General features: G+C 37.0%; 60 protein-coding genes, 1 tRNA gene and 6 pseudogenes (1 of these 67 running past the window's edge). 56 read left to right on the top strand and 11 right to left on the bottom strand.

Annotated features, from left to right (window positions below; translation table 11 throughout):
- Positions 1–1,728 carry the 3' portion of an FtsX-like permease family protein gene (locus WMO14_RS10870; RefSeq protein ID WP_349153828.1) on the top strand. Its footprint begins 1,122 nt before the window's first position, so only the last 1,728 of its 2,850 coding nucleotides appear in the window; its start codon lies off the left edge, out of view; its stop codon occupies positions 1,726–1,728.
- Between the two features lie 54 nt (positions 1,729–1,782).
- Here WMO14_RS10870 and WMO14_RS10865 read toward each other — a convergent pair.
- From WMO14_RS10865 to WMO14_RS10855, 3 genes are all read right to left on the bottom strand, one after another.
- Positions 1,783–1,864, bottom strand: a tRNA-Leu gene (locus tag WMO14_RS10865).
- A gap of 41 nt (positions 1,865–1,905) precedes the next feature.
- Complete coding sequence (locus WMO14_RS10860; protein WP_349153827.1) at positions 1,906–3,141, bottom strand: glycosyltransferase family protein; 1,236 nt, start codon at positions 3,139–3,141, stop codon at positions 1,906–1,908.
- Positions 3,142–3,151: 10 nt separating this feature from the next.
- Positions 3,152–3,970: an Mrp/NBP35 family ATP-binding protein gene (locus tag WMO14_RS10855; RefSeq protein ID WP_055176539.1), complete on the bottom strand. Its 819-nt coding sequence runs from the start codon at positions 3,968–3,970 to the stop codon at positions 3,152–3,154.
- Between the two features lie 378 nt (positions 3,971–4,348).
- Here WMO14_RS10855 and WMO14_RS10850 point away from each other — a divergent pair, with 378 nt between their 5' ends.
- The 6 genes from WMO14_RS10850 (at position 4,349) to WMO14_RS10825 (ending at position 11,177) form a co-directional block, all read left to right on the top strand.
- A complete protein-coding gene (locus tag WMO14_RS10850) occupies positions 4,349–4,720 on the top strand; it encodes a GntR family transcriptional regulator (RefSeq protein WP_022501336.1) in 372 nt (123 codons plus the stop codon).
- Positions 4,721–4,737: 17 nt separating this feature from the next.
- Positions 4,738–5,658, top strand: coding sequence for an ABC transporter ATP-binding protein (locus WMO14_RS10845; RefSeq protein ID WP_349153826.1), 921 nt, complete (start codon positions 4,738–4,740; stop codon positions 5,656–5,658).
- Positions 5,645–7,807: an ABC transporter permease gene (locus WMO14_RS10840; RefSeq protein ID WP_022501334.1), complete on the top strand. Its 2,163-nt coding sequence runs from the start codon at positions 5,645–5,647 to the stop codon at positions 7,805–7,807. The genes WMO14_RS10845 and WMO14_RS10840 overlap by 14 nt, the downstream gene beginning before the upstream one ends.
- Before the next feature lie 325 nt (positions 7,808–8,132).
- Positions 8,133–9,002, top strand: coding sequence for an NUDIX hydrolase (locus WMO14_RS10835; RefSeq protein WP_349153825.1), 870 nt, complete (start codon positions 8,133–8,135; stop codon positions 9,000–9,002).
- A gap of 30 nt (positions 9,003–9,032) precedes the next feature.
- A complete protein-coding gene (gene pncB / locus WMO14_RS10830) occupies positions 9,033–10,271 on the top strand; it encodes a nicotinate phosphoribosyltransferase (RefSeq protein ID WP_349153824.1) in 1,239 nt (412 codons plus the stop codon).
- Positions 10,272–10,313: 42 nt separating this feature from the next.
- On the top strand, positions 10,314–11,177 hold the full coding sequence (locus WMO14_RS10825) for an aldose 1-epimerase family protein (RefSeq protein WP_349153823.1): 864 nt from the start codon (positions 10,314–10,316) through the stop codon (positions 11,175–11,177).
- 3 nt (positions 11,178–11,180) lie between these two features.
- Here WMO14_RS10825 and WMO14_RS10820 read toward each other — a convergent pair whose 3' ends face one another.
- Positions 11,181–12,002, bottom strand: coding sequence for a polysaccharide deacetylase family protein (locus WMO14_RS10820; RefSeq protein WP_172677794.1), 822 nt, complete (start codon positions 12,000–12,002; stop codon positions 11,181–11,183).
- 237 nt (positions 12,003–12,239) lie between these two features.
- Here WMO14_RS10820 and glnA point away from each other — a divergent pair, with 237 nt between their 5' ends.
- The 5 genes from glnA (at position 12,240) to WMO14_RS10795 (ending at position 16,763) form a co-directional block, all read left to right on the top strand.
- Positions 12,240–13,571 carry a type I glutamate--ammonia ligase gene (glnA, locus tag WMO14_RS10815; protein ID WP_349153822.1) on the top strand — a complete coding sequence of 444 codons (1,332 nt, stop codon included), beginning with the start codon at positions 12,240–12,242 and terminating at the stop codon, positions 13,569–13,571.
- Between the two features lie 27 nt (positions 13,572–13,598).
- Positions 13,599–14,153, top strand: coding sequence for an ANTAR domain-containing response regulator (locus tag WMO14_RS10810; RefSeq protein WP_055176523.1), 555 nt, complete (start codon positions 13,599–13,601; stop codon positions 14,151–14,153).
- A gap of 101 nt (positions 14,154–14,254) precedes the next feature.
- Positions 14,255–15,196: a diaminopimelate epimerase gene (gene dapF / locus WMO14_RS10805; RefSeq protein ID WP_022501327.1), complete on the top strand. Its 942-nt coding sequence runs from the start codon at positions 14,255–14,257 to the stop codon at positions 15,194–15,196.
- Positions 15,197–15,225: 29 nt separating this feature from the next.
- Entirely contained in the window at positions 15,226–15,843 is a 618-nt protein-coding gene (locus WMO14_RS10800; RefSeq protein WP_055176520.1) for a cyclodeaminase/cyclohydrolase family protein, read from the top strand.
- Between the two features lie 83 nt (positions 15,844–15,926).
- A complete protein-coding gene (locus WMO14_RS10795) occupies positions 15,927–16,763 on the top strand; it encodes a bifunctional 5,10-methylenetetrahydrofolate dehydrogenase/5,10-methenyltetrahydrofolate cyclohydrolase (protein WP_022501325.1) in 837 nt (278 codons plus the stop codon).
- Positions 16,764–16,927: 164 nt separating this feature from the next.
- Here WMO14_RS10795 and WMO14_RS10790 read toward each other — a convergent pair whose 3' ends face one another.
- Entirely contained in the window at positions 16,928–17,254 is a 327-nt protein-coding gene (locus WMO14_RS10790; RefSeq protein ID WP_022501324.1) for an AzlD domain-containing protein, read from the bottom strand.
- 36 nt (positions 17,255–17,290) lie between these two features.
- The gene (locus WMO14_RS10785; RefSeq protein ID WP_349153821.1) at positions 17,291–18,040 is read right to left on the bottom strand and encodes an AzlC family ABC transporter permease; all 750 of its coding nucleotides are present in this window, start codon (positions 18,038–18,040) and stop codon (positions 17,291–17,293) included.
- A gap of 369 nt (positions 18,041–18,409) precedes the next feature.
- Here WMO14_RS10785 and WMO14_RS10780 point away from each other — a divergent pair, with 369 nt between their 5' ends.
- The 23 genes and pseudogenes from WMO14_RS10780 to WMO14_RS10670 all read left to right on the top strand — a co-directional run bounded on the left by WMO14_RS10780 (position 18,410) and on the right by WMO14_RS10670 (position 40,239).
- Positions 18,410–19,105 carry a cyclase family protein gene (locus WMO14_RS10780; RefSeq protein WP_022501322.1) on the top strand — a complete coding sequence of 232 codons (696 nt, stop codon included), beginning with the start codon at positions 18,410–18,412 and terminating at the stop codon, positions 19,103–19,105.
- Between the two features lie 216 nt (positions 19,106–19,321).
- Positions 19,322–20,248, top strand: a complete 927-nt coding sequence (locus WMO14_RS10775; RefSeq protein ID WP_055307195.1) for a ketopantoate reductase family protein — start codon at positions 19,322–19,324, stop codon at positions 20,246–20,248.
- A 55-nt stretch (positions 20,249–20,303) separates the two neighbouring features.
- A complete protein-coding gene (locus WMO14_RS10770) occupies positions 20,304–20,771 on the top strand; it encodes a NanQ anomerase/TabA/YiaL family protein (protein WP_022501320.1) in 468 nt (155 codons plus the stop codon).
- Positions 20,772–20,808: 37 nt separating this feature from the next.
- Positions 20,809–21,819 (top strand): TRAP transporter substrate-binding protein, encoded by a 1,011-nt coding sequence (locus WMO14_RS10765; RefSeq protein ID WP_022501319.1) that lies wholly within the window; start codon positions 20,809–20,811, stop codon positions 21,817–21,819.
- Between the two features lies 1 nt (position 21,820).
- Positions 21,821–22,294 carry a TRAP transporter small permease gene (locus WMO14_RS10760; RefSeq protein ID WP_022501318.1) on the top strand — a complete coding sequence of 158 codons (474 nt, stop codon included), beginning with the start codon at positions 21,821–21,823 and terminating at the stop codon, positions 22,292–22,294.
- A gap of 42 nt (positions 22,295–22,336) precedes the next feature.
- The gene (locus WMO14_RS10755) at positions 22,337–23,641 is read left to right on the top strand and encodes a TRAP transporter large permease (protein WP_022501317.1); all 1,305 of its coding nucleotides are present in this window, start codon (positions 22,337–22,339) and stop codon (positions 23,639–23,641) included.
- 208 nt (positions 23,642–23,849) lie between these two features.
- Complete coding sequence (locus WMO14_RS10750; RefSeq protein ID WP_116444334.1) at positions 23,850–27,386, top strand: DNA polymerase III subunit alpha; 3,537 nt, start codon at positions 23,850–23,852, stop codon at positions 27,384–27,386.
- Positions 27,387–27,596: 210 nt separating this feature from the next.
- Entirely contained in the window at positions 27,597–28,571 is a 975-nt protein-coding gene (gene pfkA, locus WMO14_RS10745) for a 6-phosphofructokinase (protein WP_022501315.1), read from the top strand.
- A 21-nt stretch (positions 28,572–28,592) separates the two neighbouring features.
- The gene (locus WMO14_RS10740) at positions 28,593–29,387 is read left to right on the top strand and encodes a TrmH family RNA methyltransferase (RefSeq protein ID WP_349153820.1); all 795 of its coding nucleotides are present in this window, start codon (positions 28,593–28,595) and stop codon (positions 29,385–29,387) included.
- 237 nt (positions 29,388–29,624) lie between these two features.
- A complete protein-coding gene (locus tag WMO14_RS10735; protein WP_082437215.1) occupies positions 29,625–30,632 on the top strand; it encodes a cell wall hydrolase in 1,008 nt (335 codons plus the stop codon).
- Positions 30,633–30,911: 279 nt separating this feature from the next.
- On the top strand, positions 30,912–31,904 hold the full coding sequence (argF, locus tag WMO14_RS10730) for an ornithine carbamoyltransferase (protein WP_022501312.1): 993 nt from the start codon (positions 30,912–30,914) through the stop codon (positions 31,902–31,904).
- A 46-nt stretch (positions 31,905–31,950) separates the two neighbouring features.
- Positions 31,951–32,235: a DUF6637 family protein gene (locus tag WMO14_RS10725; protein WP_022501311.1), complete on the top strand. Its 285-nt coding sequence runs from the start codon at positions 31,951–31,953 to the stop codon at positions 32,233–32,235.
- A 21-nt stretch (positions 32,236–32,256) separates the two neighbouring features.
- The gene (locus WMO14_RS10720) at positions 32,257–33,372 is read left to right on the top strand and encodes a biotin--[acetyl-CoA-carboxylase] ligase (protein WP_349153819.1); all 1,116 of its coding nucleotides are present in this window, start codon (positions 32,257–32,259) and stop codon (positions 33,370–33,372) included.
- On the top strand, positions 33,359–33,697 hold the full coding sequence (locus WMO14_RS10715; protein WP_022501309.1) for a DUF6145 family protein: 339 nt from the start codon (positions 33,359–33,361) through the stop codon (positions 33,695–33,697). Before WMO14_RS10720 ends, WMO14_RS10715 begins: the two co-directional genes overlap by 14 nt.
- Before the next feature lie 23 nt (positions 33,698–33,720).
- A complete protein-coding gene (gene dusB / locus WMO14_RS10710; protein WP_055176497.1) occupies positions 33,721–34,683 on the top strand; it encodes a tRNA dihydrouridine synthase DusB in 963 nt (320 codons plus the stop codon).
- An 89-nt stretch (positions 34,684–34,772) separates the two neighbouring features.
- Entirely contained in the window at positions 34,773–35,249 is a 477-nt protein-coding gene (gene greA / locus WMO14_RS10705) for a transcription elongation factor GreA (protein WP_022501307.1), read from the top strand.
- A 77-nt stretch (positions 35,250–35,326) separates the two neighbouring features.
- On the top strand, positions 35,327–36,874 hold the full coding sequence (gene lysS, locus WMO14_RS10700) for a lysine--tRNA ligase (RefSeq protein WP_439655304.1): 1,548 nt from the start codon (positions 35,327–35,329) through the stop codon (positions 36,872–36,874).
- Between the two features lie 239 nt (positions 36,875–37,113).
- On the top strand, positions 37,114–37,335 hold the full coding sequence (locus WMO14_RS10695; RefSeq protein WP_117920363.1) for a DUF6462 family protein: 222 nt from the start codon (positions 37,114–37,116) through the stop codon (positions 37,333–37,335).
- 8 nt (positions 37,336–37,343) lie between these two features.
- On the top strand, positions 37,344–37,802 hold the full coding sequence (locus WMO14_RS10690) for a DUF6462 family protein (protein WP_349153817.1): 459 nt from the start codon (positions 37,344–37,346) through the stop codon (positions 37,800–37,802).
- Between the two features lie 3 nt (positions 37,803–37,805).
- Complete coding sequence (locus WMO14_RS10685) at positions 37,806–38,090, top strand: DUF6462 family protein (protein ID WP_172794139.1); 285 nt, start codon at positions 37,806–37,808, stop codon at positions 38,088–38,090.
- Positions 38,091–38,243: 153 nt separating this feature from the next.
- A pseudogene (locus tag WMO14_RS10680) lies at positions 38,244–38,552 on the top strand (toprim domain-containing protein); the annotation flags it as partial.
- A 201-nt stretch (positions 38,553–38,753) separates the two neighbouring features.
- Complete coding sequence (locus tag WMO14_RS10675) at positions 38,754–39,017, top strand: hypothetical protein (RefSeq protein ID WP_349153816.1); 264 nt, start codon at positions 38,754–38,756, stop codon at positions 39,015–39,017.
- A gap of 106 nt (positions 39,018–39,123) precedes the next feature.
- Complete coding sequence (locus WMO14_RS10670; protein WP_349153815.1) at positions 39,124–40,239, top strand: 5-methyltetrahydropteroyltriglutamate--homocysteine S-methyltransferase; 1,116 nt, start codon at positions 39,124–39,126, stop codon at positions 40,237–40,239.
- Between the two features lie 401 nt (positions 40,240–40,640).
- On the opposite strand, the gene WMO14_RS10665 is transcribed toward WMO14_RS10670, so the two are convergent.
- Complete coding sequence (locus WMO14_RS10665; protein WP_349153814.1) at positions 40,641–40,943, bottom strand: hypothetical protein; 303 nt, start codon at positions 40,941–40,943, stop codon at positions 40,641–40,643.
- Positions 40,944–41,113: 170 nt separating this feature from the next.
- Here WMO14_RS10665 and WMO14_RS10660 point away from each other — a divergent pair, with 170 nt between their 5' ends.
- The 6 genes from WMO14_RS10660 (at position 41,114) to WMO14_RS10635 (ending at position 45,248) form a co-directional block, all read left to right on the top strand.
- Complete coding sequence (locus WMO14_RS10660; RefSeq protein WP_138305420.1) at positions 41,114–41,275, top strand: rubredoxin; 162 nt, start codon at positions 41,114–41,116, stop codon at positions 41,273–41,275.
- 84 nt (positions 41,276–41,359) lie between these two features.
- Positions 41,360–41,794 (top strand): bacteriohemerythrin, encoded by a 435-nt coding sequence (locus tag WMO14_RS10655; RefSeq protein WP_349153813.1) that lies wholly within the window; start codon positions 41,360–41,362, stop codon positions 41,792–41,794.
- A gap of 283 nt (positions 41,795–42,077) precedes the next feature.
- On the top strand, positions 42,078–42,824 hold the full coding sequence (locus WMO14_RS10650; protein WP_007887247.1) for an SDR family NAD(P)-dependent oxidoreductase: 747 nt from the start codon (positions 42,078–42,080) through the stop codon (positions 42,822–42,824).
- A 92-nt stretch (positions 42,825–42,916) separates the two neighbouring features.
- On the top strand, positions 42,917–43,222 hold the full coding sequence (trxA, locus tag WMO14_RS10645; RefSeq protein ID WP_015516641.1) for a thioredoxin: 306 nt from the start codon (positions 42,917–42,919) through the stop codon (positions 43,220–43,222).
- Positions 43,223–43,234: 12 nt separating this feature from the next.
- The gene (locus WMO14_RS10640; protein ID WP_349153812.1) at positions 43,235–43,555 is read left to right on the top strand and encodes a rhodanese-like domain-containing protein; all 321 of its coding nucleotides are present in this window, start codon (positions 43,235–43,237) and stop codon (positions 43,553–43,555) included.
- Position 43,556: 1 nt separating this feature from the next.
- Positions 43,557–45,248, top strand: coding sequence for an FAD-dependent oxidoreductase (locus WMO14_RS10635; RefSeq protein ID WP_349153811.1), 1,692 nt, complete (start codon positions 43,557–43,559; stop codon positions 45,246–45,248).
- A 121-nt stretch (positions 45,249–45,369) separates the two neighbouring features.
- Here WMO14_RS10635 and WMO14_RS10630 read toward each other — a convergent pair whose 3' ends face one another.
- Positions 45,370–46,029 (bottom strand): Crp/Fnr family transcriptional regulator, encoded by a 660-nt coding sequence (locus WMO14_RS10630; RefSeq protein WP_349153810.1) that lies wholly within the window; start codon positions 46,027–46,029, stop codon positions 45,370–45,372.
- A 118-nt stretch (positions 46,030–46,147) separates the two neighbouring features.
- Between WMO14_RS10630 and WMO14_RS10625 the strand changes: the two genes are divergently transcribed.
- From WMO14_RS10625 to yaaA, 4 genes are all read left to right on the top strand, one after another.
- Complete coding sequence (locus tag WMO14_RS10625) at positions 46,148–46,921, top strand: DUF134 domain-containing protein (RefSeq protein ID WP_349153809.1); 774 nt, start codon at positions 46,148–46,150, stop codon at positions 46,919–46,921.
- Positions 46,922–47,019: 98 nt separating this feature from the next.
- A complete protein-coding gene (locus tag WMO14_RS10620; protein WP_015516636.1) occupies positions 47,020–47,229 on the top strand; it encodes a DUF6219 family protein in 210 nt (69 codons plus the stop codon).
- A gap of 3 nt (positions 47,230–47,232) precedes the next feature.
- The gene (gene bcp / locus WMO14_RS10615; protein WP_349153808.1) at positions 47,233–47,688 is read left to right on the top strand and encodes a thioredoxin-dependent thiol peroxidase; all 456 of its coding nucleotides are present in this window, start codon (positions 47,233–47,235) and stop codon (positions 47,686–47,688) included.
- Positions 47,688–48,437, top strand: a complete 750-nt coding sequence (gene yaaA / locus WMO14_RS10610) for a peroxide stress protein YaaA (protein ID WP_349153807.1) — start codon at positions 47,688–47,690, stop codon at positions 48,435–48,437. The genes bcp and yaaA overlap by 1 nt, the downstream gene beginning before the upstream one ends.
- Before the next feature lie 132 nt (positions 48,438–48,569).
- Here the strand turns inward: yaaA and WMO14_RS10605 are convergent, their stop codons facing one another.
- Entirely contained in the window at positions 48,570–50,093 is a 1,524-nt protein-coding gene (locus tag WMO14_RS10605) for a 4Fe-4S dicluster domain-containing protein (RefSeq protein WP_349153806.1), read from the bottom strand.
- Between the two features lie 321 nt (positions 50,094–50,414).
- On the opposite strand from WMO14_RS10605, the pseudogene WMO14_RS10600 reads away from it, so the two are divergent.
- The 5 genes and pseudogenes from WMO14_RS10600 to WMO14_RS10580 form a co-directional block, all read left to right on the top strand.
- Positions 50,415–51,035: pseudogene (locus tag WMO14_RS10600) on the top strand (flavin reductase family protein); the annotation flags it as partial.
- Between the two features lie 18 nt (positions 51,036–51,053).
- Positions 51,054–51,596 (top strand): rubrerythrin, encoded by a 543-nt coding sequence (gene rbr / locus WMO14_RS10595; RefSeq protein ID WP_334294626.1) that lies wholly within the window; start codon positions 51,054–51,056, stop codon positions 51,594–51,596.
- Between the two features lie 111 nt (positions 51,597–51,707).
- Positions 51,708–52,082: a desulfoferrodoxin family protein gene (locus WMO14_RS10590; protein WP_278795128.1), complete on the top strand. Its 375-nt coding sequence runs from the start codon at positions 51,708–51,710 to the stop codon at positions 52,080–52,082.
- 26 nt (positions 52,083–52,108) lie between these two features.
- Positions 52,109–52,228, top strand: a pseudogene (locus tag WMO14_RS10585) (bacteriohemerythrin); the annotation flags it as partial.
- A 281-nt stretch (positions 52,229–52,509) separates the two neighbouring features.
- Positions 52,510–52,866, top strand: a pseudogene (locus WMO14_RS10580) (methionyl-tRNA formyltransferase); the annotation flags it as partial.
- Between the two features lie 102 nt (positions 52,867–52,968).
- Here WMO14_RS10580 and WMO14_RS10575 read toward each other — a convergent pair.
- Together WMO14_RS10575 and WMO14_RS10570 are read right to left on the bottom strand one after the other, a co-directional pair.
- Positions 52,969–53,067 carry a hypothetical protein gene (locus tag WMO14_RS10575; RefSeq protein ID WP_349153848.1) on the bottom strand — a complete coding sequence of 33 codons (99 nt, stop codon included), beginning with the start codon at positions 53,065–53,067 and terminating at the stop codon, positions 52,969–52,971.
- Between the two features lie 191 nt (positions 53,068–53,258).
- Positions 53,259–53,486: pseudogene (locus WMO14_RS10570) on the bottom strand (S24 family peptidase); the annotation flags it as partial.
- A gap of 211 nt (positions 53,487–53,697) precedes the next feature.
- Here WMO14_RS10570 and WMO14_RS10565 point away from each other — a divergent pair.
- The 6 genes and pseudogenes from WMO14_RS10565 (at position 53,698) to WMO14_RS10540 (ending at position 57,316) form a co-directional block, all read left to right on the top strand.
- Positions 53,698–53,919 carry a hypothetical protein gene (locus WMO14_RS10565; protein ID WP_349153804.1) on the top strand — a complete coding sequence of 74 codons (222 nt, stop codon included), beginning with the start codon at positions 53,698–53,700 and terminating at the stop codon, positions 53,917–53,919.
- Positions 53,903–54,115 (top strand): DUF6462 family protein, encoded by a 213-nt coding sequence (locus WMO14_RS10560; protein ID WP_004611639.1) that lies wholly within the window; start codon positions 53,903–53,905, stop codon positions 54,113–54,115. The genes WMO14_RS10565 and WMO14_RS10560 overlap by 17 nt, the downstream gene beginning before the upstream one ends.
- A gap of 134 nt (positions 54,116–54,249) precedes the next feature.
- Complete coding sequence (locus WMO14_RS10555) at positions 54,250–54,423, top strand: DUF6290 family protein (RefSeq protein WP_349153803.1); 174 nt, start codon at positions 54,250–54,252, stop codon at positions 54,421–54,423.
- 35 nt (positions 54,424–54,458) lie between these two features.
- A complete protein-coding gene (locus WMO14_RS10550) occupies positions 54,459–55,694 on the top strand; it encodes a tyrosine-type recombinase/integrase (protein WP_349153802.1) in 1,236 nt (411 codons plus the stop codon).
- A gap of 270 nt (positions 55,695–55,964) precedes the next feature.
- Positions 55,965–56,462: pseudogene (locus WMO14_RS10545) on the top strand (hypothetical protein); the annotation flags it as partial.
- Between the two features lie 329 nt (positions 56,463–56,791).
- Complete coding sequence (locus WMO14_RS10540; RefSeq protein ID WP_349153801.1) at positions 56,792–57,316, top strand: flavodoxin family protein; 525 nt, start codon at positions 56,792–56,794, stop codon at positions 57,314–57,316.
- Positions 57,317–57,671: the final 355 nt, after the last annotated feature.

Below are 57,671 nucleotides of genomic sequence, written 5' to 3'. Positions count from 1 at the left end.
CAGTCTTACAGGGTTAGAAAGTATAAGAAACCAAGGATACGCAGTAAGTCAATCAATAAGGATAATTATATATGTTACACGCATAAAAGGCTTATGCAGTCGCACGGAGCAGTCCAGAATATACTTACAAGGGTATTTGGCATATTAATGCTAGTAATAATAGTTGTATGTGCTATGAACATATCTGTAACATATAAAAACTATAATAATATCACAAAGAGTTCAGATATAATAGCTTTTAAAAAGGTTGATAAAAAAGGCTATTATAATATTAATTATATATATAACCCTGTTGCAATATGGACCAATGAGATGAAGGAGAAATTCAGTAAAGACAGCAGTTATTTATTAATAGCTGAGCAGAATGGCAAAGTTGATAATGTAACAAAAGAAGAATATTTTCAGAGGTCAAAAAATATACCACAGAACAATGACAGTGGAATAATTTATACATATGGCAATGTGGTTATTGAAAAGTATGCAGATGCCTATATGTATCAGGGAATAGATGAGCACATAATAGATTATATAAAGGGAATATCCGGAATAAAAGATGTGCAGTATTCCTGTTTTGAAACGTCAAGGATGTGGACCTGGGAAGGCTGGAATATACAGGAGGCTAAGTCAGTAAATAATAATTATCTGTATGCGGCTGAGTATGTTGAGCCATCTTATGAAATCTATAATATACTGATAGATTATGCTAAGGATTGCGATTTTAGTTATGAAGATTTCTGTAATGGCGATGCGGTAATTGTATTTGAAGAACCCAATATACATGGAGGGTATGATAGTACAATTGGCAAAGATACGAAGATAAATCTTATGAATTATTGCAGCTTTCCAAAAGGTTCTACATCTTATGACAGTTCTTATGGTGGTGAATATTACGAAAATTTATATGAATATATGTATAATAATGGAATGATAACGGTTAATGATAATTACAAGTCATTTAATGAGGATTATCTTACTTCTGATATAACCACAGAAGAGCTTGATAAAAGGTGCAGGGAAATAATGAATATAGATGAAAATATTCAGGTCAGCAGGTCAGTTGCTGAAGGTATCGTTGGAAATACTATTTTAAATGAATATGAATATGATACTCTTTTTGCACCGGCGGCAGTGACAAGGGCTGCTAATGTAGTCTATGTTAATGATGAAATAAAGGAAAGATTAAAAGAGTATATACCTGAGTATGCCAAATATACGATGGTAGCTTCTAATAAGCTTGGACAACGGGCCGTAGACCGCCAGAATGAATTGCTTAGAAATCTGCTTGGTATGGAAGAATTACCAGAAACAATTACACTTGCAATGAAATACAACCAGATTAATGTAAAGTACAGCTTAGATTCGGTAAATCTTTCTACAGGCAATAATCTGCAATCATATCTTGGACCAGCAGGATTTTCATATTATGTGTATTCAGATGATAAAGATGATGCCAGAAGGGAAGCAATAGTCAATTACATATTATATGGAGTATCTCTGGCGGCAGCAGTATTCGTGTATATAGCAGTATCTCTGGTTATTCTTGTAACGAGAATGAAACAGTATAAAGATATAATACGTGTTATGAGGAATACAGGTGCAGACAGGGAAGTAATAGAGAAAATCTGTATGAAGGAATGTATCGTGTTATCGCTGTGGTGTATAATACTTGCACCAGTAACGCTTGTGGCAGAGTATCTTGTAATACATAAGATAATCAAAGGATACTAAAATATAATTAGAATTAAAGATATAATCAAAATATAAATATTTTAAAATAAAAAATGCGGATGACAGGAATCGAACCTGCACATCGTACGATACTAGAACCTAAATCTAGCGCGTCTGCCAGTTCCGCCACATCCGCAAGTAAATATTATTTTAACATATAACAAAAGAATAGTCAACTTATCTTAACAGGGTCTCTATAATGGAGGCTCTGTTTTTCCAGTCGTGCCTGTTATGGCACAGGCTGTAAGCGTTATCAGCAATAGCCTGAAGCTTATTGTCGTCTGCTAATAATTTTTTAATATAGTCTGTAAGAGGCTTGGTGATATTAAGGTCATACCCGGAAAGCTCATAATCCCTTAACATATTAAGGTCATACAATATTATATTCTGTCTGTCGGTGAATAATTCATCAATATATATAGATGAGTCAGAGAGGCTGACAGCACCATTAAGACAGCTGTTAAATATACGGTCGTGAATGCCATTTTTAAACCAGGGCATTACATTAAGTGATATTTTGGACTGGCTTATCATATCAAGGCATTTCTGGGAATTAACACCGCCGTGCATAATGATATTCTCAGGGTGGTTACATTCTATATAATTATAGCCGGAACCATATGTATTAAGCTTTATTCCAGAGTCTGCAAGCATACGGATAACAAGCTGTCTGTAGTGAAATCTTACAGAAAGGTCAACATACATCATTGGCGGCATACAGTTGGCGAGCTGTTCATCAGTTATTTCTGGAAATTCTTCTTTAAGACACATTTCTGAGAGCTCATCAATAGTAAGGTCTGGTGACATAATAAGGCGTTCTAAGGCACTTTCATAGAAATCAATATAATCCTGTTCCATATTATTAAGCTGCTTTCTTAGAATATGCTTAGGAGTGTAATTGCCTGTAAATATTACATCGATTGGACGTTGGCACATTGGCAGGTAATCATAATCTTTCATAAGCTTTCTGTGTTTATTGAGCTCGGTTCCGGCAGATGGGATAAAATATACATCAACATCGGGAAAGAAGCGTTTCATATAATCAATATGCATATGGTCAATATTGACCTGACGATAATGTTCAGGCAGAGCTTTAAGAAACTGATTGTAATATAAAGGGTGGTCAACAACGATATTAATAACTGTAACACCAGAATAGTCCCAGAAGTTCCAGCCATCATTGTTATATAACCCTTCTTCGCCCTCAAGTCCCTCAAAGTTAAAGGTAATTGCATAGAGCTGTTCATTGCATTGATTATTATAATAGTGCATAAGCTCATTAAAGCTGTTCTTTGATAAAAGCAGGTTGTACCAGAATATTTCGTATCCCTTGCTTTCTAAATATTCAGCTATTTCAACAGAGAAGAACTCAAGTGTTTCAACTCCACCTTTAAACATTATTATCCTTTTCATAATATAATCCTTAAATATCTTTGAATATAGTATCAAGTGCAGAGGCATCAAGCTCCTCAGCACGTCCTGCATCGATATATTCAGCAACGTGTGGGTCTATAGGCATTTTAGCAACATTTTTAATGCCCATATCTTCGGCAACCTTATCAATATTGCTTTTTCCGTAAATGTAGTGGATATTGCCACAGTCAGGACATTTGAAATATGACATATTCTCTACAATTCCGATAACAGGAATATCCATCATCTTAGCCATATTAACAGCCTTTTCAACAATCATAGATACGAGATCCTGAGGTGATGTTACAACAACAATTCCGTCAACCGGGAGTGTCTGGAATACAGTAAGTGGAACATCGCCAGTTCCAGGTGGGCAGTCGATGAACATACAGTCTGTATCTTCCCATGCTACTTCCTCCCAGAACTGCTTAACAGCACTGGCGATAACAGGACCTCTCCATATAACAGGGTCGGTTTCGTTATCAAGAAGATAGTTAAGTGACATAGTCTTGATACCGGTGCGGGTTTCTGGTGGGTATATTATTGTACCTTCTTCATTGCAGGTTGCCTTGCCTGAAAGACCAAAAGATTTAGGGATAGATGGTCCTGTTATATCAGCATCAAGAATGGCAGTTTTAAGACCAGACTGGCGTGCTTTAACTGCAAGAAGTGAAGTTACAAGTGACTTTCCGACACCGCCCTTACCACTGACAACAGCTATAACTTTCTTTACATTTTTATTATTATCATTTCTTGAGTTCTGTGGTGCTGTTCTTTCGCTACAGTCAGAACCGCAGCTTGAACAGTTATGTGAACATGCTTCGCTCATTAGATAATCCTCCTGTATTAATAATTGTTAATAATGTGAGTGTCAGGGGCATAAACAGCGGTTTCTTAGCGAAGAAAAGCATATTTACCTGTGACACGTCATAATTAGAATTATTGTAGCATAATTTAAGTGTTAATCAAAGAGGAAGATGTTATGCAAATATACTAATTAATTTCATATTGACAAAATTCAAGGTATATAATATATTAATCATAACAACTGTACTAATTAATATAGTACAGTTAATACATTGCAATGGATAACTGGTATAGAATACTGGTAGTAATTATAAGATCTATAAGACTTATGATAGTTAATAACAATTATAGATAAATTATAATCAATATGAATTAAATATTAGAAAGGATTGGTAATACGATGTTCGTTATAGATGTCATGTCGCGAGTGCCTGTATATGAACAGATTATAAATCAGGTTGAGGAGCAGATAATGACTGGAATTCTTAAAGAGGGAGATAAAATGCCATCTGTAAGAAGCCTGTCAGTTAAACTGTCAACTAATCCTAATACAATTCAGAAAGCGTATTCAGAGCTGGACAGAAGACAGATGATAGTCACAGTTCCGGGTAAAGGGTCGTTTATATCGCCTGACGCACTTGAAGCTTTGGGAGTTAATGTAAGGGAGAAGCTTCCTAAGTTAAACCAGATTGTAAGGGAGCTTGCATTAGCAGGTATTTCTAAAGATGAGATTATTGAAAATGTTAATAAGGTATATGAAGAAATAGAATAAATAAGGGAGGGCTTGTGATGATTAAGGTTAAGGAAGTCAGCAAGAATTTTGAAGACTTTGTTGCACTTGATAATATTACTTGTAACATCAGTGACGGCTGTATATACGGAATGGTCGGCTCTAACGGTGCAGGAAAGTCAACATTTTTAAGAGTTCTTGCAGGCATATATAAGCCGGAAAAGGGTGAGGCATATATAGATGATGCCCCAATATATGAAAATCCTAAGATTAAGGAAAATGTGGTTCTTGTGGCAGATGAATTATTCTTCCTGCCAGGTGCTAATATGAATAAAATGGCAAAGCTGTATGCATCAATATATGAAAAGTTCGATTGGGAAAGATTTAATAAGCTTACAGAGCTTTTCGAGTTAAATCCAGCAAAGCCAATAGGTAATTTTTCTAAAGGAATGAAAAGACAGGCGGCTATTATACTGGCATTGTCTACAAGGGCAAAGTATATGTTCTTTGATGAGACATTTGACGGGCTTGACCCTGTTATGAGAAATCTTGTTAAAAAGCTTATATGCAATGATGTTATTGAATATAATGCAACTGTTATTGTGACTTCACATTCATTAAGGGAGCTTGAGGATATATGTGACCATCTTGCATTACTGCACAGAGGAGGTCTTGTACTTGACAGTGACGTGCTTGAATTAAAGACATCACAGTTTAAAATTCAGGTTGCATTCAGGAATGAATTCTCAAGAAGTACATTTGATGAATTTAACATAATAAGATACAGACAGGAAGGTTCTGTTGCCAATATGATTATTAATGGCGACAGAGATACAACTGTTGAGAAGCTTAGTAAGTTAAATCCGCTTGTTCTTGATGTGCTTCCGCTTACATTAGAAGAAGTATTTACTTATGAGATGGAAGCGTTAGGTTATGAATTTGATACAGCATTGGAGGTGGAACTTGATGGACAATACTAATAATAAAAATGTATTTAGTTTAAAGCTGTTCTGGCAGACAGTAATACAGTTAAAGGTGATTGGATTTATATCTTTAGCAGTTGTGGCATTTGTATCAGGATTTCCAATTATCATAGAAGGACTTAATATTAAAAAAATGATAAATGCCGCTAATGCTGCAGCAGAGAGTGGCACAGAAGTTATTAATATGTCATCGCCTTATACATCATTGGTGTCACCGATATCATCACAAGGAGTGCTGCTGATTGTTGTATTGGTTATAACACCGATACTTGCTCTTTATGCGTGGTCATTTCTTAATAAAAGAAGTACAAGTGATTTCTACCATTCACTTCCGTACAAAAGAAAGGCATTATTTATAAGTAAGTTCGCTGCAGTTACATTCTGGCAGGCAGTATCAATGCTGACAGCTTTTGTGGCAAGCTTTATAGGCTACCACATTTTTAGGAACTATTTTATAGTTGATTATGGTGTAACAATTCATATATATGTTGCAGAATTTATATGTGCACTTCTTTGCAGTGCGGCAATTGCACTGGCTTGTTCAATAACAGGTAATATATTCAGCAATATATGTGTGTCAGGACTTATAGTATTTCTACCAAGATTTATTATACTGCTTATCGCAAGTACAGTTACAGATTCAGTTGCTACAGCGACTATGGAATGTCCTGTGTGGATACTTGATAATTCTTATAATATGCTTACAGCACAGGTATTTGGTGCATTTGAACCTTTATATATTACATCGTCAAGTGTTTCACAGATGCTTTTGTCGATCGCCTCTAATATATACACACTGGTTCTTGCAGTTATTTATATTGTTCTTGGCTGTGTACTGTTTACTAAGAGAAAGAGTGAGACAGCAGGTAAGCCGGCACTCGGCTGGAAGTTACAGTTTGCAATAAGAACTGCAATCGGTTTTGTTATAAGTGTTCTTGGAGTTATGCTTTATATAAGGGAAAAGCGTAGTGGTTACAGAGGATATTTTCTTGAATATATAGTGGTTTCATTTGTGGTGGCTGCATTTGTTGTAATAATATATGAAGTCATATCAAGCAGGAAACTTCACAGAATAATAAAAGCAATGCCTTCAATTATTCTGGCTTACGTCCTTGCGGCAGTATTTGGAGTGATTGTTAATGCAGGAATTGGGCAGATGCTTTCGTACGTTCCAGATACTTCAAAGGTAAAGTATGTAAAGATGTCAATTGTAAACGACAATATGTTGTCATACAGTTATTCAGAAGAAAAAGATTATTTTGAGGATATATTAGGCAGACTCAAGATAACAGATGAAGAAGTTATAAAGCTTGTAGCAGACAGTATTGAGGATAATTTACAGAATATACAGGATATCAGTGCAGGTTATTATAATAATGGAAGAAAAAATGAAGAATATATAAAATATAATGTGTATATTAAAGACGGCATATTTGGAAGATACAGAAAAGTATTCATTAAGCAGTCAGAGGTTGTTAAGCTTGCTTCTAAGTTCGAGAATATGCAGGATATAAGTAAGGAATATAAGAATCTTCCAGCATTTGAAGATGCAAAGCTTTCATTTATGGATAGCATATTTACACAGGAAGCAGCTAAAGAAGTGTATGAAACTTTCATTAATGAAATTAACAGTATTCCATTTACACAGTATTATAGCTGTATTAATGATATTTCATCAAGATACAGGGGTGGTATGCCATATATATACATTTCGTTTACAAGAAATGGAATACCATACTCAGCACAGATATTATTAGGTGATAAGCTTCCTAAGACTTTAAATGCTTATTATAATGCAGTTAATAAAGTAGCATCACAGAATATATCAGAGACAAGTAATAAGCTTAAAAAGTATCTTGATAACTTTGAAAGTAAACGATTGAATAAATCGGACAATGATGATGATTTTACATTGTATATATATTCAATAAAAGACGGCGATTATTATTATATGGACAGCAGTAATATATCAGATATGACTCTTATCAGTGAAATAAGAAAAGCACTTGACAATCCATTTGATAAGACCTTTGATACTGATAAGGTTATATTATCAGTAAGCTATTATGATGAGGATACTTATAATAATGTTAAGTATTATATGCAGCTTAGTGATTATAGTACTTTAAAGTCGTTGGGATATTAATGTTTAACAATTATAATTAAAGAATGATACAATTATAAGAAAGCTATAATTAAATGGTAATTGGGCTGTTACACTAAATGGTAATTTGTATAATATGCAGGTAGAAGGCAGTATGCTTACAGCTGCATAATGTATAGATTAAGTTTAGTGTGACAGCTTTATTTTTATGTTATTGCAGGGAATGGTTATGTAGATAATGAATAAAAAATCGGAGTGGGATAAGACAGGAACGCGGCTGATTAGTAAAAAGTACTGGACATATTAGTACAAAAGTAGTATATATAAAAGTATCAAAAAGCTACTTTTAATAAGAGGTATAGGTTTTATGAGTGAAATTAGCAATAATAATGAGTATATACCAAGAGCTGAAAGAAGAAATAAAGATGGGCTTACAGAAAAGGAGTTTCTTGAACAATATAATCCGGGACACTATGAAAGACCTAGTGTTACGGTTGATATGCTTCTTTTTGGCATGAGCAGGGATTTAAAATGTCTTAAAGTACTTCTTATAAAGCGTAATAATCATCCATATATAGATTGTTATGCACTTCCGGGAGGTTTTGTAAATATAACAGAATCAGCGTATACGGCAGCGTGCAGAGAGCTTGAAGAAGAAACAGGACTTAAAGATATATATATGGAACAGCTCTATACAATGAGCCAGCCGGACAGAGATCCAAGAATGAGGGTTATAGATATAGCGTATATGACACTTATTCCAATTGATGGAATTAAGCCGCAGGCTGGAGATGATGCGAGTGAAGCATTATGGTTTGATATAACATTTAATGATGAGATATTGACATTTGCTAATAAAGAAAAAAATATTACGATTAAATATTCGCTTAAGGAAAAGACATTTAAAAATGGCTGTATCAGCGTGAAGAGTTACATTCCGGAACTTATAAGTTATGAGGCGTTAGCATTTGACCACGCCCAGATTATCCTGGAGGGACTTATGAGATTAAGGAATAAGACACAATATAGTGATGTTGCATTTAATCTTATGCAAAAGGAATTCACACTTCCAGATTTGCAGAGAGTGTACGAGATTATACTTGGAAAGCAGTTGTATAAGACAAGTTTTAAAAGAAGTATAAATGATAAAATAAAGGCCGTTAATAAAAAAGGTGTATCAATAACAGGCAATAAGTTATCAGAGTTATATGTATACAGTAATGACAGTCAGGAGTAAGTGCAGCAGCACAGGAACGGAGGATTATTTATGAAATTAAATCCAATTATAGTAAGTCTTTTGGAAACAGATATGTACAAGTTCAGTATGGGACAGGCAATTTACCACCAGTTCTCTGATTATAAGACAACCTGGACATTTAAGTGCAGGAATAAAGATGTACATTTTACAGAAGAGATGGTAGAAGAAATCAGAGAGCAGATAAAGCATTTCTGTACTTTAAGATTTACAGAGGACGAGCTTGATTATCTTGAAAATGTTAAGTGGATGAAAGGAAGTTATGTTGATTTCTTAAGATTATGGCAGGCAAGATATGCTGATTTTAAGATTACAACTGATGCAGAATGTGGACTTAGCATAGAAACTTTTGGAACGTGGCTTAATACTTCATTATATGAGATACCAACACTTGCGATTGTCAATGAAGTGTATTTCAGAATGGCATATAATTATGATGAACTTCTTAAGAGCTTTAAGGAAAGATTAAGTGCCAAGGTTGAGGCACTTGAGGCCGATGAGGCTGATGAAGCACAAGGAAAGAATGTATACAGGCTTGGAAGCTTTAGTGAATTCGGACTTAGAAGAAGATTATCATCAGAGGCACAGGAACTTGCGGTTAAGACACTTGCAGAGGCTGACTATAATGGTAATTCTTTGTTCGTAGGAACAAGTAATGTATATCTTGCCAAGAAATATAATCTTACACCTGTTGGAACAATGGCACACGAGTGGATAATGTGTACAGGACAGGGCAACCATAAGCACAATCCGGCATATTCTAACTGGTATGCACTTGATGCCTGGGTAAGGGAATATGGAATTCTTAATGGTATTGCACTTACAGATGCGATAACAACAGACTGCTTCTTAAAGGATTTCCAGCTTACTTATGCAACACTTTTTGGAGGTGTAAGACATGACAGCGGCGACCCATACGAATGGGGGGATAAGATGATTAAGCATTATGAGAGTCTTGGGATAGATGCTGCTAATAAGACATTATTATTCAGTGACAGCCTTGACTTTGACAGGGCTGACAAGCTTTACAGATACTTTAATGCAAAAGCTAAGGTTGCATTTGGAATAGGAACATATATAAGTAATGATACAGATGTTCCGGCACTTAATATAGTAATGAAGACTACTAAATGTAATGGAATGGACGTTGCTAAGATTTCAGATAATCCGGGAAAGGGTATGTGCAAAAATCCAGAATATGTTGAATATCTCCAAAGATGCATAGACTGGAGGATGAATAACGACAGATAATAAGGCAGGTAACTGCAAATAAACATAAGGGAGAGGAAATATATGCAGTATACACTTAGTAATGATAATTTTGAGGTGATTGTAGATAGTAAGGGCTGTGAGATAGTATCAGTTATTAGAAAGAGCGATAATAAGCAGTTTATATGGTCTGGACAGCCAGACATATGGAAAAGACATACACCAGTATTATTCCCGCTGGTTGGAAGGTATAAGAACGATACTTCAATATACGAGGGAAAAGAATATCATATGACACAGCATGGTTTTGCAAGAGATATGGAGTTTAGTCTTGTTATGAAGGATAATAGTGCCGTGGTTATGAAACTGGAGTCTGATGAGAACACTAAAGCTGTATATCCTTTTGACTTTGAGTTAAAGATAACACACAGACTGGCAGATAATAATGTCATAACTATATGGGAAGTTGTGAATAAGGATAATAAAGAGATGTATTTCAGCATTGGTGGACATCCGGCTTTTGTGTGTGGTGAAAATGCCATTGGAGCACAGGTAAGATTCGAAACCAAAGAGAATGGAATACAATATCATTTGTTATCAAAGGATGGACTTGTACAGCCAGATATCCACTATATGCCAATCACTAATAAAAATGTGACATTGACAGAGAATTTCTTTGATAAGGATGCTTATATTATTGAGAACAACGACATAAAATGTGTAAGCCTTTGTAAAGATTGCAAACCGGTTGTTGAGGTTATATTTGATACACCGGTATTTGGATTGTGGTCATCAGCAGGAAAAGGAGTACCTTTTGTGTGCATAGAGCCTTGGTATGGACGTGCTGATGCAGTAGATTTTAACTGCAGGCTTACAGACAGGGAGTGGGGCAATAAGCTTGCAGTTGGGAAAGTGTTCAGCGGTGGTTATAAGATGAGGTTTATGTAACTTTTAATCATTTAATTGTCGTCCGGTACTATCCATATGGAAGTTATCTTTTAAGATAAGCTGTGATATAGGAACAATCTCATACCCTTGCTGTTCAAGATTAGTAAGGACGGTATCGAGTGCATCAGCCGTGAATTTAGCACCGTTGTGCATAAGAATTATAGAGCCGTTGCCAAGTGCTTTGTGCGTGGTGACGGTTTTTATAATGTTTTCAACGCCGTAGTCCTTCCAGTCAAGAGAGTCAACGTCCCATTGTACAGGATAGTGGTTACAGCCATATATAGTATTAATTAGTTCAGAATTATAATCACCATAAGGAGGGCGGAACAGGAAACAGTTGTATCCTGTGAGTTCTTCTATTTTCTGGTGTACAGACATAATTTCCTCTTTCTGTGAGGCAGTATCAAGCTTACTCATCTGTTTGTGGTTCTCGCTGTGATTTCCAAGGTCGTGGCCGCGGCTGTATATCTCTTTAACCATATCAGGATAAGTTGATACCCAGCCTCCCGTCATAAAAAATGTAGTCTTTACATTATGTTTATCTAAAACGTCCAGTATCTGGATAGTATCGTCAGCACCCCACGCAGCATCAAAAGATATCGAAATCTGTTTCTTGTCAGTCTGCACGCAGTATATTGGCAGTGCTTTTTTTCCTGCCTGACAATCACCAGTTATATTACCTCCGCCAATTCCATTAATAACAGCCGAACTATTGGCATATGCACCGTGTTGTGTGAATATTGTCGTGTATATGTAAAAAAAAGTAGCAAGACTAAGAAGTATTATGGAAAGTAATACTGATAATTTGTAATGGCTGATCTTCATTGTAATCCTCATTTCTGTATGATACAGGCACTTATTGTTGGAATATTATATGTTAAAGTCAAAGTTAATATGACGGTTTACATTATTAGTTTTTGACAAAACAATGTATACAAGATAAAGGTAAATGTAGTATATTATCTGTATTGGCGTATTGGTTGAGGGTGCGTAAAATGTGCACTGGTGAATATTATAATAACGCTTATGCTTATCATTTAATCAGGAAAGGAACAGAGTGATATGGGAAAGTATACCAAGCAGGACATATTTAGAATGGTTGAGGAAGAAGATGTTGAATTTATCAGACTTCAGTTTACTGATATGTTCGGAGTTTTGAAAAATGTAGCTATTACATCAAGCCAGTTAGGAAAAGCACTTGATAACAAATGTATGTTTGATGGTTCTTCAGTAGAAGGATTTGTAAGAATTGAAGAGTCGGATATGTATCTTTATCCGGACTATGATACATTTGAGATATTCCCATGGAGACCACAGCAGGGCAAAGTTGCAAGGCTTATATGCGATGTGTATACACCTGATGGTAAGCCATTTGAAGGTGATCCACGCTGGATTCTTAAGAAAGTAATTAAAGAAGCTGAGGATATGGGATATGTATTCGAGGTAGGACCTGAATGTGAATTCTTCCTGTTCCACACAGATGATAACGGACTGCCAACAACACTTTCACACGAGAAAGCTGGATATTTTGATTTAGGTCCAACAGATTTAGGTGAAAATGTAAGACGAGATATGGTGCTTACACTTGAAGATATGGGCTTTGAAATAGAAGCTTCACATCACGAGGTTGCACCAGCACAGCACGAGATTGATTTTAAATATGATGAGGCGTTAAAGACAGCCGATAATATAATGACATTTAAGCTTACAGTAAAGACTATAGCTAAAAGACACGGACTTTATGCAACATTTATGCCAAAGCCAAAGTATGGAATTAATGGCTCAGGTATGCACGTTAATATGTCACTTGCGAAGGATGGAAAGAATATATTTGCTGATGAGAATGACACACTTGGTTTGTCAGAGGATGCATATCATTTTATAGCAGGACTTATGAAGCACGCAAAGGGTATGGCGGCACTTACTAATCCATTAGTCAATTCTTATAAGAGATTAGTTCCGGGTTATGAAGCTCCTGTATATATTGCGTGGTCAGCAACTAACAGAAGTCCGCTTATAAGAATTCCGGCTTCAAGAGGACAGGGTACAAGAGTTGAATTAAGAAATCCAGACCCATCAGCTAATCCATATCTTGTACTTGCAACCTGCCTTGCGGCTGGTCTTGATGGAATTAAGAATAAACTTGAGGTTCCAGCAAGTGTTGACTGTAATATATTTGAGATGACAGATGAAGAAAGAAAGCATGCGGCTATAGAGGTGATTCCTGAAAGTCTTTATGATGCTGTCAGATATCTTAATGAGGATAAGTTCATATGTGATGTATTGGGAGAACATATTACATCTAAGTACACAGAGGCCAAGTTAAGAGAATGGAACGATTACAAGACACAGGTTACCCAGTGGGAACTTGATGAATACCTTTACAAATTTTAAAAACTGACTGTGATAAGAGGTTAGAATATGTCTACATTAATAGTTGCGTTTCCGAAAATAGAGGAGGCCAAGGCGGTTCGCAGTCTTTTAGTAAGAAGAGGTTATGATGTGGCAGTTCCCTGTACAAGCGGTGCTCAGGCTATCAATCAGGCAGATAATCTGTCAGACGGAATTATAATATGTGGTTATAAGCTGTCTGATAATATGTTGTATTCAGAACTATACGAATACAAGCCAAAGAGTTTTGAAATACTGCTTGTCGCGTCGCAGAATTTGTGGGAGGAATGTCACGACAGCAATGTTGTATGCGTTGCCATGCCGATTAAAGTTAATGATTTATTATCTACAATTGAGATTATGCAGCAATCGCAGATTCGCCGCAGAAGAAAAGCTAGAACCACGCCAAGGCAGAGAAGCCCTGAGGAACAAAAGATAATAGATACTGCAAAGCATATGCTTATGGAAAAGAATAATATGACTGAGCAGGAAGCATTCCGTTATATACAAAAATGCAGTATGGACAGCGGTAATACTATGGTAGAATCGGCGACTATGGTTATGAGTATATTTACGGATGCGTAACACTAAAGATGGGTATTAAAGAAAGATATAGATGTAACAGATTGGTATTATTAATGAAAGATACTGATATATAATTTTATAGTAAGGTGATTGGAGGATATATGGTATTTACAAAAATGCACGGAGCAGGCAATGATTATGTATATGTTGACTGCACTAAAGAAGAATTAGATAATCCAAGTGAGGTTGCAATTAAGGTAAGTGACAGACATACAGGAATAGGCTCGGACGGACTTATCCTTATAAAGTCATCAGATAAGGCTGATTTCTTTATGGAAATGTACAATGCTGACGGCTCACAGGGAAAGATGTGCGGCAATGGCATACGTTGTGTCGGAAAGTATGTATATGATAATGGTCTTACAGATAAGACAACAGTAAATATTGATACACTTGCTGGTATAAAGATACTCGAATTAAATATAGGTACAGACGGAAAGGTCGCAACAGCAAAGGTTAATATGGGATGTCCGGTTCTTGAAGCCGCAGATATTCCGATGGATATAAGTGCATTAAAGGATTATAAAGCTGTATACAAGGATATACTTTCTAACGCAAAGGATACAGGACTTAGCAAAGTTGCAGTAAAGGCACTTAGTGAAGTAACCAACGCCGTTGTAGCAGAAAAGATAGAAGTTAATGGCGGTATATATGAGATAACAGGCGTATCAATGGGTAATCCACACGGAATAGTGTATCTTGATAAAGATATTGATATAAAGAAGTTTGCAATTGAACAAATCGGACCTCATTTTGAAAGCCATATGGCATTTCCAGAAAGAGTTAATACTGAATTCATTCAGGTAGTTGATAGAAAAAATCTTAATATGAGAGTATGGGAGAGAGGCTCAGGGGAAACTCTTGCATGTGGTACTGGTGCTTGTGCAAGCCTTGTGGCGACAGTGCTTAATGGAATGTGTGATATTGATGCAACACTTCATCTTCTTGGCGGAGACCTTAATATAAGCTGGGATACAGAGTCAGGAAATGTGTATATGGAAGGTCCTGCAACAACAGTATTTACAGGTACAATAGAAATTTAGCAGATATTTAAGGAAGTGAGGAAAAGTATATGGATATGAAGGATTTTTTAAATGTTCTAGCTTCTAAAGAGCCGGTTCCTGGAGGAGGGGGAGCCTGCGGATATGTGGCAGCAGTAGGAATGGCATTGGGCAATATGGTGCTTTCTTTGACAACAGGAAAGAAAAAATATGCAGAATATCAGGAAGAAATAGAAGAACTTATTGTTAAAGCTGGGGACATTACTAACAGATTGTATGAGTGTATGGATAAGGATGCCAAGGCATTTAAGCCGTTATCAGAAGCTTACGGACTTCCTAAGGATACAGAAGAACAGTTAGAGCACCGTAATAAGGTTATGGAAAATGCTTTGCTTATTGCAAGTGAAGCTCCTCTTTCTATGATGGAGCTTATAGTTGAGGCAATAAAGCTTATTGACAGAATATCGGTTATTGGAAGCAGACTTGCAATCAGTGATGCAGGTGTTGGTGTACAGATGTGCAAGGCGGCTCTTAACGGAGCTTCATTAAATGTGTATATCAATACAAAGCTTATGAAAAATATTGATGTTGCAGAGGATATGAATACTAAAGCTGACGAGCTTGTAATTACAGGCAATGAACTTGCTGATAAAGTATATGACAGGGTTATGGATTGCGTACATCCATAATAATCACAAGATATTGGCATTGTAGTTATATAAAAATACCAGGATAACAATATATACAGTCAGAATAATGGAGGTATTATCTAATGGAAATATTAAAAGGACTGCCAGTTGCTAATTCTATTAATGAGCAGCTTATAGAAGATATTAAGAATATAGATGGGGAACTTCCACATCTTGCAATAATAAGAGTTGGTGAAAGACCGGATGACTGTTCATATGAACGTGGAGCAGTAAAGAAAATGGATAAAGTAGGCGTAAGATGTACAACATATACATTTGCGGCAGATATATCTAATGATGAATTTCAGAAGGAATTCGACCAGATTAACAATAATCCCGACATAGATGGAATCCTTCTCTTAAGACCATTGCCAAAGCATATTGATGAGAAGGCTGTCGAGAACAGAATAGACCCAAGAAAAGACCTTGATGGAATATCACCGGTTAATCTTGCTAAGGTATATGCAGGAGATGAAACAGGATATGCACCTTGTACAGCGGAGGCTGTTATAGAGATGTTAGATTATGCAGGTGTAGATATTAAAGGCAAGAGAGTTACAGTAGTTGGAAGAAGCCTTGTTATTGGTAAACCTGTGGCTATGCTTCTTATGAAAAGAAATGCAACAGTTACAGTTGTACATACAAAGACAGTCGATATGGCGGCGACCTGTAAGCATGCGGAGATACTTGTTGCAGCGGCAGGCTCAGCAAAGATGATAAAGCCTGAATATGTTGCAGATGGTGCTGTTGTTATTGATGTTGGAATAAATGTTGATGAGGAAGGAAAGCTCTGCGGAGATGTGGATTTTGAAGCAATAGGGAATATTGCCTCAATCGCAACTCCAGTACCGGGCGGTGTTGGCTCAGTTACAACATCTGTACTTGCCAAGCATTTAGTGAAAGCTGCACATATGAGATAATGCTTATTAAGCTTTAGTTATACATTAACATACACTAGCAGATAGTTAATATTTATTAAGGTATTAATGAACTTATAGGATAAAAGACTTATAGGACAAAATGTGTTGATAGAAACCGACGCCAGCCTTTAATTTCAATGGCTGACGGCGGTTTAATCTTTATATTAATGTGTCTGTAAAAATGTTATAACAAGTTCTACAATAAATACTGATGCACAGCTTAACATTGCAACCTGAAAAAGGCTTTTTCCAATCCACGCAAGCACGATGGCTATTACAAAAGCGATAGCCGCTGATATTATACTGGAGGTTGCAGATAATATCGCTGGAAAAGTCATAATAGCAAGTGTTACATAAGGCACATAGTAAAGAAATGATTTAACTGTGATATTTTTAATCTCTTTTCGTATCAGTGTAAGAGGGAGAACTCTTACAAGATATGTTACAAGAGCCATAATTAATATGTATATGTATGTATTATGTGTAGGCATAAATAATCTCCCAATTCTATATAGGTAATATGTTTCTTAAGTATTATTAGTAGCATTAGTGTTATCAGCACTTCTGGCATTCTCTTCCTTCACAGGAAAAAGAATTGCTGCCGCAAGTGAGATGATAACTGTTAATATAATAATTCGAGTTCCAGAGGAAATGCTGCTTATAACAGGGGCATAGCTGAATATACAGCTTATAATCATTGATATTGCTACAACGCCTGCAATTATGTGATTTTTCCTTGCCGGAGGAATTATTATTGCAATGAACATTCCGTATAATCCGACACTTAAAGCACTTACAATATTAGCTGGAAGTATATTTCCAAACAGCACGCCGAAGTATGTTCCAAGAACCCACGCGGGTGAGGCTACAAGAACCATTCCGTACATATATGCGGGGTTGAGTTTTTCAGGAACAGATACTGTCAGTCCGAATATCTCATCAGTAACGAACAATCCCATAATAAGTCTGTGAAAAAATGGTATTTTATTATCTAATTTCTGGCTTAAGGCACACGACATAAGAAAATATCGTGCATTAATTATAAGTTCCATAACAGCAATCTCTGTATATGCAGCAAGTGCCGCAATAAGTGTAAATCCGGCAAACTCACCAGCAGAAGCGTGGCATGTTATGCTTGCAAGGGCAGCCTGTAAGGCGGTCAGTCCTGCATTCTTAGCGGCAATTCCCAACGTAAAAGAAACAGCAAGGTAGCCAAGTGCTATAGGCATACCGTTGTGAATTCCTTTTTTTAACCAATAAGAGGTTGAATTATTCATATATTCTCCAATCTTGCAAAATAATATAAAAATTGCAATAGACATTAAAGCTTATGCAAACCACTATGATACAACAAATGCTATATTTTTACAATGTTTTCATCTGGTGCAATGTCAAAAGTTTAACAAATACATAAAAATGGATATGCTATTTTAGTAAAAGTATTTGAAAATCGACTTACACTTGTGCATATATTACAAAAATATTATCAGAAATTTATAAAGCTTTGATAATTGATTATAAACCGGTATACTGGTATACTGCAAGTGTCAAAGGAAATGACAAATAAGTAACAAACAGGAAAATTTAACAAGTATCTAAAAAGCTAACAAGTAAACAAAATATTTAATTCACAGGAGGATTTAATTATGAACACAACATTTGCTTTAGGAAACGGATTAAAGGTAATCGATCTTACAAAGCCATTAGACCCAAAGACAGAGTCAAGAAGATGCCACCTTATCAGATATAACACAGGCGGACCAATTCCTGATTTCCACACAGCAATGGATCTTACAAGCCACTTAGGAACACATTGCGAGTGTCCTTATCATCACGATGACAACTGGCCATCAGTTGCTGAACTTCCACTTACAACATTTATGGGAAGAGCAATATATGTTGACTTCAAGGATACACTTCCTCACAGAAAGCACATCAGTGCGGCAGACCTTGACAAGGCAACAGAAGGCTGGGTAAAGGAAGGTGATATTCTTATCATCGACTCATCTTACAAGCTTGACCCATTCACACCTGATACTAATACAGACAAGGATCAGAGATTATTAGTAAATGGTGAGACAGCACAGTGGTGTGTAGACCACAAGATTAAGTGTGTAGGCTTCGGTGATGGTGTTTCAATTGAGAACTGCAACGAAGATGTTAAGCCTTTCCACGACATCTGTATGGCAGAGAACATCGTATTCCTTGAAGTATTAAAGAACCTTGATAAGCTTTCACAGGATACATTCTTTATGTCATACTCACCACTTCCAATATATGGCTTGGATTCTTGCCCAATCAGAGCTTATGCTATTGAAGGTCTTGCAGAATTTACCCGCTAATCAGTGAAAAATGTATTTAACATAATATAATATGCTGGCGGTCTTAAGGGCTGCCGGCAGCAATAGAAATAATAAAAAAATATTTATTACCGCAATAGCAAAAATAATAAATAAAGAAAAATATTTATTATGGTAATAATAAACAGATAAAAGAAGAATATTTTAAGAAGAAATAATATTTAAGATAACAAAAATGTGAAGAAATGGAGGCATACTATGAAGATAGCGGTACTTGGAGCTGGTGCCATGGGTTCTATATATGGTGGACATCTTTCTACTAACAATGATGTATATATGATTGATAAGAAGGCAGAACTTGTAGATAAGATTAATGCAGACGGATTAAAGTTATTTGAGAATGATACAGATGTAATATATCACCCAGCAGCATTACTTAGTAGTGAAGGAATAGGTGAAGTAGATTTAGTAATTATATTTGTCAAGGCTTTATATTCAAGAGCAGCACTTATGGAGAATAAGGGAATAATAGGAGATAACACATATGTAATGACTCTTCAGAATGGTGCAGGCCATGAAGACATTATCTTGGAATTTGTTCCTAAGGAAAGAATTATCATAGGTACAACAGAAGATAATGGAGCAATCCTTGGTGACGGATATGTAAGAAGAGGCGGCAAGGGCAAGACCAATATCGGTATGCTTGTTGAAGATTCACAGCATATGCTTGACAAAGTTAAGGTCTGTCTTGACTCTTGTGGATTTGATACACACATTTATGATAATATCCAGCAGCTTATATGGGACAAGCTGTTTACTAATGTTTCACTTAGTGCTCTTACAGGAGTTCTTCAGGTTCCAATCGGATTTATCGCAACAGATGAATATGCATGGAATATGACAGTTACTCTTATAAAAGAGGCAATGCAGGTAGCTAAAGCTATGGGGCTTGAGTTTAATGAAGAAGAGATGATTGAACGGGTAAGAAATACATCTCTTAATTCTCCAGAAGGAAGAACATCTATATATGCAGACCTTAAGGCAGGAAGGCTTACGGAGGTTAATACAATCAGCGGTGCGGTAGTTAAGGCTGGTGACAGATTGGGAGTTCCAGTTCCATCACATAAGATGATTGTTAATATGGTTCATGCAATGGAGAACAAAAGCAAGAATAATGTAGAATAAAATATAAATGTATATATTATAGAATTTCATATTTATAATAGAAGGGAGTTTTGTTATGATATTTTCATCAATTCATACAAAGGATGATTTTAAGAATTATCCAGCAGCAGTACAAAGAGCAATAGAATATTTAAAGAACAATGATTTTACTAAAATGGAAACCGGCGTATATGAGATAGAAGGAAAGCTTATGTATGCACAGGTATTCGATGCTGAGACAGAACCATTAGAGGCAAGAAAGCCGGAATATCACGAGAAATATCTTGATGTACAGTTTCTTGTAACAGGAAGGGAAAAGTTAGGCTTCACACCAGATACAGGTAACTACGAAGTGGCAGAAAGATATGATGAGAGAGATCTTATATTTGTTAAAGATGTAGAAAATGAAGGCTTTATCACATCAACACCTGGCTGTTTCTGTGTATTCTTCCCTACAGATATTCACAGACCACAGGTTGCAGATGGAGAGCCTATGAAGGTAAGAAAAGTTGTAGTTAAAGTAAGTGTAGAACTTTTAAAGTAATTCACTTGTATGCAAAAGCATAAGAATGGAGGATTTTATGGGTAAAAAATTGATGGCATTATTATTATGCGTATGTTTAATGGCCAGCTTTACACTTACAGGATGCGGAAGTAAAAGTGCAGATGGTCAGGAAGTTAAGATTATCAGAGTAGCATTTAACCAGAATGAAAATCACCCACAGTATAAAGCTATGAAGGAGCTTGGTGAGAAGTTCGAGAAAGCTACTAATGGCAGATACAAAATGACTATATATGCTAACGGTGTACTTGGTGAGCAGGGTTCTATGGCAGAATTCATCAGAACTGGTGCACTTGATATGGCTATAGTACCATGTTCAGTTCCAGAAGGATATGATTCTAACTTTGCTATTGTCGGTGCACCTTATCTTTATCAGGATATGGATCATTTAAGAAGAGCAACAGAATCAGGGGTATTTACAGACCTTTTCAAGTCAACAAGAAAGTACAATTTTGAAGTCCTTACAATATATACAGCAGGTGAAAGAAATATATATGCTGACAAGCCTATCAACTCAGCAGATGATCTTAAGGGTATGATTGTAAGAGTAAATGATAGTACAACATATCTTAATATGGTTAAGTATATGGGTGGTACAGGTACAGCAATGTCACAGTCAGAAGTGTATACAGCACTTCAGCAGGGTGTAATTGATGCAGGTGAGAACAGTGAGCTTGTATATTCAGATTTCAAGCATTATGAAGTAGCTAAATATTACTCATATACAAGACATATTGTTCACCCTGATGTAGTTGTAGCAAGTACTAATTTCCTTGACAGCATGTCAGAAGAAGACAGAGCAATATTTGATAAGCTTGTAATGGAATCAACAGAATATGAATTTGATACATTTAAGGAAGCTGTTGAGGCAGGTAAGAAAGAAGCAGAAGAACACGGTGCAATCTTTGTGTATCCGGATACTAACGAATTCAGGGAAAAATGCCAGCCATTACTTGACAGTATTGCTAACCAGTCAGATATGACAAAGGATATTTATAATAAAGTAGAAGCTTTAAGAGAGGAGAATTAATATGAAGACAGTAAAAAATATATTAGATAAAGTAACTTCGTATGCAAGTGTATTCATATTTATAATGATGGTACTTATGGTAACTTATCAGGTTGTTGCCAGATACATTTTCTCAGCTCCAAGCAGTGTAACAGAAATACTTACAAGATATTCATTTGTATGGTTAATAATCATATCTGCAACATATATGTTTGGACAGAGAGAGCACATTAATATTGCAGTAGTAAAAGATAAGCTTCCTAAGAAAGCTAAGAGAATCGTCAATATAATAATTGAATGTGTAACAATCGCATTTGCTGGTCTTATAATGGTATTTGGTGGTTTTAAGATTACACATATGAATTTCGTACAGTTTGACTCAATCTTGCATATTCCAACAGGTATTATATATTCAATTATTCCAATATGCGGCGTAATAATTATCTTTTACAGCATATACAATATCGGACTTGAACTTAAAAAAGATGAAGCATAAAGGTACGCAATGCACATAAGTGCATAGAAATGAGAGGTATATATGAGTATAGCATTACAGGTAGCCTTAGTAATGGTTACAATACTGGTTGTACTGCTTGTTATCGGCGCTCCAATCGGTGTAGCAATTGGTATGTCATCAGCAGTATCAATGATATGTATGATTCCAGCAGATGTTTCATTTGCAACTTCTGCTCAGAGAATATTTGCGGGTTCTAATTCATTCTCGCTTATAGCAATTCCATTCTTCATTCTTGCAGGTAATATAATGAATAATGGTGGTATAGCAACAAGACTTGTTAATTGTGCCAAGGTAATCAGTGGACGTATGCCAGGTGCACTTGCACAGTCAAATGTAGTAGCTAATATGTTATTCGGAGCTATATCAGGTTCTGGTGCAGCAGCAGCCGCTGCTATGGGTGGTACAATCGGACCACTTGAAGAAAAAGAAGGATATGACAAGAACTACAGTACAGCAGTAAACGTAGCATCTGCTCCAGTAGGTATGTTAATTCCACCAAGTAACACAATGATCGTATATTCAAGCGTTGCAGGAAGCGTATCAATCGCAGCACTCTTTATGGCAGGTTATATTCCAGGTCTTCTCTGGGGTGGTGCAGTTATGATACTTGCAGGAATTATGGCTAAGAAGCGTGGTTATCAGGCAGAGCAGAGAGTTCCAGTTAAGGTTGCTCTTAAGACATTCTGGCAGGCAATCCCAAGCCTTTTACTTATCGTAATCGTAATCGGAGGTATCCTTGGTGGTATCTTCACAGCAACAGAAGGTTCTGCTATCGCAGTAGTATATGCAACCGTATTATCACTTATATATAAGGCTTTCAAGATTAAAGACATTCCAAGAATTGTCCTTGAAGCAGCTAAGACAACAGGTATCATTACATTTATGATCGGACTTTCATCAATTATGTCATGGGCTATGGCATTTACAGGAATTCCAGATATGATAGCAAATGCAATCCTTGGTCTTACAACTAATAAGTATCTTATCTTACTTCTTATCAATGTATTATTACTTGTAGTTGGTACATTTATGGACGTAACACCAGCGATACTTATCTTTACACCAATTTTATTACCAATCTGTAAGTCATTCGGAATGGATCCAATTCACTTTGGTATCTTACTCTGCTTCAACTTATCAATTGGTACAATAACACCACCTGTAGGAACAATTCTCTTTACAGGCTGCCGAGTTGGTGGAACTACAATCGAAAGCGTAATAAAGACATTGCTTCCATACTTTGCAATAATACTTATTGCCCTCTTGCTTGTAACTTATATACCAATGCTTTCAATGTTCCTTCCTAAGGTACTTGGACTTGTATAAATAAAGGTATATAGATAAAGAAAATGTGCTATTAACTTAAGAAAGAACAGCACTATTAATAACGATAAAATGTGGATATACACCACATTTATATAAACTTTTTTCCTAATATTATGTATGGAAACCGTATTGGTCATATGGCTGATACGGTTTCTTTTTACCATGAATTATGGTATGCTGTTAATAATAATTATTATGGAGGGAGCATATGCCATTTACACATTTACACGTCCATACAGAGTATTCACTTCTGGACGGTTCAAGTAAAATAAAAGAGATAACTAAAAGAGCGGCAGAGCTTGGAATGGATAGTCTTGCGATAACAGACCATGGTGTTATGTACGGAGTTATTGATTTCTACAGGGCTGCAAAGGATGCAGGAATAAAGCCTATTCTTGGTTGTGAGGTGTATGTTGCTCCGGGTTCAAGATTTGATAAGGAAGCAGGAACAGGTGATGATAAATATAACCACCTTGTTCTGTTAGCAGAGAATAACAAGGGTTACCAGAACCTGATGAAGATTGTATCAAGGGGCTTTACAGAAGGTTTTTATTATAAGCCAAGAGTTGATAAAGAAGTATTAAGGGAATTCAGTGAGGGCATAATCGCATCAAGTGCCTGCCTTGCAGGTGAAGTTCAAAGATACCTCACAAGAGGAATGTATGAAGAAGCTAAGAAGGTAGCACTGGAATATCAGGACATATTTGGCAAGGGCAATTTCTTCCTTGAATTACAGGATCACGGAATTGCAGAACAGCATTATGTTAATCCACAGCTTTTAAGAATGTCTGAGGAGACAGGAATTGAACTTATATGTACTAATGATGTGCATTATACATATGCAGATGATGCTGAGGCACACGATATACTGCTCTGTATACAGACAGGAAAGAAAGTTACAGATGAGAACAGAATGAGATATACAGGTGGACAGTATTATCTTAAATCACCGGAAGAAATGTCCGATTTATTCAAATATGCACCTCAGGCAATAGCCAATACAGAAAAGATCGCACAAAGATGTAATGTAGAGATAGAATTTGGAGTTACCAAGCTCCCTAAATTTGCAGTGCCAGATGGCTATACATCCTGGACATATCTTAATTATCTGTGTTACGAGGGACTTAAGAAAAGATATCCAAATCAGGCGGCAGATATATCTGTTGAGGATTTTGTCAGAAAGGCAGAAGAGGAAGCAGTTGAGGATAGAAAAGATGTAGTTATTAAGATTGCCAGGGATACTAATAATATATTTGAAAGATTGGCATATGAACTTTCAGTAATATATTCAATGGGATATGTAGATTATTTCCTTATTGTATGGGACTACATTAATTATGCTAAAAGGCACGATATACCGGTCGGTCCGGGAAGAGGTTCAGCGGCAGGAAGCATAGTATCTTACTGCCTTGAGATTACAGACCTTGACCCTATTAAATACAGCCTTATCTTTGAGCGTTTCTTAAATCCTGAACGTGTATCTATGCCCGATATTGACGTGGATTTCTGTTATGAGAGAAGACAGGAAGTAATAGATTATGTAGTTGCCAAGTATGGTAAGGATTGTGTATCACAGATTGTTACATTTGGTACTATGGCAGCTAGGGCTGTTATAAAGGACGTTGGAAGAGTGTTAGACCTTCCATATGCTATGGTTGATAATATTGCCAAGATGGTTCCAAGAGAGATTGGAATTACAATAGATAAAGCAATTAATGAAAATCCAGACCTTAGAAATGAATATGAGAACAATGAGGCTGTAAGAGATTTAATTGATAAGAGTAAAAGGCTTGAGGGACTTCCACGGCACGCATCTATGCACGCCGCAGGAGTTCTTATATGTGGAAAGCCAGTAGAAGATTATGTTCCGTTATCAACTGGATCTGACGGTGCAGTAGTTGCCCAATTTGTAATGACAACGCTTGAAGAATTAGGACTTCTAAAAATGGATTTCCTTGGTCTTAGAACACTTACAGTTATTAAAGATGCAGAAAATCTTATTAAAAAGCACAATAAGGACTTCTCTATAGATAAGATTGACTACACTGATAAAGGGGTATTTGATGCGATAAGTACAGGAAGATGTGATGGTATATTCCAGCTTGAAAGTGCAGGAATGAAGTCATTTATGAAGGAATTAAAACCTAGCAATCTGGAAGATCTGATAGCGGGTATATCATTATACAGACCAGGTCCTATGGACTTTATTCCACAGTATATAGAAGGTAAGAATAACCAGCAAAATGTTACTTATGCCTGCCCACAGTTAGAACCAATTCTTAAACCAACCTATGGCTGTATTGTGTATCAGGAACAGGTTATGCAGATTGTACGAGATCTTGCTGGATATTCGTGGGGACGAAGTGACCTTGTCCGTAGAGCAATGTCTAAGAAAAAAGCATATGTTATGGAGCAGGAGCGTAAGAATTTCATATATGGCAATCCAGAAGAAGGTGTTAAGGGCTGTGTTAATAATGGTATAGATGAGACGGTTGCAGGAAAGATATATGATGATATGATTGATTTTGCAAAGTATGCCTTCAATAAATCCCACGCTGCCTGCTATGCAGTTGTATCGTTCCAGACAGCATTTTTAAAGACATATTATCCAGTAGAATTTATGGCGGCACTTATGACATCAGTAATTGATAATACATCAAAGGTAGCGGGATATATATACGCCTGTAAGCAGATGAATATCAATATTCTTCCACCAGATGTTAACGAGTCACAGATGGAATTCTCAGTAGATAATGGTGGCATACGTTTTGCAATGGCAGGAATTAAGTCACTTGGAAGACCGACAATCAATGCAATTATAAATGAAAGAACAAGTAATGGTACTTTCACATCAATGCAGGATTTTATTAATCGTATGTCAGATGCACTTAATAAAAGGGCAGTAGAGAATTTTATTAAGGCGGGAGCATTTGATACCTTTGGTAACAAGAGGCGTGCGATGATGCTTGTGGCAGACAGTATGCTTGATAATGCGGTTAAGCAGAAGAAAGATTCGATGTCTGGACAGATGTCACTGTTTGATTTTGTCGGCGAGGAAGAAAAGAAAGATTATGAGATAAAAGTTCCGGATGTTACGGAATACACTAAGGAAGAACTGCTTGGTTACGAGAAAGAAATTCTTGGTGTATATGTAAGCGGACACCCTCTTGATGAATATACTGGAATGGTGAAGAAATATATAACCAATGTCACAACAGATTTTGAGATAGATGATGAGACAGGCGAAACTAAGGTAAGAGATGGCAATACTGCTACGATTGGCGGAATGATAATGAATAAGAGCGTTAAGACAACCAAGAACGGACAGCTTATGGCATATCTTACAATTGAGGATCTTGTTGGAACTGTTGAGGTAATCGTATTTCCGAGGAACTTTCTTATTAACCGGCCAGTTATAGATACAGCAGATAAGGTGTTTGTTACAGGAAGGGTTCAGGCAAATGCAGATGAGAATGCAAGGCTTATATGTGATAAGGTTATAGATTTTAACACTGTTCCAAGAAAGCTCTGGATAAGATTTGAGAGTGAAGAAGAATACCAGTCAAAGCAGAGTGAGCTTAATGATATTCTTTACAATTCAGATGGAAAAGATTCTGTTATTATATACTGCACTAAAGAGAATAAAAGGATTGCCCTTCCTGCAAGCAGGACTGTACAGGTTAATTCAGAACTTCTTATGAAGCTTAAGGGTCTGTATGGAGATAAAAATGTTACGACAACATAAAATAATTGTATAAAAATTTAGATAAAAATTATCTAAAATAATATATCTTTTTAAAGATTTGTGGTACTATTAAAAAAGGTTAAACTATTTAGACAATTATAAAGCTGTAAGTGTTATAAAGGTTGTATCTGTTGACAGAGAATACTTTGTTACTTACAAGATATTTATATGGTGAATGTCATAGACTTTAGATGAAAGGGGAAATTATTTATGGCTAAAGAAATTAAAACAATCGGTGTATTAACAAGCGGTGGAGATGCCCCTGGTATGAATCCTGCAATCAGAGCTGTAGTAAGAACAGCTATTAACAAGGGACTTAAAGTAAAAGGAATTCAGAAGGGCTACAACGGTCTTATTAATGATGAGATTATCGATATGGATAAGAAGAGTGTTTCTGATATTATACAGAGAGGTGGTACAATTCTTTATACTGCTAGATGTCTTGAGTTTATGACAGAAGAAGGACAGAAGAAGGCTGCTGAGGTATGTAAAAAGCACGGGATTGATGGTATTGTTGTCATAGGTGGTGACGGGTCTTTCCGTGGAGCACAGAAGCTTGCTGAGACTGGAGTTAATACAATAGGTCTTCCAGGAACAATTGACCTTGATATTGCCTGTACAGACTATACAATTGGTTTTGATACAGCGGTTAACACTGCTATGGAGGCTATTGATAAGATAAGAGATACATCAACATCTCACGAAAGATGTAGTATTATTGAAGTAATGGGACGTAATGCAGGCTATATTGCACTTTGGTGTGGTATTGCTAATGGTGCAGAGGATATTCTTCTTCCAGAGAGATATAATGGTGATGAACAGGCAATAATTAATCACATTATTGACGGAAGAAAGAAAGGCAAGAAGCATCACCTTATAATTAATGCTGAAGGAATCGGACATTCAACAGGAATGGCAAGAAGAATAGAAGCTGCTACAGGAATAGAGACAAGAGCTACTATTCTTGGTTATATGCAGAGAGGCGGCTCACCTACATGTAAGGACAGAATGTATGCTTCTATTATGGGTTCTTATGCAGTTGATCTTTTAGTTGCAGGAAAGAGCAACAGACTTGTAGCTTATAAGGACGGAAGGTTCGTTGATTATGATATTGATGAGGCACTTGCCATGACTAAGGATATTAGTGATTATGAGTTTAATATAAGTGCTATGCTTTCTAACTAATTATACAGGAAATGGTGAAAAATGATTACAAGTACAAGTAGTTCGCAGGTTAAGCACGTAGTGAATCTGCAGAAAAAAGCAAAGTTAAGAAAAGAGGAGAAGCAGTTTGTTGTTGAGGGCGTGAAAATGGTGTCAGAAGCACCGGCAGACAGACTTGTAAAGGTATATGTATCAGAGACTTTTAAGGCTGATAATGAGGAATTCCTTGAAAGAATGAATTATGACAGCATAGGAAAAGACGTGCTGGAGATTGTGACAGACAACGTGTTTATGCGTATGGCAGATACACAGACACCACAGGGAATTATGGCAGTTGTCAGAATGTCAGATACAGATTTGGAAGGTATACTTTCAGACAAGCGCAACCCATTACTTCTTATTATTGAAAATCTTCAGGACCCCGGTAATCTTGGAACTATTGTAAGAATGGCTGAGGGTGCAGGTGTTACAGGAATTATTATGAGCAGTAACACAGTTGATATATACAATCCTAAGACAATCCGCTCGACTATGGGTTCACTTTACCGTGTGCCGGTTATATATGTAGATGATATATGCGAGGCGGCTGATGTATGTAAGTCTAAGGGCGTGACAGTATATGCGGCACACCTTAATGGTACAGATAATTATAATAAGAAAGATTATACAAACCCTACTGCATTTATGATTGGCAATGAGGGCAATGGACTTACAGATAAGTTAGCAGATAAGGCTGATGAATATGTAAGAATTCCAATGCAGGGTGAGGTTGAGTCACTTAATGCTGCTATTGCGTGTACAATTCTTACATACGAAGCAGTAAGGCAGAGGTTGTAATAACAGGCAGAAATGTGTCGAAGCTCTCTTTTTAAGGGTGTATTTTCATAAATATTTAATAAATGTTAAATCAGTAATATAAGCGCAAAGCCACGGAAACACTGTGTTCCGTGGCTTTTTGTAACAAATTTGACAAATTTGATTAACTTTGCTATTATACTTTCGTAACAAAATGTAACAATTCTGTAACATTTTGTAGGCGCATTTAACAACTTGTGCCGGAAAGGGAAAAACTTTATGAAACTTAGAAGTAGCAAAGCTGCTTGTTGTTTGGGAGCTACGCTGGTAGTGATGATGATGCCGGTTCTTCCAAAGGTAACAGACGCCAAACCTACCTATGAGCAACACGAAAGTACAATTACTGATACCGAGGTCAGAGTTGCATCATACGCAGCCAATGTTGAGGAAGTAATCTTAACAGGTTATGAAGAACAGCAGGGGCAGATGCAAAATAAAGCGCTTGCAATTACAGAACCTTATCTTGATGTATATTCAGCCGATGATGAGAATTCATCAGTTAATGGAAGACTTTATAAGAACACAGTGGTAGATGTGTTGGAAGTTAATGGCAGTATGACTAAGATAAGCTCAGGTAATTGCGAAGGATATACTAAGACAGCCGCTTTATTATTCAATCAGGAGGCAGAGGTTATAGCCCAGACTCTTGATGATGAAGATATCCTTACAGGATATACAATTGAAGAGGCAGAAGCAAAAGAGGCAGAGGAAGAAGCTGCCAGAATTGCCGAAGAAGAAAGAATTGCAGCAGAACAGGAAGCTGCAAGGATAGCTGAAGAAGAAAGAATACAGGCAGTTATATCAAGAACAATATCTGGAACGGATATATCATATAACTCAACAATGAGCGTAAGTAATGAAGAAATATATCTTCTTGCCTGCATTATTGACTGGGAAGCAGCTTATGAGCCATATGAGGGGAAGCTTGCAGTTGCTAATGTTGTATTAAACAGAGTTAGAAGCTCTAACTATCCTAATTCAATAACAGGGGTTATATATCAGAAGTCACAGTTCTCAGGAGCATCAGATGGAGCAGGCGGCCCATCAGCTAAGTTCCAGAACAGACTTAACAGTGGTATCCGTACACAGGAATGTATGGATGCAGCACTTGAGGCATTGTCAGGAAAGAACAATATCGGCGGATATACATCATTCAGAATGGTTTCAATAACCAATCTTTCAGCAATGTCAGACTATGTAATAATTGGTGGACACGTATTCCACTAAATAAGAATACCAGCCAGTGAACAGATAAAAGTCACTGTGCTGGTATTTTTTATGATTAGAAAATAGATGAATGTTACCACGCTGGTATTTTTATAATTAATAAACAGTGATGTAAGCAGGTAAGTGTTATTTGAATATGTAAGAAGTTGCATTTATGAGCTGTTTGCGATAAAATGTTATCTAAATTTATAAATTGGGTATTATTAGCAGGATAATATGCTATAGCCTTAGAGCAGAGATTGTTTACATATGATTTATGCTAAAGAATGGAGGAGCATTATGAATCTTAAAGGAAGAGATTTTTTAACATTAAAAGACTATACACCAGAGGAAATAGAATATCTTATAGAATTGGCTGCAAAGCTTAAGAAGATGAAGAAGGACGGAGTTGTTGAACAGCCATTACTTGGAAAGAATGTTGCTCTTATATTTGAAAAGACAAGTACAAGAACACGTTGTTCATTTGAAGTTGCAGCACACGACCTTGGTATGGGCGTAACTTACTTAGACCCTAAGGGTTCGCAGATAGGAAAGAAAGAGAGCATAGCAGATACAGCAAGAGTTCTTTGTACAATGTTTGAGGGTATTGAATACAGAGGCTTTGGACAGGAGATAGTAGAAGACCTTGCAAAGTATTCTTCAGTTCCAGTATGGAATGGACTTACTAACGAGTACCACCCAACACAGATGCTTGCTGATATGCTTACAATAAAAGAAAAGCTTGGAAGATTAAAAGGTGTTAAGTTCGTATATATGGGAGATGCAAGATATAATATGGGTAATTCACTTATGATAGTATGTGCTAAGCTTGGATTACATTTTACAGCTTGTACAGCTAAGGAATATTTCCCTAATGAAGATCTTGTAAACCAGTGCAGGGAATGGGCTAAAGAAAGTGGCGGTTCTGTAACATTAACAGAAGATGTTACAGAAGGCACTAAGGGTGCAGAAGTTCTTTACACAGATGTATGGGTATCAATGGGTGAGCCTGATGAGGTATGGACAGAGAGAATTAACGCACTTCTTCCATATCAGGTTAATAAGAAGGTAATGGACAATGCTGATAAGAACGCTATATTTATGCATTGCCTTCCAGCTTTCCATGACTTAAAGACAACAATAGGCAAGGAAATTCACGATAAGTTCGGACTTGATGAAATGGAAGTTACAGATGAGGTATTCGAGTCAGAGCAGTCAGTTGTATTTGATGAGGCAGAGAACCGTATGCACACAATCAAGGCTGTAATGGCAGCTACACTTGGAGCATATTAAACCTATAAGTAACGTAACTATTAATTGCATAGAAATGAGGATTGGTATGTATTATACAACAAGTGGTTCTTATAAAAAGACCAAAATGATTATAGATTACACTAATATAGTTCTTACAATTGCAGCAACAGTTATATTTATTATAATAATGTTCCTAAGAAGCAGAAGCGGGGTGCTTTTTCCAATAGAGTTTCTTCTTGGAACAGTTGTTAATACACTTACGGCTGTGAAGCATTTTATAAATGGCAATAAGGTATCTGGTGTTATAGTGGCAGTAGTTGCAGTTCTTCTTGGAATAATGACTGTATTTACTGCACTTGTGGTATTGTAATAATTATAGGACGGTACGAATATGAAATCAGAGATATTACATTTGTTAAGAAATGCAGATGGATATATATCAGGACAGCAGTTGTGTGAGGCATTTGGTGTATCAAGGACTGCTGTATGGAAAGCTATTAACCAGTTAAAAGAGGAAGGTTATGTTATAGATTCTGTGCAGAACAAAGGCTACAGAATTACAGAATATCCTGATATAATAACAGATACAGAGATAAGAAGCCTTCTTATAAAAGACAGTGCAATATTAAAATCCAAAGCTGATACAGAGCAGGGCAGGGAAGCTGATAGCAAGGATAAAAATGAAAGCACAGATAAAGTGTCTGATAACAAGCTTAAAGATAATAACCCTGATGATAATAAGCTTGAGGGAGTATTCCAGCATATCAGATATTTTGAGAAGACAGATTCGACTAATAACCAGGCAAAGCTTGCGGCAGAAAGCAATGCTCCTGACGGAACATTATTTGTTGCTGAATGTCAGACAGGCGGCAGGGGACGAAGAGGAAGAAGCTGGGAGTCACCTGCGGGAACAGGAATATGGATGAGCCTTCTGCTTCGTCCGGATATGAGCCCGGAGAGTGCTTCAATGCTTACACTTGTTCTTGCGATAGCAATGGTAGAGGCTATAAGGGAAGAGGTTAAGGATATAGATTGTTATATCAAATGGCCTAATGATATCGTTGTGAATGGTAAGAAGATAACAGGCATACTTACTGAGATGAGTGCAGAGATGGATCTTATACATTATGTTGTAATAGGCATAGGAATTAATGTCAATACAACAGAATTTGATGAGGCAATAAGGGATATGGCTACATCTTTATATCTTGAAACACATAGAAAGATTAAGAGAAGTAATATAATTGCTGCATTTTCAAGAAGCTTTGATAAATATTATCACGAATTCCTTAAGACTAACGATTTGTCACTGCTTGTCGATAAGTATAATAAACTTCTTATTAATAAGGACAGGACAGTCCGTGCTATATATGAGAAAGAGGAGCTTATAGCAACAGCGATTGGAATTAATAAAGAAGGCGAGCTTATTGTAAAAGATGAAGCAGGAAAAGAGATTACAATAAGAGCTGGCGAAGTTTCAGTGAGAGGATTATATGGATATGTATAGTGATGAAAATGTGGTGCTTTGTGCATCTAATTCTTATGAGAAGAAATATTATTTTAACCCGGATTTTGACAGGCTTCCAGAAGATATAAAGAACGAATTAAAGATAATGTGTGTTCTTTTTACAGAGGAAGTCGGCGGAATACTTGATATGGAATTTGACGAGGAGGGCAACCTGTTATTCAAATCCACAGCAGATGAAGAAGATCTGCTGTATGATGATATAGCGTGCGGACTTCTTGTTAAGAAGAATCAGTATGAAAAAAGAGACCTGCTGGAATCGTTAGAGATGTTCTATAAAGTATTCTTCTTAGGTTTGGATGAGTAAAATATTATAACAACGGAGTTAAGATGAGAATAGGTAATGTTGATATTAAAACAAATGTCGCATTAGGACCGATGGCAGGAGTAACAGACCTGCCATTTCGTCTTTTATGCAAGGAACAGGGCTGTGGACTTTTGTATACAGAGATGGTGAGTGCCAAGGCGGTATTGTATAATAATAAAAATACAGAAGAATTATTAAAGACAGATAAGAAAGAAAGTCCGATAGCTGTACAGTTATTTGGTTCAGAACCACAGATAATGGCAGACATCGCCAAAAGGCTTGCGGAAAGAGATTTTGATATAATAGATGTCAATATGGGATGTCCAGTTCCTAAGGTGGTTAATAACGGAGAGGGGTCGGCACTGCTTAAAAATCCCCTGCTTGTAGGAAATATAGTGGAGGCTATGGCAAATGCAGTTGATAAGCCTGTCACCGTAAAGATAAGGACAGGATTTGACGAAACCTGCATTAACGCTGAAGAAATAGCATATATTATACAGGAGTCAGGTGGGGCCGCGGTTGCGGTTCACGGAAGGACAAGAAGCCAGTATTATTCTGGAAAGGCTGACTGGGATGTAATAAGGCGTGTTAAAGAAAAGGTTCATATTCCGGTAATAGGCAATGGCGATATAAGAAGTGGTGAAGATGCAGTAAGAATGTTTAAGGAGACAGGCTGTGATGCCGTTATGATAGGACGCGGGGCACAGGGTAATCCGTGGATATTCAGACAGGTCAAGGACTATCTTGAAACAGGAAATATTACAGCACCTCCGTCAATAGATGAGATAGTTGATATGATTATCAGGCACTGCCAGATGTTATGCGATGTAAAGGGCGAATTTACAGCAGTGCGCGAGATGCGTAAACATTTTGCGTGGTATACAGCAGGAATAAAGCACGCGGCGGCATTAAGAAATGAGGTTAATCATATAACAAAGCAGGACGAGTTCAATGAATTTGTACAGCAGATGCGTGGATTGACATAAAGTATTAGTTGAGATATAATATCTTGAACATTTTATTAAGCAATAGTAATAATACTATATAAATATTATTTATGGAAAGGTGACGAGCTATGGCAGAGAAACAGTTACTTACAAAAAAAGGATATGAAGAAAGAGTAGCTTTACTTGAGCACTTAAAGGTTGATAGAAGAAAGGAAGTTGCCCAGAAGTTAAAGGAAGCAAGAGAACAGGGCGATTTATCAGAAAATGCTGAGTACGATGCAGCTAAAGATGAGCAGAGAGATATTGAAACACAGATTGCAGAACTTGAAGAAATTCTTAAGAACGCAGAAGTTGTTCAGGATAACAATACAGATAAGGACGCTATCAAGATGGAAAGCGTTGTTAAGCTTCACGATGTAGAATATGATGAAGATATTGAATATGTAATCGTAGGTTCTTCAGAAGCAGATAGTCTTAATAACAAGATATCAAATGAATCACCACTTGGAGCAGCTATGCTTGGCAAGAAGGTTGGAGATACAGTTAAGGTTGAAGCACCAGCAGGAGTTATTGAATATAAGATTATCTCAGTACAGAATGACTAATTATATATAAAGGAGATAAGAAAGTGGCAGATAAGAATAATTCACAGCCAGATGTTAATGAGCAGATTAAAGTAAGAATGGACAAGCTCGCTGCATTACAGGAAGCAGGTAAAGATCCATTTCAGATAACAAAGTATGATGTTACACATCATACAGATGAAATAAGAGCCATCTATGAAGCACACGAAAAGGAACTTCTTGGCGACAGACCAGCAGTTAATACTGATGGTATGGATGAGCAGCAGGCAAGAGAAGCCGTTAATGCTGATTATAATGAGAGAAGAGCTATCATGGATGCTTCTCCTATTGAGGTAAGCTTTGCAGGAAGAATGATGTTCAAGAGAGTAATGGGAAAGGCATCTTTCTGTAATATAGCAGATCTTAAGGGCAGAATGCAGGCATATATATCAAGAGATGCCATAGGTGATGATGCTTATGCAGATTTCAAGAAGTCTGATATAGGTGATATATTTGGTATCAAGGGCTTTATATTCAGAACTAAGACAGGTGAAATATCAGTTCATGCAGAGGAAATAACACTTCTTTCTAAGAGCTTACAGGTACTTCCAGAGAAGTTCCATGGAATTACAGATACTGATATGAGATACCGTCAGAGATATGTTGATTTAATAATGAATCCTGAAGTTAAGGATACATTTGTAAAGAGATCACAGATTATAAAGGAAATCAGAAGATTCCTTGACGGCAGGGACTTTATGGAGGTTGAGACTCCAACACTTGTTTCTAATGCAGGTGGTGCAGCAGCAAGACCTTTTGAAACTCACTACAACGCACTTGATGAGGACGTTAAGCTTCGTATATCTTTAGAGCTTTACCTTAAGAGACTTATCGTTGGTGGTCTTGAAAGAGTATATGAAATCGGACGTGTATACAGAAATGAAGGTGTTGACACAAGACATAATCCTGAGTTCACACTTATGGAGCTGTATCAGGCATACACAGATTATGAAGGTATGATGGAGCTTACAGAGAGCATGTTCAGACACCTTGCAAAGACTGTATGTGGAACAACTGAAATTACTTACAACGGTACTAAGATAGACCTCGGAAAGCCATTCAGAAGACTTACTATGAATGATGCTATCAAGGAATATGCAGGCGTTGACTTTGATACAATTAAGACAGATGAAGAAGCTAAGGCTCTTGCTAAGGAAAGAGGAATTGAGTTCGAGGAACGTCATACAAAGGGCGATATCATTAACTTATTCTTTGAAGAGTATTGCGAAGAGAAGTTAATCCAGCCTACATTTATTATGGATCATCCGCTTGCAATCTCTCCACTTACTAAGAAGAAGCCATCTGATCCAGAAAAGGTTGAACGTTTTGAGCTTTTCATCAACACATGGGAAATGTGTAATGCTTATTCAGAGCTTAACGACCCAATCGACCAGAGAGAACGTTTTGCACAGCAGGATAAGAATGCAGAGAATGGTGATGAGGAAGCACAGCACACAGATGAAGACTTCCTTAATGCACTTGCAGTAGGTATGCCTCCAACAGGTGGTATCGGATATGGTATCGACAGACTTGTTATGCTTCTTACAGATTCACCAGCTATCAGGGATGTACTTTTGTTCCCGACAATGAAGAGCATGGATAAATAAACCTAGTGTTTATGCGGGATTGAGGCATTTGAGTACGTCAAAGGACGCATTAAAAGACGTATTTTGGCATAGTCATTTACATCAGTATGAAAGAGTACACAATCTGAAAAGAATAAGATTCAATCGAATATGAACTGCTAAGAGGACATTTTCTAAAGAAATTTAGAAGATGTCCTCTTTTTTGCGTTATGGAGAAAATACGTCATTTGTTATGAAGTCAAAGTGAAAGGAGCACAGCAATGGATGAATCAAAGAAGAAAGATAGATATGAGGATGCAAAAAAGTTTGTAAGATATTCAGATGGTGCAAAGATGTACAGTATGGGAATGACAAAATTTCAAGAAGTGGCTAAGGATGCCAAGGCATGTTATAAGATTGGTCAGCTTGTACTTGTTAATACAGAAATATTGGATAAGTATCTTGAAACTTTTCATATTATAGATTCTGAGTTTTATAAGTAGGTGATGTTATGGTAAATACATTGAGTGGTTCAGTTAGTGCCTATAGAAAAGAAACTGTAAAACCAAGATTTATTCGTATTGATGAAGTAATGGCTTTATTAGATGTAACACGAGATGAGGCAATGGATATAGCATTAGCTGCTGGAGCAAGATATCAGCTTGCAAAGATTATATTAGTACATAAGGAAAGGTTGATGAAATTTATGAAACATTTTGCAAGAGTGCCTAGTTCAAACAAAATCGTAGAAAAGAAGTTTGTAAGAATTGGGGAAGCTTCAATGACATATAGCATAGGGCATCATAGATTTATTGAAATGGCTAGAGCAGCGGGTGCTGTATATAAGATTGGAACAGCTAAGGGAAATACTATATTAATAAATTTGGAAATTTTTGATGATTATATGGAGCAATTCAGAGAACCGCCAACAGAAATGAAACATCCATTGCCAAATGCGAAAGGAGACTGATGAATGAGTTACTCATATAAGTGCTATTCAGATACAAAGGATTTTATGAAAAAATTTGTCAATGCAGAGGAAGGAGCGATTATTTATGGGATAAGTAAATCTAGAATCATAGTAATTGCGAGAGAGGCAGGAGCAGTCTATAAAGTCGGTAATTCAGCATTAATCAATACGGAATTATTTGAAAAATATCTTGAACTATTCAGAGAGCCGGCAAGAGAACTGCCTAAGCATACATGGAACAAATTAAAGGAAATGACAAATACACCAAAAACTGGTGAAAATTCGTAAAAATACACCAGTGGTGTCACTTCCGTAAAATTAAAGTGCATTGTAGAATATCAATTGTCCAGGAGAGATTGGACATAACAATTGAATAATCAGTTACAGATTTGCAAAGTAGTTTGCACTGCAGAGTATCTGTAGGTAGTAAATTTACGGAGCATGAGTTATGTGGATATCTTCACGGATTCTGAATCAAATAAGCTGGCACTTGGGATGCTTGCAGATGCCCCGCTTGAAACTTTTCTTCGGGAACATCCGCAGATTACTTCCATTCGGCTCTGCTTTGATGGAGATAAGCTGGGACGGAAGGCAGCAGCTGAACTTATGAGAAAGTATTATGAGCTTGGATATGAGGTAGAAGACTGCCCGCCTCCAGCCGGATATAAGGATTACAACGAGTGGCTTGTGGTTGCAAAACTTAATCTGAACAAGATAAATCAGATAGCAGATGAACCAGTCAGGGCATGAGAAATCGGATTTTGATGAGTGGGGGCAGAAAGCGCCCCCACTTTCATAAACAGAGGGTTTTAGGGAGATTTTCTCCATAACTAGATGGCATTAGGACAGAGATGTCTCTAATGCGTATCTAGCCGTAAACCTAAAAGATTCAGACAGGCGTGTAGGTGTGAGAGATATACAAAACACGGATAAGGGAGGTGCAGGAAAGCAATGGATAAAGAACTTACAATAATCACAGAACCAGATGAACTTATTGCCTGGGCAGAAACATTTGATATTTTACTGAACCCTTCGATAGAAGATGCAGAAATCCTTCTTAATTATATGGAAGGACATGATTATGCTATTGGCATAGATTCTGAAGGAAAGATGTATAGACAGGATGTATCCGAGGAAAATGGTGAGGTAGAGCCATATCAGATAGATGATGTGATAGATACTACATTTAAATATGTTTGTCATAACTGGATATAGCTTCAAACTATGACTAACCGCAAAAGAAATGTATTATACAAAGTCATAGTGACATGGTAGGATAACCCTAGAAAACGAACAGAAAAACACAGGAGGTTATCAATATATGAGTACATTAAAGACACCATTTCGCTATGATTTTGTAGGAAGCTTTTTAAGACCAGAAAAGCTTAAAGCAGCAAAAAAAGCGTTTGAAGGAGGAATAATCACACAGGAAGAACTCGACCGCGTGACGGATGAGTGCGTGACAGAGATCGTTACAAAGCAGAAAGTAGCAGGATACCATGCGATTACAGATGGGGAATTCAGAAGAAAATTCTGGCATCTGGATTTTATGTGGGGATTTGAAGGAGTTACCCATGAAAAAGATGGTGGCGGCGTACAGTTTAACGGAGAGATGGCAGACCTTGAGGCTACTTATCTGGTGGGAAAGGTAAAAGCAAAGGTGCATCCGTTTGTAGAGTATTTCAAATTCTTAAAGCAGTTTGAAGATGAACAGACCGTTGCAAAGTATACCATTCCGGCACCGGCGCAGATGTATCAGCAGATGATCGTTCCGCAGAACATTGAGCAGACAAGAAAATTTTATGCGACAGATGATGAATTGATCGAGGATATCGGTAAGGCATATCAGGATGTGATCAAACAGTTCTATGCAGCAGGATGCCGTAATCTGCAGCTTGATGACTGTACCTGGGGTGCAATTGTCGGAGATGCTGCAAAGCAGAGATACCAGTCACTTGGTGTTGATATTGAAGATGTAAAGGCACGGCTTTTGAAAGTAAATAATCTGGCACTGGAAGGAAGACCGGAGGATATGGTGATTACTTCCCACATTTGTCGCGGAAATTATCACTCTACATTTTTTACAAGTGGACCATATGATTCTGTAGCTGACTATGTATTTGCCCAGGAGCATGTGGACGCATTACTTTTGGAGTATGATGATGCGAGATCCGGTGGTTTTGCACCGCTTGCAAAAGTGTCTCCGGACAAGAAAGTTGTACTTGGTCTTATTACAACAAAGAAACCGGAACTGGAAGATAAGGATAAGGTGATCGCAAGAATTCACGAAGCAGAAAAGTATATTCCGCTTGAGCGTCTATGCTTAAGTCCACAGTGTGGATTTGCATCCTGTGAGATTGGAAATAAGATCACAGAGGAGCAGCAGTGGGCAAAACTTGCATTTGTAAAAGAAATTGCAGAAGAAGTTTGGAAATAGAATATTGTTTCACGAATAAACCCCGTATAGATTGTCTATAATAGAAAATCTGTACGGGGTTTTCTGGTATATCTGCAACAATTTAAAAAATTTACATAATTTTTCCCCAAACAGATTCTCTCCAACTGAAGAGATAATAAGACACTGGAGATTAACATAGGCATTAATAGTTTGCCAGTGTTCATTAACGGAATAGAGATTGAATATTGTCCTATGTGCGGACGTAAACTGTAGTACAGATTATTAAATGAATACAGTAAAAAGCCAGCCGTTTGCAAACGGCTGGCTTTTGGGAAGTTTAGTTTTTGATAAAATATTTAAAAAAAAGGGATAGTGAGTGCTATTTCGTTCCCACTCACATTTTTATAATAACATTAGTAAAGAAAATGTGCAAGACTACATTAGCCGACTGTTTTCATAAATGCTTCCCTCTCTTTCTGAATCTTATTATATACGTTTGAGACGCGTGCTTTCTGCTCCGTAATTATTGTAGATTGTTCCTCGTCAGATAAATTGTCGATATCAGATAAATCCTCGTATGGAGAATCAAGACCAGCTTCGTATTTATCTAAAAGCTCATCTTTACTTCGAAATAGCTCAAAAAGATATTTATTTGATTCTTCTCTTTGCACTGAATAAATGATTTCAATGTTACTAATAATGTCTTCAGCATCATGTTTAAAAAATTCTCTTGTTGTAATCATGTTGACCCTCTCCTTTACATTTTTATTATGAAATAATTATATCATAACTGTATCATTATAATTGCCGCATATTTGCGTTAATTATAATGACCAAAAATAACGACTATTACTGCTATTGAAAAAAAAAAATTATCATGTATAATACAAGTATAGAAAACTAAGAAAAAAACATTGAAAAGAAAAAATATGAATGTGAACAATGTGGCTATATTTATGAACCAGCAGTAGGCAATCTAAACATAGATATCGCTCCCAAAATTACATTTGAGTATATTCCAGAGCACTGGGTATGCCCAATCTATGGATTTGAAAAGATGTTTTTGTTCCTTTAGAAGAGTAAGCAGAAAATTTAGATGTGAAACTGACAGACACAAAAAGAATCCAAGAGAAAATAAAAAAGAAATGGAGACCAGATTATGACTTATGATTTAAATATTACTTTTGATGACAATTTAATAACAGGAAATAAAACAATTGATACACAGCATAAAGAATTGATTGAACGTATCCAGAACTTTGTAACTGCATGTCAAAATGGCGACAGCAAGCTAAAAGCAATCAAAATGCTGGATTATCTGGATGAGTATACTAACTTTCATTTCAAAGAAGAGGAAAAGCTTCAGGAAAATGCTGGTTATCCAGAGTATGAAAAACATCACGAAAAACATGAAGAGTTTAAAAAGACAATTCAGGAACTGCAAGAATACCTTCAGGATTATGAAGGACCAACAGAACAGTTTAGTGAACTTGTACAGAAAAATGTAATCGATTGGCTATTTGAACACATTAAAACATATGACCGCTCTGTAGCAGAATTTATCTTTATGAGAGAGAATCCAGACCGATACTAAAATAAAACAAGGACGTATCGAAGGTAAGGGAAGATAAAGCCAGATAAATGTGAGGACGTGGGAGAGATCCTGCGTCCTTTTTTAGTACGTAATAGTATCAATCTTGTGTTTCTCTTTATTAAGACTCTCAGAAATTTCATATATGACACAAAGAACCACCAAGGCAGAAAGGTGGTTCTTATATTTTGCAGTGAATGAATCAATTATTTTGTGATGATATCACAGAAAATAATTTACCTTTTGCTTATAATGTAGCTACAAATTAAGTAAGGAGGTAGTCTAAATGAGATTAAAAGATAAAGTTGCAATCATTACGGGGGGCAGTCGTGGTATAGGATTTGCTACAGCTGATAAATTCTTGAAGGAAGGTGCTTCAGTTGTGTTGGCAGCAAGTTCACAGGAATCAGCAGATGTTGCTGTAGATAAATTAAAAGAAAAATATCCCAATGCAATAGTTGCTGGAATTAGTCCAAATCTGGCAAGCATGGAATCTGTCAGAAAGGCTTTTAAAGAGGCAACTGAAAAATATGGATGTGTCGATATACTGGTAAATAATGCAGGAATTTCAGAAAATACCTCATTTATGGATTATACAGAGGAGACTTTTGATAAAGTCATTGACCTAAATGTAAAAGGAGTATTTAATACTACTCGTGTAGCAGCAGAATGTATGGTGGCAAGAGGCAAGGGTGTCATTCTCTCAACTTCTTCCATGGTGAGTATTTCGGGACAGCCAAGTGGGGTTGCTTATCCGGCATCGAAGTTTGCAGTAAACGGATTGACTGTATCATTAGCAAGAGAACTAGGACCTAAAGGTATTCGTGTTAATGCTGTTGCACCTGGGATTACAGAAACTGATATGATGAAAGCTGTGCCAAAGGAAGTTATCGAACCTATGATTGAAAGAATTCCATTGCGTCGTCTTGGACAGCCAGAAGATATTGCCAATGCGTTTGTGTTTCTTGCATCAGATGAGGCGAGTTACATTACAGGTGTTATATTAAGTGTAGATGGTATGGCAAGAAGTTAATTTAATGTGGTATGGTGATGTAATCACGGAAAACAAATGAATTTAAGACTATAACAAAGCTACAAAAAGAAAAAGATAAGGAGGACTGTAAAATGTCAGCTATTAATATCAATAAAAATAATTTTGAGAACGAAGTACTGAATTCCGATAAAACCGTTCTTTTAGATTTTTGGGCATCTTGGTGTGCGCCTTGCCGTAGGGTAGTACCTATTGTAGAGGAGATTGCAGATGAGCGTAGGGATATTAAAGTTGGAAAGATTAATGTAGATGAAGAGCCTGAACTGGCAAATAAGTTCAGTATTATGAGCATTCCGACTTTAGTGGTTATGAAGAATGGGAAGATTGTACAGCAGGTTTCAGGGGCGAGACCTAAGAATGCGATTTTAGAAATGCTTTAGGGAGGTGTGCTAATGGGATTTTTTGATTTCTTTAAACAGTCGAATATTAATCAAGGCATAGAAGAATATAAAATGACTGCTGGTGCAGTTCTGCTGGATGTCCGTACTCCGCAGGAATATCAGGAAGGACATATACCAGAAAGTAAAAATGTGCCGTTGCAGCAACTAGACAATATTGTTTCTGTAGCGAAGAATAAGGAGATCCCTCTGTTTGTATACTGTTATTCCGGTTCCCGGAGCCGTCAGGCAACTGGGATGTTGCAACGAATGGGATATTCTAAAGTAAATAATATCGGTGGCATTGCAGCTTACTCAGGAAAGGTGGGAAAATAAGATGAAGGTAATAATTGTAGGAGGTGTAGCCGGAGGAGCTACAGCCGCAGCAAGAATACGCAGACTGAATGAGCATGCTGAAATTACTGTGTTTGAAAGATCCGGATACATATCCTATGCAAATTGTGGACTTCCATATTATATTGGAGACGTGATCACAGACCCGGAAGAACTTACCCTACAGACACCAGAGAGTTTTTTTAAACGCTTCCGTATTAACATGAAAATTCATCATGAAGTTATCTCCATACATCCGGAACGTAAAACGGTTTCAGTGAAAAATTTAGAGAATGGTGAGATATTTGAAGAAAAATATGATAAGCTGATCCTCTCTCCAGGTGCAAAGCCAACACAGCCGAGACTTCCCGGAGTAGGTATTGATAAACTTTTTACACTTCGTACTGTAGAAAACACTTTTCGGATAAAGGAATATATAAATAAGAATCATCCAAAATCGGCTGTATTGGCAGGTGGCGGTTTTATTGGTCTGGAACTGGCAGAAAATTTGAGGGAGCTTGGCATGGATGTTACGATTGTCCAGCGGCCTAAGCAGCTGATGAACACTTTTGACCCGGATATGGCATCCATGATCCATAATGAAATGAGAAAGCATGGGATAAAACTGGTACTGGGGTATACAGTAGAAGGATTTAAAGGAAAAGACAACGGAGTGGAGGTTCTGTTGAAAGATAATCCATCCCTTCAGGCTGATATGGTAGTTCTGGCAATCGGAGTTACACCAGACACAGTATTAGCAAAAGAAGCCGGTCTGGAACTTGGCATCAAGGAAAGTATTGTAGTGAATGACAGAATGGAAACCTCTGTACCGGATATTTATGCTGCAGGTGATGCAGTTCAGGTAAAACATTATGTTACGGGTAATGATGCGCTGATTTCTTTGGCAGGACCAGCCAATAAACAGGGCAGAATCATCGCTGATAATATTTGTGGCGGTGATAGTCGTTACCTGGGCAGTCAGGGAAGCTCCGTTATAAAAGTGTTTGATATGACAGCAGCCACTACAGGTATCAATGAAACCAATGCCAAAAAGTCAGGATTAGAGGTAGATACAGTAATTCTTTCTCCTATGAGTCATGCCGGTTACTATCCTGGTGGAAAAGTGATGACCATGAAGGTGATTTTTGAAAAAGAGAGCTATCGTTTGCTTGGCGCTCAGATTATTGGATATGAAGGAGTTGATAAACGTATTGATGTGCTGGCAACAGCAATTCATGCGGGGCTGAATGCAACCCAGTTGAAAGATCTGGATCTGGCATATGCACCACCCTATTCTTCTGCCAAGGATCCGGTAAACATGGCTGGATTTATGATAGACAATATTGCAAAAGGGACATTAAAGCAATGGCATTTGGAAGATATGGACAAGATTTCTAAAGATAAAGATGTGGTGTTGCTAGATGTGAGAACTGTAGGTGAATTCAGCATGGGGCATATTGATGGATTCAAAAACATACCTGTAGATGAACTGAGAGAACGAATTAGTGAAATTGAGAAAGGAAAGCCTGTGTATCTGATATGCCAGAGTGGTCTGCGCAGTTATATTGCGAGCCGTATTCTGGAAGGAAACGGTTATGAAACGTATAATTTCTCTGGCGGATTTCGCTTCTATGATGCAGTGGTCAATGACCGTGCGCTGATTGAAAGGGCATATGCATGTGGTATGGATTATTAAAAAATAATCACGATATTTTTATAATTTTCTTATAGCATAAAAAGATCCCCTATTTATTAGAATGACTTTCATAATTCTGATAAATGGAGGATTCTTCTTTATATGTTACAGAAAAACAGTTTTATGACCTTTGGAGTGTTTCCAGTCTTTTTGAATCAAGGATTGTGATTTTGCCGCGGGAGAGTTTGACGAGATCCTCGACTTGAAAGTATCGAAGCATTCGAGTGATAACTTCCCTGTGGGAACCAAGATGGTTTGCGATAGTTTCGTGAGTGATTTTCAGTTCATTTGTTCCTTCAATGGATGTTTCTTCTAAAAGAAATGAAGCAACACGCTTATCCAAACTCTTCCACATAATCTGTTCAATCAGCCACATGACATCAGAAAAACGGGTAGCCATTAACTCATTGGTATAGTTTGCGACAGGAGCAGAATCCTTCATGATGCCCTTATAGATTTCAGCAGGGATGATCCAAAGATCCGTATCTTTTTCTGCTTCAATGGTTACTTCAAATTGAATGGATCGCATGATACATGAGGCGGATAAAAGACACATATCCATATCGAACAGACGGTAGAGTGTAATCTCTCGTCCTTCATCTGAAAGTATGTAAGTTCGAAGCTGCCCGGATTTAATCAGTAATAATCCGGTACAATCCATGTTCCCGTTGTGAATGATTGTTCCTTTTTTCACATGCTGTGTGATCAAATTGTCTGAAATTAGTTTTTTCTGTGCTGTATTTAAGTCATTCCATAGTGGAAAATAATTTTCGAAGCTCATAATAGTTATCTCCTTTATGAACATAGTATACTTGCTTTTTTAAGATGCGTCAATCGAATAATTGACATATGCCCTTTATAGGACTATTATATAAGAAAAGCGAGAAAGGAGCAATTTCATGCCGAGACCAGTAAAATGCAGAAAAGTCTGCCATTTCCCAAATGTTTTAGAATTTCTTCCGGCAGATGATACTGAGAAAAAAATGCCCATTGTTCTGACGGTAGATGAGTACGAGACAATCCGTCTTTTGGACAAGAAAGGTTATAGTCAGGAGCAGTGTGCAGAATCTATGCAGATCGCAAGAACGACGGTCCAACGGATTTACGAGATTGCCAGAAAGAAAATAGCAGATGCTCTCATTGATGGACATCCGCTTAAAATTGAGGGTGGGGATTTCATAATCTGTGACGGTCAGAGCAGCGACTGCAGCTTTGGAGGATGTTACAAACATGAGATTTATCAAAAATATGCAGTAGAAAAAGGAGAAGGTATCATGAGAATAGCAGTAACATATGAAAATGGACAGATTTTCCAACACTTTGGATACACAGAGACATTTAAGATTTACGATGTAGAGGAAGGAAAAGTGCTACATTCAGAAGTAGTAGATACGAATGGAAGCGGACATGGTGCATTGGCAGGAGTTCTTAATGCCTTAAATGCCGATGTTTTGATCTGCGGCGGAATCGGAGGAGGTGCTCAGACTGCGTTAGCGGCAGCGGGCATTAAGCTTTTTGGCGGAGTTTCAGGAGATGCGGATAAAGCAGTAGAAGCTTTTATCAATGATACGCTTGATTATAATCCGGATGTGAAGTGTTCTCACCATGAGCACAACCATGGGGAAGGACATACGTGTGGTGAGCATGGATGCGGAAGCCATAGCTGTCATTAAGAAGAATAAAAAAATACAACACAAAAGGATGCGTCAAGGTAATGCCAGAATTAGAGATATTTATTTTGGAAACAGCTTAATCAATTTGGAGGTATAAAATGAAAGCACATAAATATTGGTCAATCGGAGCAATAGTTACAATGGTTGGAACTTTTTATACAGGATATAAAGGGTTAAAAGCAGCACACAAATACTTTGCGTTTGGCTCTCTGATATGCATGATTATGGCAGTCTATTCTGGTCATAAAATGATTTCAGGTAATAAAAGAACAAGAAAACAGGTGGAAAATACAAAAGCGGAGGAATAGTAAATGTTAGAGTTAGGAATAAAAGCACCGGACTTTGAATTGCCGGATCAGAATGGAGAAATGCATAAATTAAGCGATTATGCAGGAAAAAAAGTAATCTTATATTTTTATCCAAAGGATAATACACCAGGATGTACGAAGCAGGCATGTGGCTTTTCTGAGCGTTATCCACAGTTTACTGAGAAGGGAGCTGTTATTCTCGGAGTAAGCAAGGACTCTGTAGCGTCTCACAAGAGATTTGAAGAAAAATACGGACTGGCATTTACGCTATTAGCAGATCCAGAGCGTAAAGTTATTGAAGCATATGATGTCTGGAAAGAAAAGAAAAATTATGGAAAAGTATCTATGGGTGTAGTAAGAACTACATATCTTATTGATGAGCAGGGAATCATTATAAAGGCAAATGATAAAGTCAAGGCGTCAGATGACCCTGAAAATATGCTTAAGGAATTGGCATAATGAAGATTATTTTATCACCTGCAAAAAAGATGATTGTAGATACCGATAACTTAGCACCGGTTGAACTGCCTGTCTATATTGATAAGACAGCAGAAGTATTAAACTGGATAAAAAGCAAATCAAAAGAAGAACTGAAAGCTATCTGGAAATGTAATGACAAGATTGCAGAGCAGAACTTTAACAGATTGGAAAATATGGATATATACCATATGCTCACACCTGCTGTTTTATCATATGAAGGAATTGCTTTTCAATATATGGCACCATCCGTGTTTGAAAATAGTCAGTTTGAGTATGTACAAAATCATTTGAGAATATTATCAGCTTTTTACGGTGTTTTAAAACCTATGGACGGAGTAACGCCATATCGCTTGGAAATGCAGGCAAAGGTCGAAATAGGAGATGCAAAAAATCTGTATGAGTACTGGCATGATATGCTGTATCGTTCAGTAATTGATGAAAGCAGAATTATAATTAATCTTGCATCAAAGGAATATTCTAAATGTATAGAAAAGTATCTTACACCGAAGGATAAATATATTACAATTTCATTCTGCGAACAAGCTGGAAATAAACTGGTAACAAAAGGTACTTATGCTAAGATGGCTCGTGGTGAGATGGTTCGATTCATGGCGGAAAATGATATTGAAAATCCTGATGATATAAAAAAGTTTGACAGGCTTGGTTATATATTCAGGTCTGATTTATCATCAGATAGTAAATATGTTTTTGAACGCAAAATAGCATAATTATTTTAAGTTTTCAAGAGAATATAATTTGAAAATAATAACTATTACTAATTTTATATTATAAGATAACCTGTAATAAAAAAGAGGACATATGGATTTATACATATCCATATATCCTCTTTTTTATTGATATTAATCTACAAGCTTGTCAAGCTCCTTGATATACTCAGTTTCACTTGATGTTTTATGAGTAGACTGTTTTGCATACAATCCGACAGAAGTCTGTGATTTCTTAATTGCCTGCATGGTTCCAGCACCGGCAACACAGCCTCCGGGACATGCCATACCCTCAAGCAGATATCCGGGATACTTGCCTAAAGTTGCAAGTTTAAGAAGCTGACGGCATTCCTTTAAACCTTCTGCGTTTGCTACCTTTACCTCCTGATCCGGATGATCACGCTTTATGACATTAACAACAGCCTGTGCCACACCTCCTGCGACTGCGAAGTTTCTTCCGTCTGTTGAAGCATCGCTGACACCTGCAGGGTCTTCCTCGATATTTTCAAGGTCCACATGCTTTGCAGAAAAAATACCGGTCATCTCTTCGAAGGTGAGTACAAAGTCCACTTCACTTCGTACACTGCGTCGCATAGCTTCAAGTTTTTTGGCAGCACATGGTCCGATAAATACCACGCGCGCATCTGGATTATGCTGCTTTATAAGACGTGCAGTGAGTGTCATAGGTGTAAGTGCCATTGAGATACATTTTGCATGCTCAGGGAAGAGTTTTTTAGCCATGACAGACCATGCCGGACAGCATGAGGTTGCCATGAAAGGAAGTTCATCCGGTACCTCTTTTAGGAAGTCCTCGGCCTCCTGCTTGGCACAGAGGTCTGCACCTATAGCTACTTCAAATACATCTGCAAAACCAAGAGCCTTCATGGCTGCACGTAGCTTTCCGGGAGTAACTTTTGGACCAAACTGTCCAACAAATGCAGGAGCAACTGCAGCATAGACCTTTTCACCGGACTGTATAGCTCTGATAGTCTGGAAAATCTGGGATTTATCAGCAATCGCACCAAAAGGACAGTTGACAAGGCATTGTCCGCACGAAACACACTTGTCATAATCGATATTTGCTTTGCCGTTTTCGTCAGAAGAAATGGCATCCATGCCACAGGCCTTTGCACATGGACGTTCCTGAACAATAATTGCATTATATGAACATACGCTTGCACAGCGACCACACTTTATGCATTTTTCCTGGTCAATTATAGATTTTCCGGTTGTGCGATCCAGCGATATGGCATCTTTTGGACATACCTCCATGCATGGATGAGCCAGACATCCCTGACAGCCGTCTGTAACATGTACTCTTTTTTCAGGGCATGCATTACAGGCAAATTTTATAACATTGATAAGAGGCGGTGTATAGTAGGTTTCATCTTTGTCGGCAGCCTCGATTCCATCTGATATAGGTGAATGCTCTGCAGCACTGCGGTAAGGCAGACCCATTGCCAGACGAAGCCTCTCTCCGACTATAGCACGCTCCAAAAATACATCGTTCCTGAAATTTCCTTTTTCGCCAGGAACAATCTTGTATGGAAGAGCTTCCATACGTTCTTTAACAGGCCATTCTGTATGATAAGCCATACGTGCAACCTCAGTAAAGATTTTATGTCTGATTTCCTGAATTCGGGTTTCGACACCTCTCATTATTGATTCCTCCTTATAAAATAAAATCTCAATTTTCCTTATTGTATCAGATAAAATAAGCATTCTCAATAAATAGGCTGTACTTTTTATGATACATAAATACTAGATATTTAATGAATTTTAAACCTGATTTTTTGCGTTTCTTTGAAAATAAAGGATAATATTTTAAATTTTAAAAATAGGAATGATTACTGTTTTATATTGACTAAAGTACTATAATACTATATAATAATTATTATCAATTAATCCTAATTAATAAGAATAAATGGCTATTTAGAGAATACCATTTAAAATACATGGAGAAGATAAAGGGAGGAAAATATGGATAGGAAAGCAATGTATAAGCTGAGTTATGGATTGTTTGTACTGACTGCAAGGGAAGATGAAAAAGACAATGGATGTATTATTAATACAGCCATACAGGCAGCTTCGGAACCAAACCAGTTAAGTATCTGCGTCAATAAGGCAAATTATACGCATGATATGATTGTAAGAACAGGAAAATTTACAGTATCAGTCCTGAGTCAGAATGCACAGTTTGAATTGTTTAAACATTTTGGCTTCCAATCAGGAAGGGATACAAATAAGTTTGAAACATTTGAAAAGTGTTCCAGGGGAGAAAATGGTATTTATTATATTACAGAAGGAACAAATGCATACATTTCTGTAACAGTTAATAAGACTGAAGATTTAGGTTCACATACGATGTTTATCGGTGAGATAACCGATATGGAAGTTTTAAGCAATATTCCTTCAGCTACATATGATTATTATCAGAATAATATTAAGCCTAAGCCACAGGAGGTTGGAAAAACAGAGGACGGTCAGACAATATGGCGTTGCAGAATTTGCGGATATGAATATGTAGGCGAGGAATTACCGGATGACTTTATATGTCCTTTGTGCAAGCACCCGGCATCAGATTTTGAAAAAGTAGTAAAGAAAACGGAGGTAAAAGAGATGGCAGAAAACAAATATGCAGGAACACAGACAGAGAAGAATTTACAGGAGGCATTTGCAGGGGAATCACAGGCAAGAAATAAGTATACCTATTTTGCTTCTGTAGCGAAAAAAGAAGGTTACGAGCAGATGTCAGCATTGTTTTTAAAGACTGCAGATAATGAGAAAGAACATGCAAAGATGTGGTTCAAGGAATTAGCAGGAATTGGTGATACAAAGGAAAACCTGGCGGCAGCGGCAGAAGGCGAAAATTATGAGTGGACAGATATGTATGATGGCTTTGCTAAAACAGCTGAGGAAGAAGGATTCCCTGAGCTTGCAGCAAAATTCAGGGCAGTAGGTGAGATTGAGAAGCACCATGAGGAAAGATATCGTGCACTTCTTAAGAATATTGAAACTTCACAGGTATTTGAAAAGAGTGAAGTCAAAGTATGGGAATGTCGTAACTGTGGACATATTGTGGTAGGAACAAAAGCTCCTGATGTATGTCCGGTATGTAATCATCCTCAGAGCTATTTTGAAGTACATGAAGAGAATTATTAAAGATATGAGATAATTCCAAAGAAGCATTAAAGCTTAATGGATCGGCGGATTCTTAAAAAAGTTATAGAAGCAATTTAGATTTTATTTTTTACACATGGAAGGAGAAAAAAGATGGAAGTAAAATATTATGTATGCAATCACTGTGGAAACATTATTGAAATGGTAAAGGATAAGGGCGTGCCGGTAATATGTTGTGGCGAGGCTATGCACGAGTTAAAGGCCGGAGTGACAGATGCTGCTGTCGAGAAGCATGTACCTGTATATACGATAGAAGGCAGTCATGTTCATGTCGTGGTCGGAGAGACAAAACATCCAATGCTTGAAGAGCATTTCATTGAGTGGATTACATTAAATACAAATCAGGGTATTTACAGAAAGCAGCTAACTCCGGGGCAGGAGCCGGTAGCAGATTTTTGTCTTTGCGATGGTGAACAGGTAGAAGAAGTATATGCATATTGTAACCTGCATGGATTATGGAAATGCTAAAAGCATTTATACATATTAAGGTTACAGAACAACACAATGATGATGTAGAAGATCAAGATGAACAGATTATGGGAATTTTAAAATATCTCACAGAGTGGTTAGTTAATCACATTCTGTATGTCGATGGTCAAATTCCAAAAGGCTGATATAGTAAGAAAGGCTGTTATTTTTTAGAGAGTAGCAGCTTTTTTTATTTTGAATATAAAATATGACACATACACTTGACAATATGCATACATGGATGAAATATGACATTTCTTCCTAAAAACAGTATGTTTATGGTATACTAGCTAGTAGTAATGCAGTTTCAACCGACATTACATATTATTATGAGAAATTAATGCAAAGGAGTTATAATCAAATGAATAACAATGAAGTAGTAACAGAGGAAGTGGCAGCAGTTGTTGAAAATAATACAGGTATTGAAATAGAGCCTTTATTTGAGGAGCAGGTTGATTTTGATACATTCTCAAAGTCAGACTTCCGTGTTGTAAAGGTAAAAAATTGTGAGGCAGTACCTAAGAGTAAGAAGCTTCTTAGATTTACACTTGATGATGGAACTGAGAATGAGAGAACGATTCTTTCAGGAGTACATGCTTTTTATGAGCCAGAGGAACTTGTTGGAAAGACATTATTGGCAATCGTAAATCTTCCACCACGTTCTATGATGGGAATTGACTCTTGTGGTATGTTACTTTCAGCTATTCACAATGTAAATGGAGAAGAAAAGTTGAATCTTGTAATGTTAGACGATTCAATTCCAGCAGGTGCAAAACTGTATTAGGATTTGCACAGTTATTACATATAACTTAGTGGATAATTATATGTGATTTTTAAATTTATGTTGAAAGTAGATAGTAAAAGAGCTGGGTATCATGTGCCCAGCTCAATCTTCCACATGGAATACATCTTCCACCAGCATATTAAAGTATTTTGATATCCGCAGCATAAATTCGGCAGATGGGGTGCTGTCTCCACTCTCTATCCTGCCGACAGTTTTGGTGCTGTATCAAATAGCAGAGGCAAGGTCATCCTGGTAAATGCCACGCTGTTCCCGGATTTCTCTGATATTATTGGTAACCTCCATAAAAATCCCTTCTTTCAGTTCTATAGCTATAGATATTTTCTTATTGTCAATTATGCAAAATAATGTGTCCGATAAAAAGGACTTGCGTTTTATCGGCAATGTCCAGTAATAACAGAAGCATCAGATTTTCCAAGAACTTTTCCAAATATGTCTAAGCGGTCGTTTTCTCCAACCTTGATAGGTGCATACTTTTCATTAAGCGAGATAAGGAAAATTCCGTCTTTATCGTTTTGTAATTTCTTAATATAGGCATCTCCGTTGAGAGAGAATATACCAATTTCTCCATTAGCAACATACTTCTGTTGCATTACCCATGCAGCTCAGACAGTGTGTGGCGATGATGAAGGCAATGATGAGTGTTTAGAAGGCAGATGCAAATGTCGTGTTAACACGACAAAATTGTCGCGTAAACACGGTCGGCAATTCATCCATGACAATATACAATAAACATGTGCTTGAGGGAGCACGTCACGAGAGTGAAGGCGCCGGAGCTCTCCAATACATCAAATGTAAAGGAGAACATTTATTATGAACAAGAGGAACGATTTCACAGGAGTAAACAACAGAGTCAATGCAAGAGGTGTTGCATTTATCAAGTCTAGAAAGTCAATTGATAATGTAAGTGGAACTGTCATTGAGGATTCCGGCGTGAGAGAAGAAATAGACAGAGCATTGATACGACAGTTTGATCTGTTACCTGTAGCTCGCAAAATGGTAATGGAGGAGTTAGCAAATGGACAGCAGAACTAAAAAGACTAATAATAAAAGATTTGTCAGATATTCAGAAGGAGCAGAGATGTATTCAATGAGTGTGTCAAAGTTTATGCAGTTAGCGAAGGATGCAAAGGCATGTTATAAAGTGAATCAGCTGGTGTTGGTTAATCTTGATATTATTGACGAGTATCTTGAAACTTTCCATATTGTAGATGACGAGTTTTATAAGTAATTATGAGAAATGACGCATTAGTATAGAAGAAATACAAACAAGTATGGAGAAAAATGAGCCAAGAAAGAAAAAATGTATTGACTTTCGGTCAGACCAAAAGTATAATATAATTAAGATATGAAGGAGGCATACAGATGGCTAGAACTGGAAGACCAAAAGCAGATAAACCTTTTGATCATAAGGTGACTGTTAAATTCAAAGAAGAGGAATACCAGATAATGGTTGAGTATGCTGAGACTCATAATCTATCCATTTCGCAATTGATTAGAATGGGTGTTGAATTACAAATGAAGCAACAGGCTAATTAGTAGAACAGGCTCTTTTCTCCAGAAAGGAGAGAATAATGGCTTGTAGAAAAGATGGTAAAGGCAGAGTATTAAGAAAGGGTGAGGGTTACAGAAAAGGCGACGGAAGATACTCATATGTATATATTGATCCATTAGGCAAGAAAAGAACCATTTATGCAAAGTCTTTGGTAAAACTTCGAGAAAGAGAAGAACAGTTACAAAAAGACCAGTTGGATGGACTTGATATCTATGTCGCAGGAAAGGCTGATGTGAACTTTTTGTTTGACAGGTACATATCAACTAAAACAGAATTGCGTAGCACTACTTACAGTAATTATTTGTATACATGGAATCATTTTATTCGTGATACATTTGGCAAGAAGAAAGTAAGAGATGTGAAATACTCAGACGTGTTGTTCTTTTATACAGACTTGATTAATACTCAGGGATTACAGATTAATACGCTTGAGACAATTAACACAGTATTAAGACCTACATTTCAACTTGCTGTCAGAGATGATATCATAAGGAAGAATCCGGTAGACGGAGCATACTGTGAAGTAAAAAAGCGTAATGGTGGTGCCAGAAAAACAAGGCGAGCGTTGACTGTGGATCAGCAGAGAAAATTCATGGAGTATGTAGCAAAGAATCCGTTCTTTTATCACTGGTATCCATTCTTTGTATTTTTGTTAGGAACTGGATGCAGAATAGGAGAAGCAATTGGGATACGCTGGGATGATATTGATTTGGAAAATCGAATCATTGATATCAATCATAGCTTAACATATTACCAGAGAATGGATGATTCATATAAATGTGAGTTTAGAGTATCTTTGCCAAAGACGGAGGCAGGTAATCGTAGAATACCTATGATGCAGCAGGTATATGATGTGCTTCAGGAAGAATATGAGAGACAGAAGCAGGAAGGCTTTTGTGTTGAGAATGTGGATGGAATGACCAATTTTGTATTTACAAACCGATTTGGTATGCCACATAACCCAGCAGCAGTAAACCGGGCAATCAAGAGAATTGTTGATACACATAATTCAGAAGAAGAGGTGGCTGCTAAAAAGGAGAAGAGAGAACCTGTTATGATTCCAAGATTCTCCTGCCATATCTTCAGACATACGTTTGCATCAAGATTTTGCGAGAATGAAACCAACATCAAAGTAATTCAAGAGGTAATGGGACATGCTGATGTATCGACTACCATGAACATATATGCAGAAGCAAACCCAGATGTTACCAAATCAGTAATTGAGAAATTATCAAAAAATATGGATATTTTTTAGAAAAGAGTCCTGCGATTGAACTCTTTGAAGATTGAAAAATATACCTATTCATACTGTGACAAATATGTTATACTTGCTAAGTATTGTTGTGTTTGACACAGCAGTACATGCATAAAATAAAAAGACGTATTTTAAGGCGAATGACATCTTTTGGACGCACAAAAGTCAAAAAAACGTCCAAGAGTATCCAAGTATATAGAATCCGGGAAAGCCCATTTTCCAAGGGCTTACAAGGATATACAAGAGTTAGCTTAGCAATCAAAAAAGCTCCCGACAATGAAATCATTGGGTTCAGACAAGAGTGCTGCAAAGGCTGAAAAGAGCACTTCTACAGTAACAGCATCAGACGGCGATAATAATGGTTTCTTTACAGCTAATAATAAGATTGATTTTTCTAATGTTAAGGTAGAACCATTATTTGAGGAAGAAGTAGACTTCGACACATTCAGTAAGTCAGATTTCAGAGCTGTTAAGGTAAAAGAGTGTGTAGCAGTTCCTAAGTCAAAGAAGTTACTTCAGTTTACTTTAGATGATGGAACAGGCACAGACCGTACAATACTTAGCGGAATCCATGCTTACTATGAGCCAGAAGAGCTTGTTGGAAAGACACTTATCGCCATTACCAATCTCCCACCAAGAAAGATGATGGGAATTGAATCTTGCGGTATGTTACTTTCAGCAGTAAACAATCTTAAGGATTCAGAGGATGAAGAGCTTCATCTTCTTATGGTCGATAACCATATCCCGGCAGGTGCAAAGCTCTATTAAGAAGTACCGTTTTACCGAATAGACGGGACGTACTTCATTTGATAAAAAACTAAAAAAACAGCGATTTACATCAAACTTACATCAATTGATGCAAAATTAAGTGCAAGCAAGAAAAAATCGCATAATTTGGAACATCAGCAGGAAAACAAGCGCGAGCAAAGCGAGTATTTGTTTTCACCTGATGTGACAACGACAAAATCAAGGAGTGCGAAGCACGGCAACGGCAAAGCCGTTGGATTTTGGAGTGATAAATGAGTGGGCAATTCCAATCGGGATTGCCCATTTTTAAAACAAACAGAAATACAAATCGGAAGTTGGAGGATACACGCATGAAAATTGTAATCATTAATGGAAGTGCCAGAAAAGGAAACACGCTGGCAGCAATCAATGCATTTATAAAAGGAGCGTCAGAAAAGAATGAAATTGAAATCATTGAACCCGACAAACTCAACATTGCACCATGCAAGGGATGTGGTGTCTGTCAATGCTCTAAGGGATGCGTCGATAAGGATGATACAAATCCTACAATTGATAAAATTGCTGCCGCAGATATGATTCTTTTTGCTACACCAGTTTATTGGTGGGGAATGTCAGCACAATTGAAACTTATCATTGATAAGTGCTACTGCCGTGGATTGCAGTTAAAAAATAAAAAAGTTGGCACGATTGTTGTAGGCGGTTCTCCCGTAGACAGTATCCAGTATGAGCTGATTGATAAGCAGTTTGACTGTATGGCAAAATATCTTTCATGGGATATGCTTTTCAAAAAATCATATTACGCAACAGCCAGAGATGAACTTGAAAAAAACAAGGATTCCATGAACGAACTTGAGGGAATCGGAAAAAAATTATAAAGCACGTTCCAAATTCTAATTGTTTTGTAAGAGGGAATATCAGAGAGGCAATGTAAAAGCCACTAGCGGAAGTGCAGATGGCGATGGAACAGTCGATGGCAAAGTATTCCCTGAAGGATATCGCCGGTTATATCGATAAAAAGATACATTTTAGGAATGTGTTTATTATACGCATGCCTATAACTAAAAACTTATGGGAATTATAGAGAATAAAGGATGATTAAAAATGTTAGATAAAATGGAGGTATACTATTTCAGTCCCACGGAAGGAAACTTCTAGTTTGTAAGGAACAGAAACTTTGAAGTTTATGGAGAGGAGAAGAATATGATTTTTCACTATGCTGGCAAATATAAT

Source organism: Lachnospira rogosae (ex Hitch et al. 2025), assembly GCF_040096455.1.
GTDB classification, from domain to species: domain Bacteria; phylum Bacillota; class Clostridia; order Lachnospirales; family Lachnospiraceae; genus Lachnospira; species Lachnospira rogosae.
The sequence above is the reverse complement of the archived record's forward strand: the minus strand, read 5'-3'. Positions and strand labels throughout refer to the sequence as shown.

What these genes read in the sequence shown, in the direction of transcription:
- WMO14_RS10860 (WP_349153827.1), bottom strand. Translation starts at nt 3,141, where the DNA reads ATGAAAAGGATAATAATGTTTAAAGGTGGAGTTGAAACACTTGAGTTC.
- WMO14_RS10855 (WP_055176539.1), bottom strand. Translation starts at nt 3,970, where the DNA reads ATGAGCGAAGCATGTTCACATAACTGTTCAAGCTGCGGTTCTGACTGT.
- WMO14_RS10850 (WP_022501336.1), top strand. Translation starts at nt 4,349, where the DNA reads ATGTTCGTTATAGATGTCATGTCGCGAGTGCCTGTATATGAACAGATT.
- WMO14_RS10845 (WP_349153826.1), top strand. Translation starts at nt 4,738, where the DNA reads ATGATTAAGGTTAAGGAAGTCAGCAAGAATTTTGAAGACTTTGTTGCA.
- WMO14_RS10840 (WP_022501334.1), top strand. Translation starts at nt 5,645, where the DNA reads ATGGACAATACTAATAATAAAAATGTATTTAGTTTAAAGCTGTTCTGG.
- WMO14_RS10835 (WP_349153825.1), top strand. Translation starts at nt 8,133, where the DNA reads ATGAGTGAAATTAGCAATAATAATGAGTATATACCAAGAGCTGAAAGA.
- pncB (WP_349153824.1), top strand. Translation starts at nt 9,033, where the DNA reads ATGAAATTAAATCCAATTATAGTAAGTCTTTTGGAAACAGATATGTAC.
- WMO14_RS10825 (WP_349153823.1), top strand. Translation starts at nt 10,314, where the DNA reads ATGCAGTATACACTTAGTAATGATAATTTTGAGGTGATTGTAGATAGT.
- WMO14_RS10820 (WP_172677794.1), bottom strand. Translation starts at nt 12,002, where the DNA reads ATGAAGATCAGCCATTACAAATTATCAGTATTACTTTCCATAATACTT.
- glnA (WP_349153822.1), top strand. Translation starts at nt 12,240, where the DNA reads ATGGGAAAGTATACCAAGCAGGACATATTTAGAATGGTTGAGGAAGAA.
- WMO14_RS10810 (WP_055176523.1), top strand. Translation starts at nt 13,599, where the DNA reads ATGTCTACATTAATAGTTGCGTTTCCGAAAATAGAGGAGGCCAAGGCG.
- dapF (WP_022501327.1), top strand. Translation starts at nt 14,255, where the DNA reads ATGGTATTTACAAAAATGCACGGAGCAGGCAATGATTATGTATATGTT.
- WMO14_RS10800 (WP_055176520.1), top strand. Translation starts at nt 15,226, where the DNA reads ATGGATATGAAGGATTTTTTAAATGTTCTAGCTTCTAAAGAGCCGGTT.
- WMO14_RS10795 (WP_022501325.1), top strand. Translation starts at nt 15,927, where the DNA reads ATGGAAATATTAAAAGGACTGCCAGTTGCTAATTCTATTAATGAGCAG.
- WMO14_RS10790 (WP_022501324.1), bottom strand. Translation starts at nt 17,254, where the DNA reads ATGCCTACACATAATACATACATATACATATTAATTATGGCTCTTGTA.
- WMO14_RS10785 (WP_349153821.1), bottom strand. Translation starts at nt 18,040, where the DNA reads ATGAATAATTCAACCTCTTATTGGTTAAAAAAAGGAATTCACAACGGT.
- WMO14_RS10780 (WP_022501322.1), top strand. Translation starts at nt 18,410, where the DNA reads ATGAACACAACATTTGCTTTAGGAAACGGATTAAAGGTAATCGATCTT.
- WMO14_RS10775 (WP_055307195.1), top strand. Translation starts at nt 19,322, where the DNA reads ATGAAGATAGCGGTACTTGGAGCTGGTGCCATGGGTTCTATATATGGT.
- WMO14_RS10770 (WP_022501320.1), top strand. Translation starts at nt 20,304, where the DNA reads ATGATATTTTCATCAATTCATACAAAGGATGATTTTAAGAATTATCCA.
- WMO14_RS10765 (WP_022501319.1), top strand. Translation starts at nt 20,809, where the DNA reads ATGGGTAAAAAATTGATGGCATTATTATTATGCGTATGTTTAATGGCC.
- WMO14_RS10760 (WP_022501318.1), top strand. Translation starts at nt 21,821, where the DNA reads ATGAAGACAGTAAAAAATATATTAGATAAAGTAACTTCGTATGCAAGT.
- WMO14_RS10755 (WP_022501317.1), top strand. Translation starts at nt 22,337, where the DNA reads ATGAGTATAGCATTACAGGTAGCCTTAGTAATGGTTACAATACTGGTT.
- WMO14_RS10750 (WP_116444334.1), top strand. Translation starts at nt 23,850, where the DNA reads ATGCCATTTACACATTTACACGTCCATACAGAGTATTCACTTCTGGAC.
- pfkA (WP_022501315.1), top strand. Translation starts at nt 27,597, where the DNA reads ATGGCTAAAGAAATTAAAACAATCGGTGTATTAACAAGCGGTGGAGAT.
- WMO14_RS10740 (WP_349153820.1), top strand. Translation starts at nt 28,593, where the DNA reads ATGATTACAAGTACAAGTAGTTCGCAGGTTAAGCACGTAGTGAATCTG.
- WMO14_RS10735 (WP_082437215.1), top strand. Translation starts at nt 29,625, where the DNA reads ATGAAACTTAGAAGTAGCAAAGCTGCTTGTTGTTTGGGAGCTACGCTG.
- argF (WP_022501312.1), top strand. Translation starts at nt 30,912, where the DNA reads ATGAATCTTAAAGGAAGAGATTTTTTAACATTAAAAGACTATACACCA.
- WMO14_RS10725 (WP_022501311.1), top strand. Translation starts at nt 31,951, where the DNA reads ATGTATTATACAACAAGTGGTTCTTATAAAAAGACCAAAATGATTATA.
- WMO14_RS10720 (WP_349153819.1), top strand. Translation starts at nt 32,257, where the DNA reads ATGAAATCAGAGATATTACATTTGTTAAGAAATGCAGATGGATATATA.
- WMO14_RS10715 (WP_022501309.1), top strand. Translation starts at nt 33,359, where the DNA reads ATGGATATGTATAGTGATGAAAATGTGGTGCTTTGTGCATCTAATTCT.
- dusB (WP_055176497.1), top strand. Translation starts at nt 33,721, where the DNA reads ATGAGAATAGGTAATGTTGATATTAAAACAAATGTCGCATTAGGACCG.
- greA (WP_022501307.1), top strand. Translation starts at nt 34,773, where the DNA reads ATGGCAGAGAAACAGTTACTTACAAAAAAAGGATATGAAGAAAGAGTA.
- lysS (WP_439655304.1), top strand. Translation starts at nt 35,327, where the DNA reads ATGGACAAGCTCGCTGCATTACAGGAAGCAGGTAAAGATCCATTTCAG.
- WMO14_RS10695 (WP_117920363.1), top strand. Translation starts at nt 37,114, where the DNA reads ATGGATGAATCAAAGAAGAAAGATAGATATGAGGATGCAAAAAAGTTT.
- WMO14_RS10690 (WP_349153817.1), top strand. Translation starts at nt 37,344, where the DNA reads ATGGTAAATACATTGAGTGGTTCAGTTAGTGCCTATAGAAAAGAAACT.
- WMO14_RS10685 (WP_172794139.1), top strand. Translation starts at nt 37,806, where the DNA reads ATGAGTTACTCATATAAGTGCTATTCAGATACAAAGGATTTTATGAAA.
- WMO14_RS10675 (WP_349153816.1), top strand. Translation starts at nt 38,754, where the DNA reads ATGGATAAAGAACTTACAATAATCACAGAACCAGATGAACTTATTGCC.
- WMO14_RS10670 (WP_349153815.1), top strand. Translation starts at nt 39,124, where the DNA reads ATGAGTACATTAAAGACACCATTTCGCTATGATTTTGTAGGAAGCTTT.
- WMO14_RS10665 (WP_349153814.1), bottom strand. Translation starts at nt 40,943, where the DNA reads ATGATTACAACAAGAGAATTTTTTAAACATGATGCTGAAGACATTATT.
- WMO14_RS10655 (WP_349153813.1), top strand. Translation starts at nt 41,360, where the DNA reads ATGACTTATGATTTAAATATTACTTTTGATGACAATTTAATAACAGGA.
- WMO14_RS10650 (WP_007887247.1), top strand. Translation starts at nt 42,078, where the DNA reads ATGAGATTAAAAGATAAAGTTGCAATCATTACGGGGGGCAGTCGTGGT.
- trxA (WP_015516641.1), top strand. Translation starts at nt 42,917, where the DNA reads ATGTCAGCTATTAATATCAATAAAAATAATTTTGAGAACGAAGTACTG.
- WMO14_RS10640 (WP_349153812.1), top strand. Translation starts at nt 43,235, where the DNA reads ATGGGATTTTTTGATTTCTTTAAACAGTCGAATATTAATCAAGGCATA.
- WMO14_RS10635 (WP_349153811.1), top strand. Translation starts at nt 43,557, where the DNA reads ATGAAGGTAATAATTGTAGGAGGTGTAGCCGGAGGAGCTACAGCCGCA.
- WMO14_RS10630 (WP_349153810.1), bottom strand. Translation starts at nt 46,029, where the DNA reads ATGAGCTTCGAAAATTATTTTCCACTATGGAATGACTTAAATACAGCA.
- WMO14_RS10625 (WP_349153809.1), top strand. Translation starts at nt 46,148, where the DNA reads ATGCCGAGACCAGTAAAATGCAGAAAAGTCTGCCATTTCCCAAATGTT.
- WMO14_RS10620 (WP_015516636.1), top strand. Translation starts at nt 47,020, where the DNA reads ATGAAAGCACATAAATATTGGTCAATCGGAGCAATAGTTACAATGGTT.
- bcp (WP_349153808.1), top strand. Translation starts at nt 47,233, where the DNA reads ATGTTAGAGTTAGGAATAAAAGCACCGGACTTTGAATTGCCGGATCAG.
- yaaA (WP_349153807.1), top strand. Translation starts at nt 47,688, where the DNA reads ATGAAGATTATTTTATCACCTGCAAAAAAGATGATTGTAGATACCGAT.
- WMO14_RS10605 (WP_349153806.1), bottom strand. Translation starts at nt 50,093, where the DNA reads ATGAGAGGTGTCGAAACCCGAATTCAGGAAATCAGACATAAAATCTTT.
- rbr (WP_334294626.1), top strand. Translation starts at nt 51,054, where the DNA reads ATGGCAGAAAACAAATATGCAGGAACACAGACAGAGAAGAATTTACAG.
- WMO14_RS10590 (WP_278795128.1), top strand. Translation starts at nt 51,708, where the DNA reads ATGGAAGTAAAATATTATGTATGCAATCACTGTGGAAACATTATTGAA.
- WMO14_RS10565 (WP_349153804.1), top strand. Translation starts at nt 53,698, where the DNA reads ATGAACAAGAGGAACGATTTCACAGGAGTAAACAACAGAGTCAATGCA.
- WMO14_RS10560 (WP_004611639.1), top strand. Translation starts at nt 53,903, where the DNA reads ATGGACAGCAGAACTAAAAAGACTAATAATAAAAGATTTGTCAGATAT.
- WMO14_RS10555 (WP_349153803.1), top strand. Translation starts at nt 54,250, where the DNA reads ATGGCTAGAACTGGAAGACCAAAAGCAGATAAACCTTTTGATCATAAG.
- WMO14_RS10550 (WP_349153802.1), top strand. Translation starts at nt 54,459, where the DNA reads ATGGCTTGTAGAAAAGATGGTAAAGGCAGAGTATTAAGAAAGGGTGAG.
- WMO14_RS10540 (WP_349153801.1), top strand. Translation starts at nt 56,792, where the DNA reads ATGAAAATTGTAATCATTAATGGAAGTGCCAGAAAAGGAAACACGCTG.